We start from the raw sequence: 56,571 nt of genomic DNA, 5'->3' as shown, positions 1-56,571 counted from the left end.
TCGGCAACGAGGCCTGGGGCTGCGGCGGCGAGATGACGCCCGAGACCTACGCGAGCCTGTACAAGACCACCACGGCCTTCCTGAAGACGCCGCCGGAAGCCCGCCCGAAATTCATCGCCAGCGGCGGCAACGACAACGACACGACCTGGTCGAACGTGCTGTCGCGCGACATCAAGAAGAACATCGACGGCATCAGCTTCCACTACTACACGATCCCCACCGGCAAATGGGCCGTGAAGGGCGCCGCGACGGGCTTCCCGGAAAGCGAGTGGTTCAGCACCATCCGGAACACGCTGAAGATGGACGGCATGATCCGCGCGAACAAGGCGGTGATGGACAAGAACGATCCGCAGAAGAAGGTGGGCCTGTACGTGGACGAGTGGGGCACCTGGTATGACGTCGAGAAGGGCACCAATACCGGCTTCCTGCTGCAGCAGAACAGCCTGCGCGATGCGGTGGTGGCAGCACTGAACTTCAACATCTTCCACGAGCATGCCGACCGCGTGCGCATGACGAACATCGCCCAGATGGTCAACGTGCTGCAGGCGATGATCCTGACCGACAAGGACAAGATGGTGCTCACGCCCACGTACCACGCCTTCCGCATGTACGTGCCGTTCCAGGGCGCCACGTCGCTGCCGGCCACGCTGCAGAACAATGCGGCCTACACGTCCGGCACGGAAGCGGTGGCGCAGGTGAGCGTCTCGGCCGCGCGCGGCACGGATGGCAAGCTGTATGTCGCGCTGGTCAACACGGATCCGAACAAGGCGACCGAGGTGACGGTGGACGTCAGCGGCGCCGCCGTCCCGGCCCGGTTCACCGGCCAGCTGCTGACCGCCGACGCCACCGACGCGCACAATACGTTCGCCGCACCGAACGCGGTGAAGCCGACGTCGTACGCCGCCCAGGCCGCCGGCGGCAAGCTGACGGTGAAGCTGCCAGCCAAGTCGGTTGTCGTCGGCGCCGTCGAGTAACGCCCAAGGCCAACGCCACAGCCGAGCCCGTGTCCACCATGGGGTCAACCCCGAAATCGGACACGAGCTCAGCCGCATCACTGTTGAGTCCGTGTCCGAAAAAGGGGTTGACCCCGAGGTGGACACGGGCTGAGCCGTAAGGATCACGATGAAACCGTTACTGAAACTGACGCTGCTGGCGACGCTGGGTGCGGCGGCGCAGGCGGGGGCGGCGGAGCTGTTTGCGCTGCAGGATGTGCGCCTGACCGCCAGCCCCTTCCTCGCCGCCCAGCAGACGGACCTGCGCTACCTGCTGGCGCTCGATGCCGACCGCCTGCTGGCGCCGTTCCGCCGCGAGGCGGGCGTGCCGGCCGTGAAGCAGTCGTATGGCAACTGGGAGTCCAGCGGCCTGGATGGCCATATGGGCGGCCACTACCTGTCCGCGCTGGCGCTGATGCATGCGGCGACCGGCGATCCCAAGGTGAAGGAGCGCCTCGACTACTTCGTGCGCGAGCTGAAACGGTGCCAGCAGGCGGGCGGCGACGGCTATCTCGGCGGCATCCCCGGTGGTCGCGACGCGTGGCGCCAGATCGCGGCCGGCGACCTGCGCGCCGACAGCTTCGCCGTCAACGGCAAGTGGGTCCCCTGGTACAACCTGCACAAGACCTTTGCCGGCCTGCGGGACGCGTACAAGATCGGCAGGAACGAAGACGCGAAGGCGATGCTGGTCGCGCTGTCCGACTGGGCGCTGAAGCTGACATCGAGCCTGACCGATGCGCAGATGCAGCAGATGCTCAAGGCCGAACACGGCGGCATGAACGAGGTGCTGGCGGACGTGGCCGGGATCACCGGCGAGCGCAAATACCTCGACCTGGCGCAGCGTTTTTCCCATCGCGCCGTCCTCGATCCGCTGATGCGCCACGAGGACCGCCTGACCGGCCTGCACGCCAACACGCAGATCCCGAAAGTGATCGGCTTCGAGCGCATCGGCACGCTGACCCACGATCCGAAGCTGCAGAAGGCCGCGCAGTTCTTCTGGCAGACGGTGGTCGACCGGCGCACCGTGGCCACCGGCGGCAACAGCGTCAAGGAACACTTCCACGACAGCGGCGATTTCTCGTCGATGATCGACGAGGTGGAAGGTCCCGAGACCTGCAATACCTACAATATGCTCAAGCTCACCGAGCTGCTGTTCCGCGACCGGCCCCAGTCGCGCTACGGCGACTACTATGAGCGCGCGCTGTACAACCACATCCTCGCCTCGCAGCGTCCCGACACGGGCGGCTTCGTCTACTTCACGCCGCTGCGCCCGAACCACTACCGGGTCTACTCGCAGGTGGACGAGGGCATGTGGTGCTGCGTGGGCTCCGGCATCGAGAGCCACGCGAAGTACGGCCAGTTCATCTACGCGCAGGAGGCCGATGCCCTGTTCGTGAACCTGTTCATTCCGTCCGAGCTTTACTGGCAGCAGAGGGGCGTGCGCATCACCCAGGCCACCGCCTTCCCCGACGAAGAAACCACCCGCATCACCGTGCACGGCAACGCCAAGTTCGCGATGAAGCTGCGCTACCCCGCCTGGGTGGCGCCCGGTGCCTTGCAGGTCAACGTCAATGGCGACACGGTTGCGGCGCAGGCCGATGGCGATGGCTACGTGCAGGTCGACCGGGCCTGGCGCGACGGCGACACGGTCGAACTGACGCTGCCGATGACGACGCGCCTGGAGCAGATGCCGGACAAGTCGAACTGGTATGCCGTGCTGCACGGCCCCATCGTGCTGGCCGCCAGGACGGCGCCGTTCAAGGACGAGAAGCTGAACTACCTGGCCGACGGCTCGCGCATGGGCCATATCGCCCATGGCCAGATCTGCCCGCTGGAGGCGGCGCCCATGTTCGTCAGCGATGCGCAGGATTTCACGAGCCGCATCCAGCCGGTGAACGGCCAGCCGCTGACCTTCACGGCGCCCGGCCTGATCCGCGGCCCGCAAGGCGCGCCGAACCTGCGCCTGATCCCGTTCTTCCGCCTGCACGACGCGCGCTACACGATGTACTGGCAGCAGTCCACGCCGGCCAACTACACGGCGTTGCGCGAGGCCACCGCACGCGGCGAGGTGGAACGCCTCGAGCTGGCCAAGCGCACGATCGACAAGGTGGCCCCGGGCGAACAGCAGCCCGAATCGGATCACGGCTTCCAGGGCGAAGGTGAAGCGTCGGGCATCGACGGTGTGCGCCACTGGCGCCGCGCCACCGGCTGGTTCAGCTACGTGCTGAACGACCGCAAGGGCGAAGCGAAGGTGCTGCGCCTGACGTTCGCTTCGGCCGACGCGGGCCGCACGTTCGACGTCCTCCGCGATGGGGAGCTCCTGGAAACGGTCACGATCACGCAGGCACCGCAGCCGTTCTACACCCGCGACGTGCCGCTCAAGGAAGCAAAATCCGGCAAGTTCGAGGTCCGATTCGTCGCGCGACAAGGCTCGGTCGCCGGACCCCTGTACGGGCTGGCCCTGCTGCGCTAGACCTCACTTTGCTCCTGCTTTGCGCATCGTTTCGCTCACGCGGATGATTATTTCCCCGATAACAAAAAAGATATGCTTCACCAATAAAAATATATTGGTTTGACATGGCAATTTCTTCTACCATAGCCGCAACAAGCCGGGATGCTCACGCATACCCGGCATCGCATTGGCCGCATACATTGTCGAACACAAGTAACGGAGACACCGCATGACCGCACAGCGCAGGACCTTCATCGCCGCCGCCGCCTTCCTGATGGCCGGCGCCTTCACCACCCTCCCGGCCCTGGCCGCCAAACCCCTCGTCATCGGCTTCTCGCAGGTGGGCGCCGAAAGCGAATGGCGCACCGCGAACACCGTCTCGATCAAGGCCGCCGCCAAGCAGGCCGGCGTCACGCTCAAGTTCGCCGATGCGCAGCAGCGCCAGGAAAACCAGGTGAAGGCCATCCGCTCGTTCATCGCCCAGAAGGTGGACGTGATCGCGTTCTCGCCGGTCGTCGAATCGGGCTGGGACACGGTGCTGCGCGAAGCGAAGGCCGCGAAGATCCCCGTCATCCTGACCGACCGCGACGTGAACGTGGCCGACAAGTCGCTGTACGTGACGCTGATCGGTTCGGACTTCGTCGAGGAAGGCCGCAAGGCCGGCCGCTGGCTGGTGGACTACGCAAAAAAGCAGCCGGGTAAAACGCTCAATATCGTCGAGCTGCAGGGTACCGTCGGTTCGGCGCCGGCGATCGACCGCAAGGCCGGCTTCGATGAAGTCATCAAGGGCAATCCCCAGCTGAAGGTGCTGCGCACGCAGACCGGCGAATTCACGCGCGCCAAGGGCAAGGAAGTGATGGAAGCGTTCCTGAAGGCGCACGGCAGGAGCATCAACGTGCTGTTCGCCCACAACGACGACATGGCCATCGGCGCGATCCAGGCCATCGAGGAAGCGGGCCTGAAGCCGGGCAAGGACATCGCCATCGTGTCGATCGACGGCGTGCGCGGCGCGTTCGAGGCGATGATCGCCGGGAAGCTGAACGTGTCCGTCGAATGCAGCCCGCTGCTCGGTCCCCAGCTGATGCAGGCGGCGAAGGATGTCGTGGCCGGCAAGCCGATCGCCAAGCGCATCGTCACCGAGGAGCGCGTGTTCCCCGCCGAGATCGCGGCGAAGGAATTCCCGAACCGGAAATACTGAGTCGCCCGATGGTGACGAACACGAATGCGGCGCCGGGCCCGGTCCTGGAGCTGGCGGGCATCCACAAGGCGTTCCCCGGCGTGAAGGCGCTGTCCGAGGCGGGCCTGCGCCTGTATCCGGGCGAGGTGCACACGCTGATGGGCCAGAACGGCGCCGGCAAGTCCACGCTGATCAAGGTGCTGACGGGCGTCTACACGCCGGATGCCGGCACGATCCGGCTCGATGGGGAGGACGTCCGTCCCGCCTCCACGCTGGAAGCGCAGCAGCTGGGCATCTCCACGGTGTACCAGGAAGTGAACCTGTGCCCGAACCTGTCCGTGGCCGAGAACATCTTCATCGGCCGCTATCCGCGCACCTGGTTCGGCGTGGACTGGAAGGCCATGCGGGCGCAGGCGACCGAACTGCTGCTTCAGCTGGAGATCGACATCGACGTGACGCAGCCGCTGGCCCGCTACCCGCTGGCGATCCAGCAGATGGTGGCGATCTCGCGTGCGCTCAATATCTCGGCGAAGGTACTGATCCTCGACGAACCCACCTCCAGCCTGGACGAAGCGGAGGTGCAGCTGCTGTTCCGCGTGCTGCGCCGGCTGCGCGGGCAGGGCATGGCGATCCTGTTCGTCACGCACTTCCTGGAGCAGACCTACGCGATCTCGGACCGCATCACGGTGATGCGCAACGGCGAGCGGGAAGGCGAGTACCTGGCCAGCGAGCTGTCGCGCCTGGCCCTCGTCAACAAGATGGTGGGCACGGCCGCGCAGGGTGCGCAGGACGCCACCGGACAGGCGCCGGGCCACCAGGGCGGCGCCACGCTGCTGGCTGCGCAGGGCCTGGGCCGCAAGGGCGCACTGCAGCCGCTCGATATCGACATCCGCGAAGGCGAAGTGCTGGGCCTGGTGGGCCTGCTGGGCTCCGGCCGCACGGAACTAGCACGCCTGCTGTTCGGCGCGGACCAGGCCGACAGCGGCGCCATCGCGATCGGTGGCAACACGAAGACCTTCGACACGCCGCGCGACGCGATCGCCGCCGGCATCGGCTTCTGCTCGGAAGACCGCAAGCATGAAGGCGCCATCCTGTCCCTGTCCGTGCGCGAGAACCTGATCCTGGCGCTGCAGGCGCAGGCCGGCGTGCTGCGGGCGATTCCGTTCAAGCGCCAGCAGCAGCTGGCGCAAGACTATGTGCAATGGCTGGGCATCAAGACGGCCAGCATCGAAACCCCGATCGGCTCCCTGTCCGGCGGCAACCAGCAGAAGGTGCTGCTGGCGCGCTGGCTGGCGACGAATCCGAAACTGATGATCCTCGACGAACCCACGCGCGGCATCGACGTGCGCGCCAAGGGGGAAATCATGGACTACGTGACGGCGCTGTGCCGCAAGGGCATGTCCGTGCTGTTCATCTCGTCCGAACTGCCGGAGGTGCTGCGCTGCAGCGACCGCATGGTGGTACTGCGCGACCGCGCCAAATGCGGCGAGTACGTGCGCGGCGAGCTCGATGACGCCACGGTGCTGCAGGTGATCGCCGGAGAAGCGGCATGACGGCACCGCAGCTGAAGGTCGTTCCACCCGCGCCGGAACGTCCCGCGGTGCCGCAGCGCCGCTCGAATCTGCTATCGCACCCGCTGCTCAAACCCGTGCTGGCGCTGGCGGTGCTGCTGGCGCTCGACATCCTGTTCATTCCCGGTTTCCTGAAGCTGGAGATCAAGGACGGGCACCTGTACGGTCCGCTGATCGACATCCTGAACCGCGCCGCGCCGCTGATGCTGGCCGCGCTGGGCATGACGCTGGTGATCGCCACGCGCGGCATCGACATCTCGGTGGGTGCCGTCGTCGCCCTGTCCGGCACCGTCGCGGCGATGCTGATCGGCGGCACGATGGTGATGAACAATGGCGTGCCCGAATACGTGGCCAACACGCCGATGCCGCTGGCGCTGGCCGCCGCCCTCGGTGCCGCGCTGCTGTGCGGCGCGTGGAACGGCGCGCTGGTCGCCGGCCTGAAGCTCCAGCCGATCGTCGCCACGCTGATCCTGATGGTGGCCGGCCGCGGCCTGGCGCAGCTGCTGACGGATGGCCAGATCGTCACCGTCTATTATCAGCCGTTCTTCTTCCTCGGCAGCGGCTACCTGCTCGGATTGCCGTTCGCGCTATGGGTGGTGCTGGCCGTGCTGCTGGTGGTGGGCCTGCTGCTGAAGAAGACGGCGCTGGGCCTGTTCATCCAGACCGTCGGCATCAACCCGGTGGCCGCGCGGCTGGCGGGCATCCGCACCGCCACGCTGATCTTCCTCGTCTACGTGTTCTGCTCCCTGTGCGCGGGCATGGCCGGGCTGATGATCAGCTCGAACATCAAGAGCGCGGACGCCAACAACGCGGGCCTGATGCTGGAGCTCGACGCGATCCTGGCCGTCACGCTGGGCGGCACGTCGCTGGCGGGCGGCAAGTTCAGCCTGGCCGGCAGCATGATCGGCGCGCTGATCATCCAAACGCTCACGTGGACGATCTACTCGCTGGGCGTGCCGCCGGAAGTGAACATGGTCGTCAAGGCGATCGTCGTGTTTGCCGTCTGCCTGTCGCAGTCGGCCGGGTTCCAGCAATTGTGGAAGAGGCGGAAATGAATACTGCAAGCGTCACTTCGGGCGCGGCGCCGGCCGGTGCCGGCATCATGAGCGCGCCGTGGTTCACGTCCCTCGTCACCGTGCTGCTGCTGGTCGTGCTGCTGGCGGCCGGCGGCGCCGCGTATCCCGGTTTCCTGTCCGAGCAGGTGATGCTGAACCTGCTGATCGATAACGCGCACCTGCTCGTCATCGCCGTCGGCATGGGCTTCGTCATCCTGGCCGGCGGCATCGACCTGTCGGTCGGCTCCGTGCTGGCACTGACGACGATGGTGGCCGCGTGGCTGCTCCATACCGCGCACTGGCCACCCGCCGCCGTGATCCTGGCCGTGCTGGTGCTGGGCGCCGTGTTCGGTGCCGCGCAGGGCGCCCTCATTCACTATTTCCAGCTGCAGCCGTTCATCGTCACGCTGGCCGGCATGTTCCTGGCGCGGGGCCTGTGCTACCTGATCAGCATCGAATCGATCACGATCGACGATCCGCTGTTCGTGGCTGCCTCGCAGACGCAGGTGCCGCTGGTCGGCGGGTTCATCTCGCCCGGCGCGGCGATTGCGCTGATCGTGCTGGCGATTGCCATCTGGGTGTCGCGCCGCAGCGCCTTCGGCCGCGCCGTGTACGCCATCGGCGGCAACGAGCAGTCGGCACTGATGATGGGCCTGGCCGTGGGGCGCACCAAGGTGCTGGTCTACGCGTTCTCCGGCTTCTGCGCGGCGCTGGGCGGCGTGCTGTTCGCGTTCTACATGCTGTCCGGGTACGGCCAGCATGCGCAGGGCACGGAACTGGATGCGATTGCCGCCGTCGTCATCGGCGGCACGCTGCTCACCGGCGGCTACGGCTACGTGGCCGGCGCGCTGTCCGGCGTGCTGGTGCTGGGCACGATCCAGACCTTGATCGCCTTCGACGGCACGCTCAGCTCGTGGTGGACCAGGATCGTCATCGGTGCGCTGCTGTTCGTGTTCTGCGTGGTGCAGCGGCTGCTGTCGGTGCGTTCGCACCAGTCATAAGGAGACTCGATGTTGAAGCAAAGCCTGGGCGCGCTGGCGCTCGCGGTGACGGCCACCTGCGCCCATGCCGGCAATCCCCTGTTCAAGGACATCTTCACGGCCGACCCGTTCGCGCTGGTCGACAACGGCCGCGTCTACCTGTACGTGGGCAAGGACGATGCGGCGGAAGGCGCGCCGACCTACGTGATGAACGAATGGCGCGTCTATTCCAGCTGCGACATGAAGAGCTGGCAGGACCACGGTTCGCCATTGAACGTGCAGGCCTTCCGCTGGGCGAAGAAGGATGCCTGGGCCTCCGACATCACGAAGCGCAACGGCAAGTACTACATGTACGTCACGCTGGCCCACAACACGGTGCCCGGCAAGGCGATCGGCATCGCCGTGTCGGACAGCCCCACGGGGCCATTCCGGGATGCGCTGGGCAAGGCGCTGATCACGAATGACATGACGAAGGAAACCAATATCAGCTGGGACGACATCGACCCGGCCGTGTTCGTCGACGACGATGGCCAGGCCTGGCTGTACTGGGGCAACCGCGTGCTGAAGTACGCGAAGCTCAAGGCCAACATGCTGGAGCTGGACGGCCCGATCCACACGCAGGGCGTCGACAAGTTCGAGGAGGCGCCTTACCTGCACAAGCATGCCGGCACCTACTACCTGTCGTGGGCGCGCGACCTGCCGGAAGAAATCGCCTATGCCACGGGGCCCGGCGCCACCGGACCGTGGACCTACCGGGGCGTGATCATGTCGAAGAACACGGGCGTCCACACCATCCACCAGGCGTTCGTGGACTTCAACGGCAAGTCCTACATCTTCTATCACAACGCCAAGCTGCCGACCGGGAACGACTACCGCCGCTCGGTCGCCGTCGAGGAGGTGCGCTACCAGCCCGATGGCACCATCGCCTTCGTCGACCAGACGGCCGAGGGGCCCGCTGCGAATCCGGGGCCGGGTTGCAAATAGGCCAGGGGCCTGCCAGCGGCGCAACTCTGCAGTGATATGATGCGCCGATGGACACACCCAACCCCAACTGGTTCCTGCGCGCGCGGCTCAAGACGCGCCAGCTGCTGCTGCTGATCGCGCTGGACGAACAGCGCAATATCCACCGCGCGGCGGAAACGCTGCACATGACGCAGCCGGCAGCCTCCAAGCAGATCAAGGATCTCGAGGAGATGCTGGACGTGAAGCTGTTCGATCGCCTGCCGCGCGGCATGGTGCCCACGCTGTACGGCGAGACGATGATCCGTCACGCGCGCATGGCGTTGACCAGTCTCTCGCTGGCGCATGACGACGTGCTGGCGCTGAAGGCCGGGCTGACGGGGCAGGTGGAGGTGGGCGTGATCATGACGCCGGCCATGTCGCTGCTGCCGCAGGCCATCGCGCGCGTCAAGCAGCAGGCGCCGTTGCTGCGCATCGGCGTGCACATGGAACCTTCCAACACGCTGCTCGGCATGCTGGAGCGGGGCACGCTGGACTTCATGATCGGCCGCGTGCTGGAGCGCGACAACAGCGCGCGACTGAGCTACGAGGAACTCACCGAGGAACCGGCCTGCGCCGTCGCGCGCATCGGCCATCCTCTCGCCGCATCGACGAACCTGACGCTCGACGACCTGGCCAGCCACGCGTGGATCCTGCCGCCGCAGGGCAGCATCCTGCGCCACCGGGTGGACATGATGTTCCGCCGCGCCGGCCTGGAGCCGCCCGCCAACGTGGTCGACACGACGGCGCTGCTGCTGATTACCGCGCTGCTGCAGCAGACCGACACGCTGCACGTGATGCCGGTGGACGTGGCGCGCTACTACCAGTCGCTGAACGTGCTGACGATCCTGCCGCTGGAGCTGCCGTTCAAGATGGACGCATTCGGCATCATCCGCCAGCAGGAGCACCTGCTGTCGCCCGGTGCCGCGCTGCTGCTGAAAGCCGTGCGCGACGTCGCCGCGGAGGTGTACTGATGGAAGCGTATTGATGGAAGCTTATTGATGGAGGCTCTTTGATGGAACCTGGCATGGGACCGCTGGTGTTCTCCAGCCTGAATCACCCGCAGCGCGTGCCGCTGGCGGCCGAACTGCATTCGCGGCCGTTCCTGAAGCTGCGCGCGCCCGAGCTGGTGTCGCACCTGGCCGTGTTCGGCCATGGCCGCGGCTCGAATGCCGCCGCCCAGCACGAGCTGCTGGTGGCGCTGTGCGGCCACTTCGGCGTGGCGGCACCGGGCGCCGATGCCAGCCATTTCCACCATGATTTCGGACGCTTCCGGCTGAAGTGGGAACTGCATTCCGAGTTCGCCACCTACACGTTCGCGGAGCGGGGCGAGGCCGTGCACTTCGATCGCATGCCGATCGCGCACGTGCCGCAGGACTGGCTGCTGGCGCTGCGCGGGCGCGTGATGGTGGCCGCCCACGTCATCCTGCGCAAGGGCGGCGCCGGCGAGCATCCGCCCGTGCACGAGCTGTTCGAAGGCCCGTCGCTGGCGGCCAGCAGCGTGATGCAGGGCGGCGAGATCTGCTCCGACTTCGCCATCGCGGCGGACGGCTTTTCGCGCTTCATCGTCAACGACGTGCGCATGCGCGAGCAGCAGGCCGGCCGCCTGGTGCAGCGCCTGCTGGAGATCGAGACCTACCGGATGATGGCGCTGTACGGCCTGCCCGCGGCGCAGCGCGCCGTGCCGGAGCTGAACGCCATCGAACGGGAACTGGCCGCCGCCAGCGCCGCGCTGCTGGAAGCGGACGGCACCACCGAACAGGCACTGCTGGAACAGATCACGCACCTGGCCGCGCGGCTGGAAAAGCTCTCGCTGGACAACAGCTACCGCTTCGCCGCGTCGAAAGCCTACTTCCGGCTCGTCAACGCCCGCATCGACGAGCTGCGCGAGAGCCGCATCGAAGGCGTGCCGACGGTGGCCGAATTCATGGAGCGCCGGCTGGCGCCCGCGATGAGCACCTGCGAGGCGGTGGCCGCGCGGCAGGAAGCGCTGGCGCGCCGCATCGCCAACAGCAACGACCTGCTGCGCACCCGCGTGGGCATCGTGCAGGAAGCGCAGAACCGCCAGATCCTGCAGTCGCTGAACGCGCGCGCGGCCCAGCAGCTGCGGCTACAGCAGGCGGTCGAAGGTCTATCCGTTGCCGCCATCTCCTACTACGTGGTGGGGCTGCTGGGCTACACGATCAAGGGCGCCAAGGGCCTCGGCTGGGTACACGATGCCGATGCGCTGATCGCGCTGGCCGTGCCGCTGGTGGCGGGCGGCGTGTGGCTGACGCTGCGCAGCATGCACCGGCGGCTGCACCGGGCGCACCGCAGCTGACCTGCCGCTGCTTCTGCTGCCGCTTCCGCTTCTGCTTCCGATTCCGATTCCGATTCCGATTCCGCTTCCACGATCCTGCGAGTCTCCATGCACCGTTTCACCAACCTGGCCGTGTCGCTCGGCCTGGCCTGCCTGCTGGCCGCCTGCGCCACCGTCTCCGATACGCCGGAGCGCATCGGCAGCCTGCGCTTCATCGGCGAGCAGCGCATTCCGCTGAAGACCGCTTTCGAAGGCACGACCTTCGGCGGCATCTCCGGCATCGACTACGACGCCCGCCGGGGCGACTGGGTACTGGTCAGCGACGACCGCTCGGCACTGGCCCCGGCGCGCGTGTACCGCGCCCGGCTGCGCTTCGATGCGGCATCGTTCCAGTCCGTCACCCTCACTGGCATGACGCTCCTGCGCCAGGCCGATGGCAGCACCTATCCGGACGAAAAAGCGCAGGCCACCCGAGGCGGCGTGGTGCCGGACTTCGAATCCCTGCGGGTCGATCCGCGTGACGGCAGCCTGTGGTACAGCAGCGAAGGGGACCGGCGCCTCGGCCTCGATCCGTTCGTCCGGCATGCCGGCGCCGATGGCACGCTGCGCGGCGAGCTGCCGCTGCCGGCCATGTTCCGGGTGTCGCCGGATGCCGAGCGGGGCACGCGCAACAACCTGGCGTTCGAAGGCCTGTCGTTCGCGCCGGACGGCGCCAGCCTGTGGGTGGCGATGGAAGCGCCGCTGTATCAGGATGGGCCGGTGCCGTCGCTCCAGCAGGGCGCGCTGTCGCGCATCACGCAGTATGCCCGCGATGGCAAGGTGCTGGGCCAGTATGCCTATCCGGTCGAGCCGATCGCCGCCGCGCCGGGCGCGGGCAAGTACGCGGACAACGGCATTTCGGAAATGCTGGCGGTCGGCCCGGCCACGCTGCTGGTGCTGGAACGCGCGGGCGTGCAGGGCGAGGATGGCAGGTACCGCAACTTCATCCGCCTCTACGAAGCGGCGATGGGCGGGGCCGACGACATCCGCGCCGTGCCGTCGCTGGCGGATCGTCCGCCGGTGCCCGTCACGAAGCGGCTGGTGCTGGACTTCGCGTCCCTCGGCCTGCCGGTGCTGGACAATGTGGAAGCGTTCGGCTTCGGTCCGCGGCTGCCGAACGGCCACCGCACGCTGGTGTTTGCCAGCGACGACAATTTCAATGCCAACCAGGTGACGCAGCTGCTGCTGTTCGAAGTGCTGCAGTAAAGGGGGCCAACTGCGCGCTCAGGCGCGCGGCCACTTGCCGACCGGTGCCGTGGCCGGATCGGGGACGCCGAGCGCCACGAACGCTTCCAGCAGTACCTTGGCGCGGAACGGCTTGAGGATCACGCGCTGCACCTCGCGGCCGCGCAGGGCGGCGATCAGCGCCGCATCGGCATGCGCCGTCAGCACGGCGATCGGCATCTTTGCATCGCAGGCCGTCTGGCCTTCGCGCACCTCGTCCACCAGCGTGAAGTCGCGCACGTTGCCGCTCTGCGTGGGATCGTCGATGGCGATCACGGCGCCCAGGTAGGGCCGCTGGCACAGCAGGCGGCGCGCCTGCGGAATGGTGGCCGCTTCGTGGATGCCGGACATGCCCAGCGAGCGCGCCGTCAGCGACACGGTACGGCGCAGCATGTCCTCCGGTTCCATCAGCAGCATCGTCTGCTCAGCCATGGGCCGCCTCCGCGCCTTCCAGTTCCTGCATCACCAGGTGGCGCAGCGTGGAGAGGATGGCCAGCTCGATGCCGTCCAGCGCGCGCGGCTGCGTGTCGATGATGCACAGCGTGCCCAGCGCATAGCCGGAGGACAGCACCAGCGGCGCGCCGGCGTAGAAGCGGATGTGCGGCGGGCCGGTGACGAGCGGATTGTCCGCGAACCGCGGGTCGAGCGCGGCATCGGGGATCACCATGATCTCGCTGCGCAGGATGGCATGGCCGCAGAACGAGATGTCGCGGCTCGTCTGGCAGGTGCTGCCCATGCCGACGGATGCCTTGAACCACTGGCGGTCGTCGTCGAGCAGCGTGATCAGGGCGATCGGCACGTCGAATTCCTGGGTGGCGAATTCCACGATCTTGTCGAAGCGCTGTTCGGGCGGCGTATCGAGCAGCAGCAGCGCATACAGGGCAGCCAGGCGGGAGGCTTCGTTGTCTGGTTTCGGTGGTACGAGCATAGGTTCCGGCAGGTGAGGGACGACACTACATCGTTTTACTCTACCATGCGGCTGCCCGCGCCAAGATTTTTTTGCTGCGCCGCGCCTGGAACTTCTGGCAAGATGGCGCCCATGACAACTTTGCGGAGCGGCGCATGCGGGCAGACCGGGGCGGTATCCGATGGATGAAGCGCGTCGGCTGGAGCGTGCTGGCGCTGCTGGTGGTGGTCGCGCTGGCCCTGTGGTTCTTCCTGCGCGGCAGCCTGGCCCAGCTCGACGGCAGGCGCACGGTGGCCGGCCTGCACGGTGCCGTGACCATCCATCGCGATGCGCTCGGCGTGCCGTCGATCGCCGGCGACTACCGGCAGGATGTGGCGTACGCCACCGGCTTCGTGCATGCGCAGGACCGCTACTTCCAGATGGACCTGCTGCGCCGCGTGGCGGCCGGCGAACTGGCCGAGCTGTTCGGCGCGAAGGCGCTGCCGCTCGACCGCGAGCACCGGCTGCACCGCTTCCGCGCGCGCGCCGCACAGGCCTACGCGCTGCTGCCGGCGGCGGACCGCGCATTGCTGGAGCGGTACGCGGCGGGCGTGAACGACGGCCTGAACGCGCTGGGCACGCGACCGTTCGAATACGGCCTGCTGGCACAGGCGCCGCGCGCCTGGTCCGCGCACGATTCGCTGCTGGTGATCTGGGCCATGTACTTCGACCTGCAGGGCGGCAGCGTGCGCCGCGAACTGGCGCGCGGCTGGCTGCGCGACAACGCCACGGCCGACCAGCTGGCCTTCCTGCTGCCCGCGGCGACGCGCTGGGAGACGCCGGTCGATGCACCGAAGGTCGAGCTGCCGCAGGCGCCGATACCTGACACGGCGCCGGCATGGTGGGGCCAGCCCGGGCCGCGCGATGCGGCGCTGCTGGCGACTTCGGCGCTGGACGCGGCGCTCGCCAGTAATGTCGCCAGTAATGTCGCCAGTAATGTCGCCAATAATGTCGCCAATAATGTCGGCAGCAATGTCGGCAGTAACAACTGGGCCGTTGCCGGCAGCCGCAGCGCGACGGGTGGTGCGATCGTCTCGGACGATATGCACCTGGGAATCAAGCTGCCCAACACCTGGTACCGCGCGCAGCTGCAGGTGCCGGGTGGCCAGGGCACCACGCGGCGCATCGTCGGCGTCACGCTGCCCGGCACGCCCTTCATCGTCGTCGGCAGCAATGGCCACGTGGCCTGGGGCTTCACCAACAGCTATGGCGATTACCTGGACCTGCGGCCCGTCGCCATCGATGCGGCGCGGCCCGGCCAGGTGCGGCTCGACGGCGCATGGCTCACGCCGGCCGTGCATCGCGAGACGATCCTCGTGAAGGGCGCGCCGGCCGAAACGCTGGCGGTGCGCGAGACGCCGCAAGGCCCCCTGATGGAGGCGGCCGGCCGGACCTACGCCGTGCACTGGATCGCGCACGAACCCGCGCTGGTGAACCTGAACCTGGGCCGCCTGGAAGGCGCCGATACCCTGGACGAGGCGCTGGCGCTGGCCAACGCGGCCGGCGTGCCGGCCCAGAATTTCGTGGCCGGCGACGCGGCCGGCAATATCGGCTGGACGATTGCCGGACCGCTGCCGCGCCGCGCGCGCCCTGGCGCCGCCGACACGTTCCCGCTGGCCGACGGCGCGCCCGGCTGGCAGGGCTGGCTGGCGCCGGCCGAGTATCCGCGCGTGGTCAATCCGGCGGGCGGCCAGCTCGTCACGGCCAACAGCCGGCAACTGGCGGGACCCGGCGCCGCCCTGCTGGGCGATGGCGGCTTCGACCTGGGCGCGCGGGCGCGCCAGGCCAGCGGTGCCTTGAGCGCGCTGGGCCCGAAAACGGACGAGGAGGGCGTGTACGGCGTGATGCTGGACGACCGCGCGCTGTTCATCGCTCCCTGGCGGGAGCGGGCCTTGTCGGTCCTGGACGATGCCGCGCGCCGCGCCGATCCGCAGCGCGACAAGGCAGCCCGGCTGCTGCGCACGAACTGGACGGGCCGGGCCAGCGTGGACTCGGCCGGCTACCGCCTCGCGCGCGGCTTCATGTGGTCGCTGTACGAGCTGCTCTACAGTGGCGCCAATGCGCAGCTGGCAGCGCAGGGCCAGGCCGGCGTGGCACTGGCCGACAAGCGCTGGCCGGAAGTGGTCGCGCGGCTGCTGGACGAGCGCCCGCCCGGCTGGCTGCCGCGCCAGTACGCCAGCTGGGAAGCGCTGCAGCTGGCCGCCATCGACCGCACCATCGCCGACCTGGCGGCCGACGGCCGGCCCTTGCAGGACGCCACCTGGGGTGCCTACAACACGGCGGCCATCGCCCATCCGATCGCCGGTGCCGTGCCGGCGCTGCGCCGCTGGCTGAGCGTGCCCGCCGACCCGCTGCCGGGCGATTCGCACATGCCGCGCGTGGCCGGCAGCGCCTTCGGGCAGTCGGAACGCTTCACCGTCTCGCCCGGCAAGGAAGAGCGGGGACTCTTCAATATGCCGGGCGGGCAGAGCGGCCATCCGCTGTCGCCATACTTCCTGGCCGGGCATGCGGACTGGGTGCAGGGCCGGCCCACGCCGCTGCTGCCCGGCCCGACCGAGCACACGCTAGGCTTCGCGCCGTGACTCGCGCGTGCCGCATTGGTCCCGCGTGGTGCATAATGGCCCGCACCGGACAAGACCAACGAGGCGCGCATGATCGACGATTTCGCTGCCGCCGCACAGGCCACCATGGCCTATCTGCGGCACCGCCTGGGCTTCAGGCTGTGGATGGTCACCCGCACCGAGGGTGACGACTGGATCGTGCTGTACGCGGACGATGCGGGCTACGGCATCACGCCGGGCCAGTCGTTCCGCTGGACCGATACCGTGTGCGCGCGCATGGTGCTGGGCCATGGCCCGAATATCGCGCCGTCGACGATCGACGTGCCGGCCTATGCGCAGGCGCCGCTGGGGCGCCACCTGCCGACGGGGGCATATGTCGGCATCCCGCTGCGCCGGGGCGACGGCTCCCTGTTCGGCACCCTGTGCGGCTTCGACCCGCAGCCGCAGCCGCCCTCCATCCGCGAGGAACTCGACACGCTCACGCTGCTGGGCAGCCTGCTGGCCACGATCCTGGACCGGGAACTCGACAGCGGCAGCGAAGCCCGCCTGGCCGACCGCGCCGGCGCGGACGATGCGCGCGACAGCCTGACGGGCCTCGTCAACCGCCGCGGCTGGGACATGTTCCTGCAGCGCGAGGAAGAGCGCTGCAGCCGCTACGGCCACTCGGCCTGCGTCGTCTCCATCGACCTGGACGACCTGAAATTCACCAACGACACGCAGGGCCAGGGCAGCGGCGATGCGCTGCTGATGCGGGCCGCCCGCGCGCTCGAACAGGTCACGCGCGGCACCGATGTCATCGCGCGGCTGGGCGGCGACGAGTTCGCCATGCTGATGGTGGAGTGCGACTACTTCGACGCGCAGGCGATGCTGATGCGCGTGCAGGAAGCCCTGGCCGCCGCCGACGTGCGCGCTTCGCTCGGCATGGCGATGCGCAAGCCGGGGTACGATCTCGAGGAAGCGTTCGCGATGGCCGATGCGGAGATGGTGCGGGCGAAGCGGAGCCGGAAGGTACTGAACTGAGTCGCGCGCCAGGCCCGGCATGGCGCATCGGACCGGGTGCGTGACCGCTCTCGTCATCCCGGCGTGGCGGCGACCGGTGCCGCGGCCGCGTCGGTCCGCGGGGCGTCGCGCAGCTTCAATCCGACGAGGGGCCGCAGCCAGCGCAGCAGAGGGAGGCGCCGCACCAGTTCGAACAGGCCGAAGCTGCCGGCCAGCGTCAGAGCGACCAGCAGCAGGCCCTCGGGCAGCGCGGGCAGCTGCAATGGTGCCAGCAGGCGGCTGAAGCAGATGATCAGCGTCTGGTGCGCGATATAGACCGGGAACACGGCCTGCGTCAGGTAGCGGCGCGCCGCATTGTCGAGGTCCAGGCAATGCCGGCCGAAACCGCATACCGCCACGAGCGCCGCCCACTGGCAGGTGGCCCAGACGGCCCGCACCAGCGGCAGCCACGCTTCGGCCCAGGCTTCGTCGTACAGTACCGGCAGGATGCCGAGCCAGCAGGCCAGTGCAAGGCCGAGCGCGGCGAAGCGCAGCCGCTCCAGCTCCCGCCAGAACGCCTGCTGGCCGGCCAGGGCGGCGCCCAGCAGGAACAGGGGCAGGTAGGTGGCATGGTTGAACCAGTCGTCCACCAGTGCATGGGTTTCGCCGAAACGGGAGCGCAGCGCGATACGCACCAGCGCCAGCGCGGCGGCCGGCAGCATGAGCGCGCGCCAGCCCGTCAGCAGGCGCGCCAGGTGGACGCCGCAGCGGTCCAGCAGCGCCGGCCCGCCCGTGGCCAGCAGCGCGGCCAGCACCAGCGCATACACCCACAGGTAGGCCACGAACCACAGGTGGTTCCAGGTGGGCAGGTCGAGACAGCCGTCGGCATTGCAGAAGCCGTGGTAGCCGCGCAGGTACAGGCGCATGAAGTCGCCGTAGCTGCCCGCATACCCGAGCTTTTCAACCACCTCGAAATACGACTGCGGCGGGACCACCACCAGCATGCCGAACAGCAGCGGCAGCAGCAGGCGCGCGCTGCGTTCGCGCAGGAAGCGCGGCACGGCGAGCTTGCGGGCCAGGCAGGCACACGCCACGCCGGACACCAGGAACAGCAGCGACAGCCGCCACGGCGAGGACAGCAGCATCAGGGGTTCGATGGCGGTGCCGGCATGGGGGCTTTTCACATGCCATCCCCAGCTCACGTAGTACATCCCCGTGTGATAGACGATCAGCAGGAAGAAGGCGAGGATGCGGATCCAGTCGAGGAACCACAGGCGTTGCGGTGCTGGCGTGACGGACATGGCGAGAACCCGGTGTTTGCGATGCCCCGAGTCTGTGCCGGCTGGTCGCAAGGCGCCAGCGGATTGGGGCGAGCCGGCGTGTCCTGGGGCAGGTCGGAGGAGCGCTAGGCCAGCGCCGCCAGCAGGGCGCCGCGGTATTGCCGGCTCAGCGGCACCGTGCCGCCGTCCTTCAGCAGCACTTCGCCGTCGCCCTTGTCGTTGGCGGTGAGGCCGGCGACCCACGCCAGGTTCACGGCGGCGCGGCGGTGGCAGCGCAGGAACGCGTCACCCGTCGTCTCGAGCAGCGCCGCCAGCGTCTGGCGCAGCAGGGGCGCCGGCTCGCTGCCGGCATGCAGCGCCACATAATTGTCGGCCGTTTCCAGCCAGCGGATGTCGGCGATGGCCACGATGCGCGTGATGCCGCGCTGCGTGACCAGCAGCTGCCGCAGAGGCAGGCCTGCCGGGCGCGATTGCCGCAGGCGGCCTTCGGCCAGGCGCTCCTGCAGGCGCCCGATGGCGCGGGCCAGCCTTGCCGGATCGACGGGTTTCAGCAGATAGTCGATGGCGCCGGCATCGAAGGCGCGCACGGCGTACTCGTCGAAGGCGGTCACGAACACCACCAGCGGTGCGGGATCGGGCAGCGAGGCGGCCAGTTCCAGCCCGCCGATCTGCGGCATCTGGATGTCGAGCAGCAGCGCGTCGGGCCGGAACGTCTCGACCTGTGCCAGCGCTTCGATGCCGTCCGCCGCCTCGTCGATGGCCGTGATAGGCGCCAAATGAGCCGGCAGATTCGCCAGCAGCCGCCGCAGCCGCTGGCGCGCCGGCCGTTCGTCGTCGACGATCAGCAGGCGCATGGCGCCTCCCGGTACGGCAGCAGCAGGGTCGCGCACACGCCGGCCGGCGCCCGTTGCGACAGGGTGAGCGATGCGTCTTCGCCGTGCAGGGCCGCCAGCCGCGCGCGCAGGTTGGCCAGCGCAATGCCGGCGCCTGGCCCCGCCGGCGCGGCCAGGCTGCCTGCATCGTCCTCGACGGTCAGCAACAGCGCCTGGCCGCTGCGCTGTACACCAACGACGATGTGGACTGGCGCGAGCGTGCGCTCCACCGTGTGCCGGAACACGTTCTCCAGCAGCGGCTGCATGCCCATGACGGGGACCAGGCACGGCGCCAGGCTGTCGTCGACCTGCCAGGCGATCGTCACGCGGTCGCTGAAACGCTCGCCCATCAGCGCCGCATAGCCGCGCAGCAGCCGGAGTTCCGCCGCCAGCGGCACCTGCTGCTGCTGGCCTGCGGCCAGCGTGGCGCGCAGCACGTCGGCCAGGCGCAGCAGCAGCGCATCGGCACGCGGTACGTCCTCGTACATCGTGGCCGAAATGGTGTTGAGCGCATTGAACAGGAAGTGCGGCTGCATCTGCTGCGTGAGCTGCTGCAGCTGGGCCGTGCGCAGCTGCGCGGCCATCCTTTCGGCGCGCAGCCTTTCCTCCTGCATTGCCTGCCACGACAGGATGCCGAAGGTGATCAGCACGAACATCGCGAAGAACACGGTGATCTTCACGTCCTCGTAGAAGAACGTGGTGGGCCAGGGCGTGTGCCGGTACACGTCGCCGGCCAGCGCATACACGCCATGGCGGATGCCGAAGGCGATCGGCACGAAGGCGATCCAGTACAGCAGCAGCCAGGGGGCCTGCCGCAGGAACCAGCGGCGCGGCTGCGTGACGAGATGGTCATGGCGCCGGGTGGCGCGGCGCTGCAACAGGAGCAGCAGCGTGACGGTGCAGAGGGACGAGCCTTCCCACAGCAGCGGATGCCACAGGGGGCCGGCATCGTTGCGACGGTAATCCTGCACGGCGGTCCCCATCATGAGGCCCCAGAACAGCAGCCAGGCAATCGCCAGCGCCAGGCGCAGGCGCCGCTGCAGGGTCAGGTCCACCGCCGCCATCGCCGCCTCCGTCAGTGCTTGTGCCTTGCCTCGACCAGATCGATCTCGCGCACCAGCTTGCGCGAGATCTCGTCGGAGATGTGCTCGTGCCGCGCGAGCGAGAAGATCGCGCGCCGCTCGGCCTGCAGTGCGGCCAGGCGCAGCACCCGCTCGGCCATGTCCAGCTTGCGGAAGCGCGCCACGTCCTCGTCGTCGACGGCGGTGGTGGTGTCGAGCCGGTGCTGGTACAGGGCGATCACGCGCGCCGCCGCCTCAGGATACATGTCGTTCTCGGCGCCCGCCTGCATCTGTTCGATCTGCGTGCGCTCGACGGCGGCGATCGCCGCGCTGGCCGCTTCGCGCCGCGCCAGGTCTTCTTCCTTCTGCTCGGCCGGCTCTTCGGGGAAGTGCATGCCGCGCAGCAGCCGCGGCAGGCCCACGCTCGCTGCCACCAGCGAAATCAGGATCACGGTGGAAGCCAGGAAGATGGTCAGGTCGCGCGCCGGGAACGGTGCGCCGCTCGGCAGCGCCAGCGGCAAGGTCATCACGCCGGCCAGCGTGATCGCGCCGCGCACGCCGGCCAGCGACGTGGCCAGCAGCAGTCGCCAGTGCGGCTTGCGCACTTCCTCGCCGCGGCGGGTGCGCTTGAACAGCGTGATGCGCAGCGCCGTCCAGACCCAGATGAAGCGCAGCGCCATCAGGCCGAAGCTGATCGAGAACGCGTACAGCACCAGCCACCACGGGTTCAGGTGGCCGCTCTGGTCGAGCGAGACGCGCGCGCCTTCCATGATGGTGGGCAGCTGCTCGCCCAGCAGCACGAACATCACGCCGTTCAGCGCGAACTGCACGGTGTCCCAGACCGCCGAGCGCTGGATGCGCGTGGCCGCCATCACCTGGCCGGACAGCTCGACATAGCTCATCGTGACGCCGGCTGCCACGGCGGCCAGGATGCCCGAGGCGTGCAGGTGCTCGGCCACCAGGTAGGCGCCGAACGGGATCAGCAGGTTGACGAGAATGGGCGAACCGGCCGGCTCGCCGAAGTGGCGGAACAGCCAGCGCTGCGCCCAGGTGATCGCCAGCGTCACGCCCAGCCCCGCGCCGATACCGCCGGCCACCAGCCAGACGAACGTCAGGGATGCTTCGGTGATCGAGAACACCCCCGTCATCGCGGCGGCGATGGCGAAGCGGAAGCACACCAGGCCGCTGGCATCGTTGAGCAGCGATTCGCCTTCCAGGATGTGCATCAGCCGCTTCGGGATCGGCGCGCGGGAGGCGATCGAGCCGACGGCGACGGGATCGGTGGGCGACACGATGGCCGCCAGCGCGAACGCGACGGGCAGCGGCATCGCCGGAATCAGCCAGTGGATCAGAAAGCCGGCGCCCAGCACGGTGAAGATCACCAGGCCGAAGGCGAGTTCCAGGATGATGGCCTTGTCGCGGAACAGGCCGCTCTTCGGGATGCGCCAGCCGTCCAGGAACAGCAGCGGCGGCAGGAACAGGAGGAAGAACAGATCGGGATCCATCTGCACGCCGTGGGTGCTGACGCTGGCGATGCCGGCGCCGAGACCGATCTGCACCAGCGGCAGCGGCATGGACACGGGGAGCATCCGTACCAGGTAGGCGCTGGCCACCACCGCCAGCAGCATGGCCAGCACGATCTCGATCGAATCCATTCTTTCCAATTTCCTGTAAGTATTAACAGGACAATTATAGGGGACGCATCCGGATCGTCGCGGCAACCGTGCGGCAAGCGGCCGAGCCCGTGTCCTGGTGCCAGGCACCAGGACACGGGCTCGGCAGTTTGAAAGGCGCGGGCGTCAGCCGCGCAGTGCCTTGCGGCGCAGGCCTGCGATGCCGGCCAGGCCCGTGAAGGCCAGGGCCAGCGTGCCCGGTTCCGGCAGCTCCTGCTGCTGCGCGCTGACCAGGGTGTTGTGCTGCATGGTGATCTGGTAGTCGCGGTTGGCCAGCAGCAGCGGCGAGGTGGCGGTGAGGTGGAAGGTGGTGGCGGCGGCGTTGTACAGCGACATGCCGGTGTGGCCGTGCGTGCGGCTGACGGCGGCCAGGCCGTTGAGTTCGTTGGGGGCGAAGGTGAAGACGGACAGGCCCGTCGTCAGGTCGACGATGTTCACGCTCCACGAGATGCGCGCGTTGGCGGTGGTGATGGCGCGGCCTTCCGGCGACAGGTAGGCCATCGCATACGGCGTGGCATCGAAGGTGACGGTCATCGTGTCGCTGCTGCCGAGGCGGAAGGCCATCGTGTTCGAGCTGCCCACATCCGAATTGCTGCTGGCGAACTGCTTGTTGTAGGCGGTGGCGACATCGGCCCGCGTCTGCGACCGGGCCCCGGCCGGGGCGCCATTCATCGAGATGCCCGAGCCCGAGAAGTTCTGGTCCGCGTAGCTGAAGTTGCCATGGGCGGGCAGCGACGTGCCGAACGGCGTGAAGTTGTTCTCGCCGAGGGCCGGGCAGGGCGCGCCCACGCACTGGTGCGCGACGTCCGGCCGGGTGCCGGTGGCGGCCGTGCTGGCGAACACATTGTTCAGCATGGCGGTGGCATGGGCGTCGTTGACGCCGACCAGTTTCGAGAAATCCGTGTTGCGGTAAATGGTGCCGGAGGCATGCGTGATGCGGAAGTTGTTGATGTCCAGGATGGCCGAAGCAAAGGTGCTGGCGCCGGCGGCTCCCGCGATCCCGAACAGGGCGGCGCCGGCAGCGACGCACAGGGCGTTCCTGAACAGGGCTGGGCTGCGGTGATGATTCATGGCTGCTCCTCGAAGTGATTGATTGGCGCAACGCGCGTGTCCTCACGGCAGCATTATTAATGCCAGGGAAATTTGTGCCGTGATTTCAGTCACTTGGAACGGCCTGGCTGGCCAGGAATGGCAATCTGGAAAGAATGCCGACGCTGGCGGGACGCGCCTGGCGCCAGAAAGTTGCATCCGGCACTGGTCAACCGGGGATCGTTCTGGCATAATCATGCCTCTTCTGCGGGAGTAGCTCAGTTGGTAGAGCGCAACCTTGCCAAGGTTGAGGTCGAGAGTTCGAGACTCTTCTCCCGCTCCATTCCAGGCAGTTGTAAATTTAGTTGTCAGCAGCACCACTCCAATGCGGGAGTAGCTCAGTTGGTAGAGCGCAACCTTGCCAAGGTTGAGGTCGAGAGTTCGAGACTCTTCTCCCGCTCCAGGATTCAGGAAAGGACAGCCCCGGCTGTCCTTTTTCATTGGCGGCAACGGTTTGCAGGTCACCGCCCGCGGCGGCCATGCCACCACTGTTGTTTTCCCCCACCGCACTCGCTTGCCTTAAAGGCAGGAAAGCCGGTTTGACCGGTTTTTACCCCTTATACTGCCTCTCGATTGTTCGCCAGGCGCGGACAGCCTTTATCGACCGGGGAACAGCAATGAAAAGCGTGCAGCAGGAAATCGACGAACGTACCAACCTTACCAACACCAACAAATTCGAGCTGCTGCTGTTCCGCCTCGGCGGTGACGACAAGGGCGAGCACTCCGAGCTGTACGGCATCAATGTGTTCAAGATCCGCGAGATCGTGGCGATGCCACCCGTGACCGCCGTGGCCGGTGCCCAGCCGAACATGCTGGGCGTGGTGAACCTGCGCGGCCAGATCATCCCCGTGATGGACCTGCCGGCGATCGTGGGCGTGAAGCCGAAGACGGGCCTGAACATCATGCTGGTCACCGAATTCGCCCGCACCACCCAGGCCTTCGCCGTGGAGTCGGTGGACGAGATCGTGCGCCTGGACTGGAGCCAGGTGCTGACGGCCGAAGGCAGCAATGCCACCGGCATGGTCACGTCGATCGCCCGCCTCGATGGCGACACGCACGGCACCCGCCTGGCGCAGGTGCTGGACGTGGAAACCATCCTGCGCCGCATGGTGCCCTCGGAAGGCAAGGACGTCGATACGGCCAATATCTCCCCGCTGGGCCTGAAGCCGGGCACCTTCATCCTCGCGGCGGACGACTCGACCGTGGCGCGCAACCTCATCGAGCAGGGCCTGCAGGCCATGCACGCGGCGTTCGTGATGACGAAGTCCGGCAAGGAAGCGTGGGACCGCCTGAACGCCATCGCCGAAAGCTGCAAGGCCGAAGGCGTGGACGTGACGGAGCGCGTGGCGCTCGTGCTGACGGACCTGGAAATGCCGGAAATGGACGGTTTCACGCTGACCCGCAAGATCAAGCAGGACCCGCGCTTCGCCAAGATCCCCGTGGTGATCCACTCCTCGCTGTCCGGCAAGACCAACGAGGACCATGTGAAGGGCGTGGGCGCCGATGCCTACGTGGCCAAGTTCGTGGCCGAGGACCTGGCCGGCACCATCAAGCGGGTCCTGGCCAGCAAGGCAGCCTGAAGCACGGGTACAGGCATTCACAAGGGGCCGCGAGGCCCTTTTTTACGCCTGCATGAGGGTCGCAAGTGCCGCCTTCCTGGGCTATCATGGCCGCTCGACCTTCACAGCGGAGACGAGCATGGCAGCGAAAACCATCCTGTTCCTGACGGGCGACTTTGCCGAGGACTATGAAACCATGGTGCCGTTCCAGGCACTGCAGGCGGTGGGGCACACGGTGCACGCGGTCTGTCCCGGCAAGGCAGCCGGCGACAGGATCAAGACCGCGATCCACGACTTCGAAGGCGACCAGACCTACACGGAAAAGCCCGGCCACCAGTTCGCGCTCAATGCCGCGTTCGACGAGGTGGACGTGGGCCATTACGACGCGCTGATGATCGCCGGCGGCCGCGCGCCGGAATACCTGCGGCTGAACGCGCGCGTGATCGAGATCGTCCGGGAATTCGCGGCGGCCGGCAAGCCGATCGCCGCCGTCTGCCATGGCGCGCAGATACTGGCCGCGGCCGACGTGATCCGCGGCCGCCGCATTTCCTGCTATCCGGCCTGCAGCCCGGAAGTGAAGCTGGCCGGCGCCGAGTTCGCCGACATCGACGTGACGGCCGCCGTGACCGACGGCCAGTTCGTCACGGCGCCCGCCTGGCCCGCGCATCCGCAGTGGCTCGCGCAGTTCCTGCACAAGCTCGGTACCGAGATACGGCTGTAGCAGCACCCGGCTTCGGTTCGATCCGGCTATGCGGCCAGCTGCGGCGCATGCCAGCGCAGGTGGTCTTCGACAAACGTCGAGATGAAGTAGTAGCCGTGGTCGTAGCCCTCGTGGCGGCGCAGGGTCAGCGGCTGGCCGGCCTGCGCGCACGCGGCCTCGAACGCTTCCGGGTACAGCTGCTCGGCCAGGAACTTGTCGGCCAGGCCCTGGTCGACCAGGATCCCGTGCGGGAACGGCTTGACGCTGTTCGCCATCAGCGCGCTGGCGTCGTGCTCCGCCCAGGCGGCCCGGTCGGCGCCCAGGTAGCCGGTGAAGGCCTTGTGGCCCCATGGGCACTGGCTCGGCGCGGCGATCGGCGCGAAAGCGGAGACGGAACGGAACAGGTCCGGGCGGCGCAGCGCCAAGGTCAGCGCGCCGTGGCCGCCCATCGAATGGCCGAAGATGCCGATGCGGTCCGCCGCCACCGGCAGTTCCGCCACCACCAGTTCGCGCACCTCGTGCAGGTAGCTCTCCATGCGGTAGTGCCGCGCCCACGGCTGCTGCGTCGCGTCCAGGTAGAAGCCGGCACCCACGCCGAAGTCCCAGGCCTCCGCTTCGCCCGGCACGTTCGCGCCGCGCGGGCTGGTGTCCGGCGCGATCAGCACCAGGCCCAGTTCGGCCGCCATGCGCTGGGCGCCGGCCTTGATCATGAAGGTCTCCTCGTTGCACGTCAGCCCCGCCAGGTAGAACAGGGCGGGCAGGGGCGCGTCGTCCGCGCGCGGCGGCAGGAAGACGGAAAAGCGCATCGGCAGGCCGATCGCGCGCGAGTCGTGCTTGTAGAAGCGCTGCACGCCGCCGTAGCAGGCATGTTCGCTGACCAGTTCCAGCATGGTGTCCTCCGGTTGTCGATGACGGGATGGTAAGCCGGCATTGTAGCGGCCGGGCCAGCCCATGGGTGCGCCACGCGCCGCTTTATTGCTGTAAAGTCATTACGGATGAGTGCTGCCGCCCGGCGTTCGCCCGCCTTGCTGGCTTGCCTCCGTGGCCGATTGCACGTACAGTTGCGCTCGTTTTTGCCAGTCATTGTCCATTCGGCCGATCCTGCCCGGCCAGGTATTTCACACAATAGGAGGAGACCCATATGCCAGATTTCCTGGTGATCTCGGCCGATCTAGCATGGCCGCTCGCTGTTCTGCTGGCCTGGCTGGCCGGCGAATTCATCCACCGCTGGACCCGCCTGCCGCGCATCAGCGTGTACGGCCTGGTCGGCTTCCTGTGCGCCCAGCTGTTCCCCGAGCTGTTCGCCACCGAACCGGGCAGCCCCGTGATCGTGCTGGCCAACGTGGCGTTCGGCCTGATCCTGTTCGAGCTGGGCTACCGCATCAATATGCACTGGCTGCGCATCAACCCGTGGGTGGCCGTCAGCGGCCTGGTGGAGTCGTTCGTCACGTTCGGCGTGGTCTACCTGATCGCGCTGCAGTTCGACCTGGCGCCGCTCACGTCGCTGCTGCTGGCCTCGCTGGCCATGTCGACTTCGCCGGCCGGCGTGCTGCGCGTCATCAACGAACAGCGTACCTCCGGCCAGGCGACGGAACGCGTGCTGCACCTGGTGGCGCTGAACACCGTGCTGTCCGTGCTCACCTTCAAGGTCATCGTCGGCTTCTGGGTGTTCGATACCTCCGGCAGCCTCACGCAGGCCATCTCGCACAGCCTCATCGAACTGGTGGCCTCGGCCCTGCTGGGCGCCGTGTCCGGCATCATCGTGCCGGCCGTGCTGCGCCACCTGGGCAACCTGGCGCGCGAAGGCACGCTGGCGTTCGCGCTGGTGGTCGTCATCCTCGTCGCGATCACGTATGCCTCCGACCTGTCGCCCGTGCTGGCCACGCTGGCCTTCGGCCTGACGGCGCGCCACCGCCGCGTGCAGTTCACGCGCACGCAGCGCAACTTCGGCGCCATCGGCGAGCTGCTGGCGATCCTCCTGTTCGTGTTTGCCGTGTCCACGCTCGACTGGAGCAATGTCGTGGCCGGCGGCTGGCTGGCGCTGGTGCTGCTGATCGCCCGCTTCGTCATCAAGACGGCCGGCGTGGCGGCGTTCTCGCACCTCTCCGGCATCTCGTGGAAGAAGGGCATCGCCTCCGGCGTGGCACTGGCGCCGATGTCCGTCTTCGTCGTGCTGCTGCTCGAGCAGACCAGGAATTCCGGCATCGTGCTGGTCGACGAACTGGCCGCCGTCGCGGCGATGACGCTGTTCATGGAAGTGATCGGCCCCATCTTCACCCAGCGGGCCCTGATCTGGGTCCGCGAAGCACCGCAGGAGTAAGCCATGGCACTGGAACCGTTCAAGACCTCGACGCCGCTGACGATGGGCGTGGAGCTGGAGCTGCAGCTCGTCAGCTTCTCCGATTACGATCTCACCGCATCGAGCCCGGACCTGCTGCACCTGCTGGCCCGCAAGCCGTTTCCCGGCCACGTGACGCCGGAGATCACCGAGAGCATGATCGAGATTAACAGCGACGTGCATACGCGCCACAGCGAACTGCTGGCGCAGCTGCTGGAAGTGCGCGATACGCTGGTGCAGGCCGCCGAACAGCTCAATATCGGCATCTGCGGCGGCGGCACGCACCCGTTCCAGAAATGGGTGGAGCGCCGCATCTTCGAAAAGCCCCGCTTCAAGGAAGTGTCGGCGCTGTACGGCTACCTGGCCAAGCAGTTCACCGTGTTCGGCCAGCACGTGCACATCGGCACCGGCAATGGCGACGATGCGCTGTACCTGCTGCATTCGCTGTCGCGCTACCTGCCGCATTTCATCGCGCTGTCGGCCTCGTCGCCGTTCGTGCAGGGCGGCGACACGCTGTTCAATTCGGCGCGCCTCAATTCCGTGTTCGCCTTCCCGATGAGCGGCCGCGCGCCGTTCACCCTGTCCTGGGACGACTTCGCCAACGGCTACTTCGCCAAGATGGAGAGCACGGGCGTCATCAAGAGCATGAAGGATTTCTACTGGGACCTGCGGCCGAAGCCGGAATACGGCACCATCGAGCTGCGCGTGTGCGACACGCCGCTGACGGTGGAGCGGGCCGCCGCGCTGGCCGCCTACCTGCAGGCGCTGTGCGCGTACCTGCTGGAGCGGAAGGAGGCGCCACCCGCCGAGGACGACTACCTCGTCTACAACTACAACCGCTTCCAGGCCTGCCGCTTCGGGCTGGACGGCACGATCGTGCATCCGAAAACGTACGAGACGCTGTCGCTGCGCGAGGATATCCTCACCACCTTGCGGCGCATGGATCCGTACGCGGAGAAGCTGGGCGGTTCGGCGGCGCTGAACCACCTCACGCAGGTGACGCACATGGGCAGCGATGCCCAGTACCTGCGCGACCAGTTCGCCGTGGCGGGCAGCGTCGAGGGCGTGGTGGATGCGGCCGTGCAGCGCTTCCGCGGCCGCCGTTAAAGTTGCCTGAAAAATGGGGACAGACCCCATTTTTCAGGCAACGTTTCTCGGAAAATGGGGTCTGTCCCCATTTTCCGAGCAATTTCTAGAAGCGCGTTTCGCGCGCCACGCGCAGGAAGGTGTCGAGGATGCCGGTGCAGTCGAGCAGCTCCTGCCCGCCGGCGCGGTGGAATTCGGGGTGCCACTGCAGGCCCATCACGAACGGCGCCTTGCGGTAGCGGATCGCCTCGATCATGCCGTCCGGGACGGACAGGGCTTCCACTTCCATGTCCCGGCCTAGCGTGCGCACGGCCTGGTGGTGGATCGAGTTGACCACGCCGCCGGCACGGTCCTTGAACAGCTTCGCCAGGGATGAGCCGGTCGGGAACGCAATCTCGTGGCGGTGCCGGTCGTAGTCGTCGTGGACGTGGGGCAGGGCGGTCGGCACGTCGGTGGCGATGTCCTGGTACAGCGTGCCGCCGAAGGCCACGTTGATCAGCTGGCAGCCGCGGCAGATGCCCAGCACGGGCTTGCCCGCCTCGACGAATTCATGCAGCAGTTCCAGCTCGTACATGTCGCGCGCCCGGTCGCCGCTCCATTCCGGCCGCGTGGGCAGCTCGGAATAGCTCTGCGGCGACACGTCCGCGCCGCCCTGCAGCACCAGGCCGTCCAGGTGGCGCGCATAGTCGCGCAGGCGGATGTTCGAGGGGTGCAGCAGGCCTTCCGTGTTCACGGTGGGGATCATGAAGACCAGCACGTCGCGCGACATCACCCACTGCGCGATCGACTCCTCCAGGTACTGCAGGTTCTTGCTGCGCAGGCCCGTGGCCCCCGCTTCGGGATGGAAGATGCGCGCCGAGATGCCGATCCTCAGCGGCCGCTGCATCACGTGCCGGGTCAGCGATGCCGCCACCCGCTGGTAGCGCGCGCGGATCACGCGGCCCCACAGCGAAAAGATGGAGTCGCCCGGATCCAGGTAGCGCGGCGTATCGTCCTTGCGGCGGCCGTGTTCCGGGTCCGCCTCGCGCCGCTCGTCGTTCATGCTGTGTTCCTGTCCTACATGGTAAATGGCAGCGGCTGCAGGCCAAAGCCTTCATCGAGCACCTCGATGGATGACAACAGGCCCTGCAGGCCCGCATTCAGGGCGGCCAGGCTGGCCGCATCCACTTTCGCCAGCGCCTCGGGCAGCAGCCCGCGCGCCGGTTTCGGGGCGCCGGCCAGCATGGCGCTGCCCGATTCGGACAGTGCCAGTTTTACCACACGCGCGTCATCCGGGTCGCGCGTCTTGATGACGTAGCCGCGGCGCACCAGCCCTTCGAGCAGGTTGCTGGTGGTGGCCTGGGCGATCGCCAGGCGCGCCGTCACCTGGCCCACGCGCAGGTTCGGCGTATCGGCCAGCTCCTGCATGATCCACAGCTGCGCCCCGTTCACGCCGCACTGCTTCTCGATCCACAGCGAATGGCGCTGCGCCGCGCGAATCACGATGCGCAGCTTCTGCAGCACTTCCAGATCCGGTTTCACGGGCGGGCCACCGGCCGGCGCGCTGGCACCGTCACGCTTCTCGGCGCCGCTCACGGGGCAGTTGCCCGTAGCGAAGATACATTTTTACGAATATAATTTTGCTTCAATGGTTTCTCCGAATTCTACTTTTCCGGCCCCGCGCACCACGGCACAGTCCGGACCCTGCCAGCAACGCACGGACCGGTCCCGCGGTTTACCTCGCCCTGGCCGCACGGCCACCGGCTGCCCTCGATGACGGCGCTCACCGACGAGCTGCGCGGCTTCGTGCTGACGCTGCCTTCCGTGCCGTTCCTGGAAGCGCTGCTGCTGGTGCACGGCACGCCGGACCAGATCTGGACGGCCGAAGCCCTCGCACAGCGCCTGTACCTGCAGTCCGTCTGCCGTGCCGACGCCATCGTGCAGGAACTGGCCGAACGGGGCTTCTGCGCCTGCACCGCGGCCGGCCAGCTGGTCTACAGCCCGCGCGACGCAAGGCTGCACGGCCTGGTGCTGCAGCTGGCCGGCGTGTACCACCAGAAGCTGGTGGAAATCACCGGCCTCGTGCACCGGTGAGCACGGGATACCGGGCAGGCGGCACCGACCAAGGCACCGAGCAGGCGGCACCGACCAAGCGGCACCGAGCAGGTGGCACCGCGCCCAGCAGGCAGCACTCAGCAGGCAGCACTCAGCAGGCAGCACCTGGCAGGCAGCACCTGGCAGGCAGCACCTGGCAGGCAGCACCGGGCAAGCGACTTCGGCCGGCTGCCGGATGGTACTGGAGTGTGGCCAGCTTGTCCTGTGCAAATGTGCGCTGTGGGTGGCGCGCCACACAATGCCGGCGAACCGCCGGGCTTCAGCGCGCCGGCAGCGTGTAGTGCAGCGTGTAGTGGTGCTGCCCGTCGCGCACGTCGATGGTGGCGGTGCCGCCGATGCCCGCCAGTTCGCCGGTGCCCGAACCCGGCGCAATGACGATCGCCAGCGCGTCGGCCCCCGAGTCCATCGTGCCCGAATGCTGCATGACGAAGCTGCCGCGGCGGCCGTCCAGCGTACCCTCGAAGCGTTCCATCGCCACATAGCCGGCGCTGCCCCGGGCGGGCTGTCCCGCGGTGAGCATCTCGCCGTCGCTGCGGCCCTGCAGCGCGCCCTGGAAGGTCTTGGTGAAGGTCATGCGGCCGCGCGAGTCGTGCGGTGCCGCCGTGTGCGGGACGGGCGTCAGGACGATGTCGAACGTGCCGCCGCCGTTGGCGGTGCTGCGGTCTGCCGGGCTGGTCATGGTTTTTCTCCGTGGTGGATAATGCTGCCAGTGTAGACACGACAGCGGGAACGGGCTTGGAAAAAACCGACACGCCGAAAGGCATCCTCGATCCGGCCGCGGCGCCGGGACGCTTCAGCCTGCGCCACCATCCGCCGCCGCTGGAACTGGCCGGCCACGTGGAATTCCTGTGGACCGTCGCGTGGGACCTGGGCGGCCGCCCGGCGCAGGTGCAGCGCATCCTGCCGTATCCGAACGCCCACCTGGTGTTCGAGGCCGGCCGCACCGCGCTGCATGGCGTGGTCGAGGGGCCGTTCGACCGCCCGCTGGCGGGGCAGGGCCGGGTGGTCGGCCTGCGCTTCCGTGCCGGCGGCCTGCGCGCGCTGGCCGGTGTGCCGGTGGCCCGTTTCACCGGCCGCCTCGCCACGCTGGAGGAAGCGTTCGGCCTCGACACGGCTGCGGCCGAGCGCGCCGTGCTGGCCGGCACGGACGATGCCCTGGCGGCCGCCGTGGCTGCCGTGCTGGGCCCGCTGGTGGCGCGCACGCCGGCCGATCCGCGGGCCGCGCTGGCCGAACGCGCCGTGCAGGCTGCCGCCGCGGCGCACGGCCCCGTCACGGTGGCGGCACTGGCCGATGCGGTCGGCCTGTCCGGCCGCGGCCTGCAGCGCCTGTTCCACGAGTACGTTGGCGTCACGCCGAAGTGGGTGGTGCAGCGCTTCCGCCTGCACGAAGCGGCCGCATCCCTGGCCGCGCCCGCCCAGCCGGACCTGGCCGCGCTGGCGCAGGCGCTGGGCTTCTTCGACCAGGCCCATCTCACGCGGGCCTTCACGGCGCTGGTCGGCCGCGCACCGCTCGAATACTGGAAGAGCCAGCAGGGTGCCGCGGCGGGGCGAACGCCGCAGTGAAACGGCCCCGTGCGGCGGCCACGGCGTTTTCTCCATCGACCATCAAGAACGACTTAACGCAGGCGCGCGATTGCGTTAGACTCCAGTGTCAACCAAACAACTAGTCCTCCCATGCCCCACAGCAGTTCGTCCGAGGCCGACCTTCCCGCCGAACCGTCCGTCGCCCTCAGCCACCTGAAGTTCCCCGTGATCGGTCTCGGGGCCTCCGCGGGCGGCCTGCAGGCGCTGCTGCGCTTCTTCGAGCACATGCCCGAGGACTGCGGCATGGCCTTCGTGGTCATCCTGCACCTGTCGCCGAAGCACCATAGCGCGGCCGACAACGTGCTGCAGCGCGCCACGCGCATGCCGGTGATCCAGGTGGCGGAGCGGGTGCCGGTGCGCGCCAACCACGTCTACGTGATCGCGCCGAACCAGCAGCTGTCGATGGACGACGGCCACCTGAGCGTCTCGGCAATGCAGCGGCCGGTGGGGCAGCACGTGGCGATCGACATCTTCTTCCGCACGCTGGCCGAGGCGCACCGGGAGCGGGCCTTCGCCATCGTCCTGTCCGGCACGGGCTCGGATGGCGCGGTGGGCCTGGAGCGCGTCAAGGAACTGGGCGGGCTGACCCTGGCGCAGGCGCCGGGCGACGCGGAATACGACGGCATGCCGCAGGCCGCCATCGCCACCGGCATGGTCGACTTCGTGCTGCCATCGACCGACCTGCCGGACAAGCTGGTGGAGCTGTGGCGCAACGCCCGCCATATCCAGCTGCCGCCGGCCGGCGATGGCGATGGCGCGATCGGCCCGCTGCCGGAAGAAGACGAGAAGGTCGACGACGAGGCGGCGCTGCAGAACGTGATCGCCATGCTGTGCGCCCACACGGGCCACGACTTCCGCTACTACAAGCGCGCCACGGTGCTGCGCCGCATCGAGCGGCGCCTGCAGGTGAAGGGCGTGGCCTCGCTGCCCGAATATGCCGGCCTGCTGGAGCGCGAGCCGGGCGAGTTCAAGGCGCTGCTCAACGACATGCTGATCGGCGTGACCAACTTCTTCCGCGACCGCGATGCCTTCGAGGCACTGGAGCGCGAGGTGATCCCGGAGCTGCTGCGCGACCGCGTGCGCGGCGACCAGGTGCGCGTGTGGGTGGCCGCCTGCGCCACCGGCCAGGAAGCCTATTCGGTGACGATGCTGCTGGCCGACCAGGCGCAGCAGGTGGACCGGCCGCCGGAGATCCAGGTGTTCGCCTCCGACATCGACGAACACGCGATCAGCACGGCGCGCGCCGGACTGTATCCGGCCTCGATCGTGATGGACGTGCCGCCGACCCGCCTGCGCCAGTTCTTCACCAGGGAGGACGATCGCTACCGCATCCGCAAGACGATCCGCGACCGCATCCTGTTCGCCTCGCACAACCTGCTGCGCGATCCGCCGTTCTCGAAGCTGGACATGATCTCCTGCCGCAACCTGCTGATCTACCTGAACCGCGACGTGCAGCTGCGCGTGATGGAGATGTTCCACTCGGCGCTCAAGCCGGACGGCTTCCTGTTCCTCGGCTCCTCCGAATCGGCCGATGCGGCGGCCGAGTTCTTCGTCCCTTACGACAAGAAGAACCGCATCTACCGGGCGCGGCCCCTGTCGCGCGGCGCGCGCTACGTGCCGTCGCTGTCGAACGCGCCCGTCAACCGGCTGCCGGAACTGGCCCAGGCCGGCGGCGGCCAGCGGCGCCAGTTCTCGTATTCCGAGGTGCACCAGCGCGCACTGTCCCGCTTCGCGCCGCCCAGCATCGTGGTGGACCGCGAGTCGAACATCGTGCACATGTCCGACTCGGCCGGGCGCTTCCTGCGCCACGTGGGCGGCGAGCCGTCGCGCAACGTGCTGGCACTGGTGCTGCCGGACCTGCGCCTGGAACTGCGCAGCGCCCTGTACCAGGCGCTCCAGAGCGGCAACAGCGTGGAAGGCCAGCGCGTGCTGGTGCGGCGCGACGAGCGCACCTGGTTCGTCAACATGATCGTGCGGCCGTTCAACGACGAGGCGGCCAGCACGGACTTCGTGCTGGTGCTGTTCGAGGAAATCGAGCAGTCGCTGAACGACGAGCCGCGCGACAGCCAGCACCAGCACAACGACCTGGTGCTGGACCAGCTGGAGTCGGAACTGCAGCGCAGCAAGGAGAAGCTGCAGGAAACCATCGAGCATGCCGAGATCTCCAACGAGGAGCTCCGCGCGTCGAACGAGGAACTGCAGGCCATCAACGAGGAACTGCGTTCGGCCACCGAGGAGCTGGAAACCAGCAAGGAGGAGCTGCAGTCGGTCAACGAGGAACTCATCACCGTCAACTACGAGCTGAAGGTGAAGGTGGAGGAAACCGGCAAGGCCAACGACGACCTGAACAACCTGATCGCCTCGACCGACATCGCCACCGTGTTCGTCGACCGGGCCATGCGCATCAAGCGCTTCACGCCCCGCGCGGCGGACATCTTCAGCATCATCCCCACCGACATCGGCCGCTCCCTGCTCGACATCACGCACCGGCTCGACTACAGCGAGCTGCCGGCCGACGCGTCGACCACCTTCGAGACGCTGCGCCTGGTGGAGCGGGAAGTGCGCAGCAACGACGGGCGCTACTACATCGCCCGGCTGCTGCCCTACCGCACCACGGAGGACAAGATCGAGGGCGCCGTGATGACGTTCTTCGACATCACCGGCCGCCGCGAGGCGGAGGAAAAGGTGCGCGCCGGCGAGGAGTGGATGCGCCTGGTGGCGGAAAGCACCGACGACTACGCCATCATCACGATGGACGAGGCGGGCCGCGTGACGGGCTGGAACAAGGGCGCCGAGCGCAACTTCGGCTACGGCGAGGCCGAGATGCTGGGCCAGAGCCTGGACCTGATCTTCACCCCCGAGGACATCGCGGCGGCGGCGCCGGCGGACGAACGCCGCCGCGCCGATGCCGATGGCCGCGCCGAGGACGAACGCTGGCACGTGCGCAAGGATGGCAGCCGCTTCTTCTGCGCCGGCATCACCACGCCGCTGCACAACGGCCAGTTCCAGGGCTATGCAAAGATCGCCCGCGACCAGACGGTGCGCGCCCAGCAGGACAGCCGCCGCGCGGCGGAACTGTCCAGCGAACAGGCCGGTCGCAGCCAGGCGGAGAGCACCAGCGCGCTGAAGGACGAATTCCTGGCCGTGATGTCGCACGAGCTGCGCCATCCGCTCAACCTCATCTACATCAATGTCGAGCTGCTGGCGCGGCTGCCGGCCGTGCGCCAGACGGCGCCGGCGGTGCGCGCCGCATCGATCATCCGCAACGCCGTGTCCAGCCAGGCCAAGATCATCGAGGACCTGATGGACATGTCGCGCGTCTCGACCGGCAAGCTGGCGCTGGCGCGCCGCACCGTGGACCTGGGCGACCTGGCCGCGCGCATCGTGGAAGTGATGCGCGCCGATCCGGTGGTGGCAGGCCTCACGCTGCGCTACGAGCCGCTGGACGAGCCGGTGTACGTGGAGGCGGACCCGGTGCGCATCGAGCAGGTGGTGCTGAACCTGATCAGCAATGCCATCAAGTTCACGCCGGCCGGCGGCACCATCGTGGTCCGCGTGGCGCGCGAGGATGACGATGCCCGCATCGACGTGGAGGACAATGGCGCCGGCATCGCGGCCGACCTGCTGCCGGACATCTTCAACATGTTCCGCCAGGGCGGTGCGCAGGCGGTGCGCAGCAAGGCCGGCCTGGGCATCGGCCTGGCGCTGGTGCGCCAGCTGGTCGAGCTGCATGGCGGCAGCGTGGAAGCATCGTCCGCCGGCCTGGGCCACGGCAGCCGCTTCACGGTGCGACTGCCGGTGCCGCACGATCAGCGCGCGCCGGGCGGTGCCGATGGCGTGGGCGACAGCACCTCGATGAGCGGGCGCCGCATCCTGATCGTCGACGATGCGGAGGACACGGCGGAAACCTTCCAGGTGCTGCTGGAGCTGGAAGGGGCGCAGGTCTTGATTGCCACCACCGCGCGGCGCGCCCTGCAGCTGCTGGGCGAACAGCCGGTCGACCTGGTGATCTCGGATGTGTCGATGCCGGACATGGACGGACTCGACTTCATGCGCAGGGTGCGCGCCATGCCGGGCCTGCAGGACCTGCCGGCCATCGCGGCCAGCGGCCTGGGCCGGGACGAGGACGTGCAGCGCGCGCGCGACGCGGGCTTCTCGGACTTCATGACGAAGCTCGTCACGCTCGAGGGCCTGTGCCGGATGATCGACCGGCTGCTGCCGCGCGCCTGACGCCCGCCCGGCCCGCCGGAATGCCGGGCCTCTGTGCAGCAACGCACCGACCCGGCAGGACGGCTCTTCGATGATGGCAGGATGAACACGACGCCTCTTACTCCCCTTGGTCCCCTTGCCACCCCCGTCTTTGCGGCCGACGACGTGGTCGTCATCGGCACGTCCACCGGTGGCATCGACGCGCTGCGCATCGTGCTGGGCGGCCTGCCGCTGCAGTTTCCCGCCGCCGTGCTGGTGGTCATGCATATTGGCAGCCACGACAGCATCCTGCCCTCGCTGCTGGCCGGCGCCACGCAGCTGCCCGTGCGCCACGCGCGCGATGGCGATATCCTGGAGCCGGGCCGGGTGCTGGTGGCGCCGCCCGACCGGCACCTGCTGCTTCAGCGCGACGGCGACCGCGCCCGCGTCGCGCTGGCCCACGGGCCGCGCGAGAACCATGCGCGGCCGGCCATCGATCCGCTGTTCCGTTCGGCCGCCGCGGCGTTCGGCGCGCGCGCCACCGCCGTGATCCTGACTGGCATGCTCGACGACGGCACGGCCGGCCTGCAGGCCATCAAGGAATGCGGCGGCAAGGCCGTCGTGCAGCTGCCGGAAGACGCCTTCGCCGCCGACATGCCGGCCAGTGCGCTGCGCCACGTGGAGGTGGACCATGTGCTGCGCCTGCCGCAGATCGCCGCGATGCTCGATCGCATCGTGGGCGACAGCCTGGTGGCCGCGCGCAATGCGCCACGCCAGGTGCCGGACTGGATCCGCCTTGAGAACCGTTTTGCTGCAGGGAGTGCCGACATGGACAGCCTCGCGAAATTTGGAACGCCCTCGACCTTCACCTGTCCCGAGTGCCACGGTTCGCTGTGGGAGCTGCACGGCCTGGTGCCCCGGCGGTACCGCTGCCACACGGGCCACGCCTACACCGAAAAGGTGCTTGCCGATCACCAGTGCCAGGCGGTCGAGGAGTCGCTGTGGGCGGCGCTGCGCGCGCTGCAGGAAAAGGAGCGGCTGCTGCGCCAGATGGCGGACGAAGCCATCGCCAGCGGCCATGCCGGCACCGCCGTGGACTATGTCGAACAGGCGGCCCAGGCCCAGCGCAGCGGCGAAGTGCTGCGCCGCCTGCTGACGGCAGCGCAGGACGGCACGGACACGTTCGTTAAGCAGCCGTAATGTTTCATTTTGAGCTGGCGTTGTCCTACAAGATGTGTCACGAAGTTCCTATGGGCGACACGTTGCCCGGCTGAGAAGATGGGTTTGCCAGCGCTGCTTCATCTGGAAAGCAGTGGCAGGAATCCATCTCACCGACAGGAGGCAGGAATGTTTGCACACAACAAGCGCTTGCAGTACACCGTGCGCGTCAGCGAGCCCAATCCGGGTCTCGCCAACCTGATGCTCGAACAGTTCGGCGGCCCGCAGGGCGAGCTCGCCGCCGCAATGCGCTACTTCACCCAGGCCGTTGCCGAGGACGATCCGGGCCGCAAGGACATGCTGTTCGATATCGCGACCGAGGAGCTGAGCCACCTGGAAGTGATCGGCAATATCGTGGTGATGCTGAACAAGGGCGCCAAGGGCCGCCTGTCCGAAGCGGTGGACGAGGAAGGCGAGATGTACCGCCGCATCACGGGCGCGGGCAATGACAGCCACATCACCCAGGTGCTGTATGGCGCCGGCGCACCGCTGACCAATTCGGCCGGCGTGCCCTGGACCGCGGCCTACATCGACTCGATCACCGAGCCGACCGCCGACCTGCGTTCCAACATCGCGGCCGAGGCGCGTGCCAAGATCGTCTACGAACGCCTGATCGCGCTGACGCCCGACCCCGGCGTGCGCGAAGCACTGGGCTTCCTGATGACGCGCGAGATCGCCCACCAGAAGTCCTTCGAGAAGGCGCTGTACGCGATCGAGCCGAACTTCCCGCCGGGTAAAACGGCCGGCCGTCCGGAATTCGCCAGCGTCTACTACAAGATGTCGCAAGGCGGCCCGGAACTGAACGGTGCCTGGAACAGCGGCGAGAAGTGGGAAGTCGTCAAGGACCGCGACCAGCAGGTGGCCGTCGATGGCGGCAGCGGCGACGCGAGCGTGGAGCTCGATGCCGACGATGCGCAGCTGCTGAACCAGATGGCGGCGCGCCAGGTGTCCAATCCCGGCGTCGATCCCGTCACCGGCACCGACCTGGGCATGACGGACGATCCGGGCAAGCTCGCTTCGGCCTCGGCCGAAGACGGTGCGATCCCGAGCACGCCGGATGGCTCGGCGCCGCACGCGCCGATCGCAAGGCCGTGACATGCAGCTGGCGCGCGTTCTCCCCAGCTGGCGCTATGCCCTCATTGCCGCGGCCTGCCTTGGCGCAGTCCTGGCACTGATGACGGGCATGGCCGGCGACATCCGGGCGTTCGACGCCAGCATCCATGGCGCATTGCTGGGCGGCGGCACCGCCGCCCTGGCGACGGCACTGGGCACCTTGCCCGTGCTGCTGTCGCAGAATTTCTCGCAGCGGACCTATGACGGCTTCCTCGGCTTCGGTGCCGGGGTGATGCTGGCCGCCACCGCGTTCTCCCTCGTCATTCCCGGCATTGCCGCGGCGCGTGGCGCGGGCGCCGGCGCGTTCGAGGCCAGCGCGACGATCGGCGGCGGCATCCTGCTCGGCATGGGCCTGGTGCTGCTGCTGGACCATTTCGTGCGCGACCAGAACATCCTCGACGAGGTGGATCCGGCGCGCAGCGACTCCTTGAAACGGGCATGGCTGTTCGTGGCCGCGGTGGCCATCCACAACCTGCCGGAGGGCCTGGCGATCGGCGTGGCCTATGCGGGCGTGGACCTGACCAAGGCGCACAGTCTGGCCACCGGCATCTCCATCCAGGACGTGCCGGAAGGCCTCGTGGTGGCACTCGCGCTGCGCTCGGTCGGCTACGGCCGGCTGTTTGCCTGCGGCCTGGGCGTCGTCTCCGGCCTGATCGAACCGGTGGCGGCCGTGACGGGCGCCATGCTGATCGAGCACGCCCGCTGGATGCTGCCGTGGGGCCTGGCGCTGGCTGCCGGCGCGATGCTGTTCGTGATCAGCCATGACGTGATTCCGGAATCCCACCGCAACGGCAACAGCCGCACGGCGTCGATTGCCGTGGTGGCCGGCTTCATCCTGATGATGGTGCTCGACACGGCGCTGGCCTAGCGCCGCTCTTCAGGTGCGGCCGTCCAGCAGGCACAGCACCTCCGCTTCCTCGACCTGGGGGAACACCTCGTAGTTGCGGCTGACGGACGTGAAGTTGAACGGCGTGGCCAGCACCACCACTTCGTCGCACAGCGGTGCGACCAGTGCCACGGCCTGGGCCGAGGCCACCGGCACGCACGCCACCAGGCGTCCCGGATCGCGGCGCTTCAGCACGCGCAGGGCGGCCGCCATCGTCGACCCGGTGGCGAGGCCGTCGTCCACGACGATCACGCCCCGTCCCGCCACCTCCGCCGACGGTCCATATGCGCTGCGGCGCCGGCGCATCAGTGCCACCTGTTCGCGGGCCTGCACGTCGACCCATTCCATGCCGGTGCGGGTGCGGTTGAAGTAGGGCGCCAGTTCCACCGTGCCATGTTCGTCCACGGCGCCCACGGCCAGTTCCGGTTCGATGGCGGACGGGATCTTGCGCACCAATACCACGTCGAGCTCGCCCTCCAGCCGGTTGGCGATGATGCGGCCCATCGGCACGGCGCCGCGCGGGATGGCCAGCACCAGGGGCTTGCGGCCGCGCCAGGCCAGCAGGCGTTCGGCGAGCAGGCCGGCGGCCTGGGCGCGGTCGCGGAAGGGTAAGCAGAAGGACTCGTCCATCGTCGTCTCGCAGGATGGGGCGCGGGAACGGGAAACAGCATAGGCCCATTTCGCGAACCCTGGCGCGCCGCGCGCCATGCACCGTGCTCTTCCTGTCCGGGCCTTGTATCGGCCTGATCCCACAAGGGCACAAGCCGCACCCCTACGCCGATATCGGCCGTGCATGCCAGAATTTCCGTTCCAGGAGATTGCGATGACGACTGCGAATTTGACTTCCCCCTTCCGTCCCGGCGACCGCGTGCTGGTGGCATGCGCCGACCATGCGATGGCCGAGACGCTGGCGCGTGCCTGCACCGCCGCCGGCTTTGCCGTGCGCATCGCGTTCGACGGCGTGGCGGCGCTGGACAAGGCCCGCGCCTTTTATCCGACGGCGGCCGTGCTGGCGATGGACCTGCGCTATCTCGACAGCTTCCAGCTGGCCCGCGCGCTGCGCACGATTCCCGGCTGCGCGCGCATGCGCACCGTGGCGCTGCTGCCTGCCGGGCTGGCATTGCTGGACCGGCACCGCGCCTTCGACTATGTCCTGCGCATGCCGCGCGAGGCGCGGGTCCGCCATGACCGGCCGGCAGAAGTGCGGCCCCTGTGGGTGGTCGACGGGCGGGCCATGGGCATGCGGCCCGTGCTCGTGACCTGAGCGGCTGCCTGTTCGGCGTCAGACGCTGGCCGGGTGGGGCCGGGCGATGTGTCCCGCGACGACGGAGGTGATGCGCTCGAGCAGTTCCGCTTCCTGGTACGGCTTGGCCAGGATCGGGAACTCGACGCGGCCGCTGCCCGTGAGCTGTTCCGTGTAGCCGCTGGCCAGCAGGACCGGCAGGTCCGGATCGCTCTGGCGCACCTGTTCGGCCAGCTGCAGGCCCGTCATCCCGCCCGGCATGATCACGTCCGAGAACAGCAGGCCGATATCGTCGCGTTCCTCGAGCAGCCTGAGGGCCGCCTCGCCGCTGGCCGCGGCCACGACGGGATAGCCGTTCGACTCGAGCACCATCTGCGCCAGCTGGCGCACGTCATCGTTGTCCTCCACCAGCAGGATCACCGGCTTGCCGTCGTCCATCTTGACGGGCCGGTCGGGCGCCACCGGTGCCGCATGGGCGTCGCTGTCGGCGACCGGGAAGATCATCCGCACGGTCGTGCCTTCGCCCGGCCTGCTGTCGATTTCCAGCCGGCCCTGGGACTGCTGCACGAAGCCGTGCACCATTGCCAGGCCCAGGCCCGTGCCGGGTCCCTTGGTGGTGAAGAAGGGCTCGGTGGCGCGGCGCAGCGTTTCCGCATCCATGCCGGCGCCCTTGTCGGTCACGCAGATCACCGCGTAATGGCCCGGCGGCAGGTGGTGCTGCGCCACGCGCTTCGGATCGGCCAGCACGGCGGTGCCGACGGTGACCTCGCCGCCGCCCGGCGTGGCGTCGCGGGCGTTGATCAGCACATTCAGGAGCGCCATTTCCAGGTGCGTGGGATCGAGCACGCAGGGCGGCAGGCCGGGGCGCAGGTCCAGCTGCAGCTGGATCTCCTGGCCCAGCGTGCGCACCAGCATTTCGCTGAACTCGAGCACCAGCGCATTGAGGTTGATGCGACGCGGGTTCAGGCGCTGCTTGCGGGCGAAGGTGAGCAGCTGCTGCGTCAGTGCGCCGCCCTTCATCGCCGCCCGCTGCGCCCGCGTGATGGCCTGCATGGCGGCCGGCCTGTTGTCCAGCTGGCGCTGCGCCAGTTCCAGGTTGCCGTTGACCACCTGCAGCAGGTTGTTGAAGTCGTGCGCCAGGCCGGCCGTCAGCTGGCCGATCGCTTCCATCTTCTGCGCCTGCAGGTAGGACTGCTCGTGGATGCGGCGCTGCGTGATGTCCATCTGCGAGGCGAAGAAGTAGCGCAGCCGGCCGGCCTTGTCGAAGATCGGGCCGATGAACAGGGCGTTCCAGAACGGCGTGCCGTCGGCCTTGTAGTTCAGCATGTCGACCGCCACCGCGCGGTGTTCGGCGATCGCGCTGCGCACGTCGCTGACGGTGTTGGGGTCGGTGTCGGGTCCCTGCAGGAAGCGGCAGTTGCGGCCCATCACCTGACCTTGTTGATATTGCGTGAGGTCGAGGAAGGCGCCGTTGACGAACACGATCGGATTGTCCGGCTGGTTCGGATCGGTGATCACCATCGGCATGCGCGTCATGGCCACGGCGGCAAAGAAGATATTGCCCCGTTCTTCCAGGCTGGCATGTTCCACATAACTGGCCTGCCAGTGGCGCATGCCCGGCTCGCCCAGCGGCGAGTAGGCATTGCCTTCCAGCTCGCCATTGGCCAGCTTGCGGTGGCTCTGGCCGCCACTCTGCTGCTCGATCGGTACGCTGTCGTCGTCTTCCCGCCGTCCCGTCGCCATGCTTTCGCCCCAAAGAATTGTCTTGGACAGCATGTTAGGCGGGCCGGGGTGGCCCGACTGTTCGCGGCCGCACCTTCGAGCCGTGCCGCCCCGGCCGTGGATATTGCCTACAATGGCCGCCTGCCATGACGATGACGGAGAGACCGATGGACCAGCAACCGAAGAACGACGCAACGGGCTACGATGTGGCCGCCATCATGGGCGCCCTGTACGGCGACGGCTTCACGGCCCTGAAGGGCGCCTTCCCGCGCGAATGGGTGGCGCGGCTGGGCGAGGATATCGGCGTGCTGTTCCAGGAAGCGCTGCGCCAGCCGGGCGGCGCGCTGCCGCGCGGGCCGAACCGCTTCTACGTGGAGGTGCATCCGGAGCGCCTGAGCGGCTTCGTGGACATCGTCTCCCATCCGTGGGTGGTGGCCGTGTGCAGCGCCATCCTGGGGCCGGACTGGAAGGTGGTGGAAGCGGGCTTCGACGTGCCGGGACCGGGCGCGCTGCACCAGCCCTGGCATCGCGATTTCCCGACACCGGCCGCCACCCTGACGGGCCGGCGCCTCAATTCGCTGGCCTTCAACATCACCACGGTGGACGTGACGGAAGACATGGGGCCGTTCGAGATCGCGCCCGGCACGCAGTGGGACGACCTGGCCGGCGGCGACCCGATGTTCCCGGAGCCGGCGCTGTGGCCCCGCTACGAGGCGCGCGCGCAGCGCAAGCTGGCGCAGATGGGAGATATTTCGGCGCGCTCGGCGCTGACGATCCATCGCGGTACCGCCAACCAGTCGCCGAAGTCTCGGCCCGTGTTCGTGCTGGGCGTGGATGCGCCGGATGCGACGAACGCCGCCAAGCACGACCTGCAGGTCACGCGCGGCTATTACGACAGCCTGCCGGAAGAAATACGCCGCCACCTCACGTGCCGCGTGGTGGACAGGCTGGAATTCATCGTGCAGGAGCACACCATCGAAGGCCTGCTGATGGGCGCGCCGCCGCCCCGCACGATGGGCTGAGGTGCTTCAGGAGAGGTGCTTCTGCTGAAGTGCTTCAGTCGATGTGCTTCAGCCGATGTGCTTCAGCCGACGTGTTTCAGCCGGCGCTGCGGATCCTGTCCACCAGCGCCGGCAGTTCCGCCATCGCATCGAAGGTGGCGACGGCACCTGCCTCGCGCAGCCGGTCCGCCTGGCCGGCCGGGCTGTGCGGACCGCCCGTGAAGCCCAGCACCGTTGCGCCGGCCGCGACGGCCGCGTGCACGCCCGTCACGCTGTCCTCCACCACCACGCAGTGCGCTGCGCCGACCCCCATGCCGGCGGCAGCGGCCAGGTACACGGCCGGATCCGGTTTCGGGCGGCCGGCGATGTCGGCCGTGTAGATGCCGCCCGCGAACAGCTCCGCCAGGCCGGTGCGGCCCAGCAGCGCCTGTACGCGCACCAGCCGGCTGTTGCTGGCCACCGCTTTCGTCAGCGGGATGGCCGCCAGCGCCTCGTGCACACCGGGCACCGGCGTCGCCTGCGTATCGCAGGCATGTTCGACGACCGAGCGCAGGATCGCCAGGTCGGCCACGGTCGGCTCGGGCAGGCCGAGTTCCGCGCACACGCCCAGCGTCAGGGCTTCCAGCTTCAGGCCCAGGCGCGGACGGATCAGCGCGATCAGGCGCTCGCGGTCCGCGCCGAGGGGGGCCAGGTGGTCCGCCAGGGCCTGCAGGGCGACGGCTTCGCTGTCGATCAGGACGCCGTCGCAGTCGGAGACGAGGTGGGTGATGCGGTGGGGGATGCGTTCTGTGGTGGGCATGCGGTGGCCGGCGAGTGACAAGGTCCGGCGATCATGCCACAAAGGCGGGAAATTCTCAGACGTACCGAACGGCGGAAGCCCGGCGCGGTTGTGTCAGGCCCGGATGTCGATGAGGGTGCCCAGGCGCTCGTCGGCCGCCTCGATCATTTTCGCGGACAGCTCGAAGCCGGCCTTGTAGACCAGCGAGTTGGTGATCGACGACGCGGGATCGGTGCCGGACGGCGCGGTGCCCACGTTCTCGGCGGCGGACAGGTCGCGCGCGGCGATCGACAGCGTCACGCCGGTGCCGGCGGGGCGCGCCTCGTTGAACGTCGCCGTCTGCGGGACGAAGTTCTGGGTGTTCATGTTGGCGGTGTTATGCGCCTCCACGCCCAGTGCCTGCATATTGGCCTGCAGTCCCGTCAGGCCGGCGCCCAATGCGGAAATTGCCACGTGATGGATCCTTGTCTGGAAGAGCCTCCAGTTTACCGAAAGCGATGGGCGCGCACGGGATGAACCGGCGGCTGGCGGGATAAAAGCTGCTGTCGCGTCGCATCCGTGCGACTGTTATTGATGCGGCGATAACGAGTAGGCAAAACGGCATGGACGGTGTGTCAACACCTGTCGAGTTCGTGCCGCAAAGCAACAAACCTTCCCTTAAAAACGGCTGATATTATTCTTTTAGGATTGCAATCAATTCCGCACGGCATCAAAATTGGGTTGTTGCCCAACGTCAATTGCTGCGGAGTTTGCCGTGCCGGTCCTGTCCCTCGTCCATCGTGTCATCACTGCCATCGCGCTGGCCTCGGCCGCGCTGCTGGCGCCATCCGCCCGGGCCCAGCTGCTGCCACTGGATGCGCGGCTGAACGAACAGGTCATCATGGTGCCCGCCGGTCCGCGCATGAACGTCAGCCTGGAAACGACGCTGTACAAGCCGGCCGGGCCCGGTCCATTCCCCCTGCTGATCATCAATCACGGCAAGTCGCCCGGCAGCCCGCGCGCCCAGCAGCGCGACCGCTTCGTCTACATGGCCACCCAGTTCGTGCGCCGCGGCTATGCCGTGATGGTGCCGATGCGCACCGGCTTCGCCCATTCGGGCGGCACCTACGCGGACTTCGGCTGCAACATGAAGGCCAACGGCTACCAGCAGGCCGGCGACATCGCCGATGTCGTCACGTATGCCCGCGACCTGCCGTACATCGACGCCGACCACATCGTCATCGCCGGCCAGTCCTATGGGGGCCTGGCCAGCATCGCGCTGTCGACGCAGGACCTGCCCGGCGTGCGCGGCATCATGAACTTTGCCGGCGGCCTGAAGGTGCATGGCAATGCCTGCGACTGGCAGGGCTCCCTCGTCAGCGCGTTTGCCGAATTCGGCCGCAAGAACCGCGTCGAGACGCTGTGGATGTACGGCGCGAACGACAGCTACTTCGGCCCGGCGCTGGTGAACCGCATGTACGACGCGTTCTCGGCCAACGGCGGCAAGGTGCAGCTGGTGTCGTACGGCCCGTTCAAGCACGACGCCCACACGATGCTGGGCAGCCGCGATGGCCAGTCCGTCTGGCTGCCGGAAGTCGAGCGCTTCCTGCGACAGGTGGGCATGCCGACCGACCAGGTGTACGCCGTGGCCGAACCTGCGCCGCAGCCGGCCAGCAACTACGCCGCCCTGGCCGACATCGCCGCCGTCCCCTTCCTGCCGGAGAAGGGCCGCCAGCAGTACAAGGACTTCCTGACGAAGCAGACGCCGCGCGCGTTCGCCGTCTCCAGCAGCGGCGCCTGGGGCTGGGCCGAGGAAGGCGAAATGCCGAACGAACGCGCCCTGGCCGCCTGCCAGGCCGCCAGCCGCGAACCATGCCGGCTGTACTCCGTGGACGACTACGTAGTCTGGACCGACAGCGCCGAACCGCCGAAAGACACCATGACCGGCGGCACCAACTGATCTCCCATACTTGAGCCCGTGTCCACCTTGGGGTCAACCCCGAAATCGGACACGGCCTCGACAGTCGCGCGATCGGAGATTTATCGGACTGTTGAGCTCGTGTCCGAAAACGGGGTTGACCCCTGGGTGGACACGGGCTCGGCCGCAGGACACCGGTGCGCGGGGTGCCGCGGTCGCGCTGCTATGATCGGGCGATGTGTGGACGTTTCGATCAAAATGACAATGCGCGGCGCTACGTCAGCGCCTTCGGCTGGGCCGATGCAGCCTACGACAGCGAGGCGGCGCCGACCTTCAATGCGGCGCCGGGCACCTATCGCCCCGTGTTCCACCTGCAGGATGGCGTGCTGCACGTCGACGACCTGCACTGGGGCTACCGCGCCTCGTGGGCGGCCGAGAAGCTGCCCATCTCGTACAACGCGCGCGTCGAGAAACTCACCAACAACTACTGGGGCCGGCTGCTGAAGGCCGGCCGCGCCGTCGTGCCCGCGAACGGCTGGTACGAATGGACCGGCGAGAAGGGCCACCGCCAGCCCTGGCACATCCACCGCAAGGACGGCGAGCCGCTGTTCATGCTGGCGCTGGCCAATTTCGGTCCCTTCAAAGAACACAAGGCCGAATCGGGCTTCGTGCTGGTGACGGCCGACAGCTCCGGCGGCATGGTGGACGTGCACGACCGCCGCCCCGTGGTACTGAATGCGGCCGATGCGGCCACCTGGCTCGATCCCGACCTGTCCCGCGACGAAGCCGAAATGCTGGCGCGCCAGATGGCACTGGGCGTCGATGCCTTCGAGTGGTACCGCGTCAGCACCGACGTCAACTACGCGGGCCGCGACGGCGCCCACCTGGCCGAACCGATCGCGGATTGAGGAACAGATGACAGCAAAGACCCCCGGCAAATCAGGCAACCAGACCATTCCCAGCAACGCTCCGAAACGTACCGGCTACGTGACCGTGCGGGGCGCCCGCGAACACAACCTGAAGAACGTCGACCTGGAGATTCCCCGTGACGCGCTCGTCGTGTTCACCGGCGTCTCCGGCTCCGGCAAATCGTCGCTGGCCTTCGGCACGCTGTACGCCGAAGCGCAGCGCCGCTACCTCGAATCGGTGTCGCCGTATGCGCGGCGCCTGTTCCACCAGATGCCCGTGCCGCAGGTCGACGAGATCGACGGCCTGCCGCCCGCCGTGGCCCTGCAGCAGCAGCGCGGCACGCCGACCACGCGCTCCTCGGTGGGCAGCGTGACGACGCTGTCGAACTCCCTGCGCATGCTGTATTCGCGCGCTGGCGACTATCCGCCCGGCCAGGAGTTGCTGTATGCCGAGTCGTTTTCGCCGAACACGCCGGAAGGCGCCTGCACCCAGTGCCATGGCCTGGGCCGCGTGTACGAAGCCACCGAAGCGTCGATGGTGCCGGACGACAGCCTGACGATCCGCGAGCGCGCCATTGCCGCCTGGCCCACCGCCTGGCATGGCCAGAACCTGCGCGACATCCTCGTCACGCTCGGCTACGACGTGGACACGCCGTGGCGCGACCTGCCGAAGAAGACCCGCGACTGGATCCTGTACACGGACGAACAGCCGCAGGTGCCCGTGTATGCCGGCCTGACGCCGGAAGAGACGAAGCGCGCCTTGAAGCGGAAGGAAACGCCCAGCTACCAGGGCACCTTCACCGGCGCGCGCAAGTACGTGCTGCAGACGTTCGCCACGACGGAAAGCGCATCGATGAAGAAGCGCGTGGCGCGCTACATGGTGAGCACCGAGTGCCCGACCTGCCGTGGGCGGCGCCTGCGGCCCGAATCGCTGTCCGTCACGTTCGCCGGCCACGACATCACGGAGATCTCGCGCCTGCCGCTGCAGCGCCTGGCCGCGACGATGGCGCCGTATGTCGACGGCACCGCGAAGATCAGCGCGAAGGACAAGGCCGCGCACCCGGAAAAGCTGATCGTCACGCAGCGCATCGCGCAGGACGTGCTGGCACGCCTGGAAGTGCTGCTGGACCTGGGCCTGGGCTACCTGGCGCTGGACCGCAGCACGCCGACCCTGTCGCCGGGCGAGCTGCAGCGGCTGCGGCTGGCCACGCAGGTGCGCTCGAACCTGTTCGGCGTCGTGTATGTGCTCGACGAGCCCTCGGCCGGCCTGCATCCGGCCGACACGGTGGCGCTGCTGCGCGCGATGGCGCGCCTGAAGGCGTCGGGCAATTCGCTGTTCGTCGTCGAGCACTCGCTCGATGTGATCCGCCATGCCGACTGGATCGTGGACGTGGGGCCCGCGGCAGGCGAGGGCGGCGGCCATGTGCTGTACAGCGGCGCGCCGGACGGCCTGCGCGGCGTGGACGATTCGCAAACCCAGCGCTTCCTGTTCGTCGATGCGCCGCCCGAAGTCCGCACGCCGCGCGAGCCGCAGGGCTGGCTGAAGCTGGCCGACATCACGCGCAACAACCTGGACCGGCTGTCCTGCGACTTCCCGCTCGGCGTGTTCACCACCGTGACGGGCGTTTCCGGGTCGGGCAAGTCGAGCCTCGTCAGCCAGGTGCTGGTGGAACTGGTGACGCGCGCGCTCGGGCACGAGGTGGAAGCCGAGGCGGAGGAGGGCGAAGACCTCGAACAGGATGCGCCGGCCGCGCTGGAAGGGCGCATCACGGCGGGCCTCGAGAACATCCGGCGCCTGGTGCGCGTGGACCAGAAGCCCATCGGCCGCACGCCACGCTCGAACCTGGCCACCTACACGGGCCTGTTCGACCATGTGCGCAAGCTGTTCGCGGCCACGAAAATGGCCAAGGCGCGCCGCTACGATGCGGGCCGCTTCTCGTTCAACGTGGCCAAGGGCCGCTGCGAGAACTGCGAAGGCGAGGGCTCCGTGATGGTCGAGCTGCTGTTCCTGCCGAGCGTCTACGCGCCGTGCCCGGTATGCCAGGGCGCGCGCTACAACGCCAAGACGCTGGAGGTGACGTACCGCGACCGCAACGTGGCCGAGGTGCTGGGCATGACGGTGGACGCGGCCTGGGCATTCTTCGAGGAAGAGCCGCCGCTGCAGCGCGCGCTGGAAGTGCTGCGCGACGTGGGGCTCGGTTACCTGCGGCTGGGGCAGCCGGCCACCGAGCTGTCCGGCGGCGAGGCGCAGCGCATCAAGCTGGCCACGGAACTGCAGCGCGCCGCGCGCGGCAACATGCTGTACGTGCTCGATGAACCGACCACGGGCCTGCACCCGGCCGACGTGGAGCGCCTGGTCGCGCAGCTGCAGAAGCTCGTCGACGCGGGCAACACGGTGATCGCCGTCGAACACGATATGCGCGTGGTGGCGGCGGCCGACTGGGTGATCGACATCGGTCCCGGCGCCGGCGAGGAGGGCGGCCGCATCGTGGCGGCCGGTGCGCCGGCGCTGGTGGCGGGAACGCGCGACAGCCGCACGGCGCCTTACCTGAAGCGCTTCCTGCAGGGCCGTCCCGCACCGACGTAAGCGCGATCGTCCGCTACAGCCAGCCGGCAACCGCAGCGCAGGCGGCGCAGGCCAGCACGCCGCTGGTCCAGGCCAGCGGCAGCACGGCCGGCCGCAGCGAGCCCGCCACGAGGGCGCTGGGCCGGTGCAGCCGCACCAGTGCGTGGACCGCACACAGGTTCTGCGCGGCGATCAGGAGATTGAGCAGCAGCGCCGCGGCCAGGCACCAGGCGGCGGTCGTGCCATGGCCTCCCGCATCGATGGCCGGGAGTTCGCTGCGTGCCAGCGCGAGCACGGCGCCATGCGCGACCGCGAGCAGCAGTCCCGTGATGCTGGTGTTCAGGAAGTCGCGCTGGTAGTAGTCGCTGCGCCATTGCGGCAGGAATGCCAGTGCGTGCAGCAGCACGGCCAGCATCACGCCGCCCTGCAGGCCGGCGGCACAACGCGCAAGGGGGCTGGCATCATCCATCATGCATGCCGGTGGCTCGGTTGATCAAGCCGTCAACCTAGCACAAGGCCTGCGCAGCCGGCGCCCGCTGCGGCCCGCGCACCGCGGTCAGGCGTAGGTGTCGACGACGCTGCCCACGGTGGCCGTCGGATCGGCCTGCGTGCGCCCGGTGCTGCCCGTGGCGGTGCCGCCCTGGCTGTCCTGCTGTTTCGCTGCTGCGGCGGCGGCCGCCTGCGCGGCCTGCTGCTCCGCGGCCTTCTGCGCCGCCTGCGCCTGCAGCTGGGCGATCTGCTGCTGCAGCGCCTGGATCTGCTGGGCGATCTGCTGGGCTTCCTTGACACCCGTTTCGCTGGTGTCCTTCTGCGCTTCGACGAGTTCCTTCTGCTTGGCCGTGACCTGGCGCTGCAGGCTGGTGATCTGGGTGCTGGTGCTGCTGCCGGCGGTGGCCGATGCCGTGCTGCCGGCGCTCTGGCTGATGGAGGTGACCATGTTCAATTCCTGTCTGTATTGAAAGGATTATCGGCACGCACTGTGCAAACTCAATGCGCCGCCGTGTAAAGAAAGGTAAAGACATCGCGTTGTCCATGGCTGTACATTTGATCGAGATCATGCCCTGCATGGAAGGGAGTCGTAGCCTTGTCTATCGCGCCCACCGCGTTTTGCTTCGGTTTGTTGGCGGTTTGCCGGTACTTGGAAGGTGTTCGATGGCGATTCGGTGATTTTTGGTGAGAATCGTCGGCGCGCATTCCCCGGGTCCGGCTGCGCGGGCAGGCGTACTCCGGTAGCAACAAAAGCATTCCGAGACTCTTTTCCAGACCAGACCCTTTCAATGAGGCAGCCATGTTTCCATTTTCCCAAAGCATTACGCCTGCGGCCCGGAACCACGTCCAGGCCCAGGTGTCGTTCTTCAACGACTTGTCCCGTTCGCTCTTCCAGACGGCCCAGAAGTTCACCGAGCTGAACCTGCAGATGGCGCAGACGATGCTGGAAGACACGGCCGCCGCCAGCCAGGCGATGATCACCGTGGACAAGCCCACGGAAGTGTTCTCCGTCACCGCCTCGCGCGCCCAGCCGACGGCGGACCGGCTGCGCGAATGGCAGCAGCAGGTGTCGCGCATCGCCACGGATAGCCAGACGAAACTGATCCGGGTGGCCGGGGAGCATGCGGAAGAAACGGCGCGCGCGGCCTGCGAACTGACCGACGAAGTCACGCGCGTCACGTCGCAGGAAACCGAGCGCACGCTGCGCCAGCAGCACGACACGATGCGCCAGCTGGCCAACCCGCTGGACAGCATGGTGGACAGCGCCAACCGCCAGGCCCGCGCCGCCATGGGCGATGGCCATGACCGTACCGAGGAAGCCGCGCAGGCCGCGGGGCACGCAGCGCAGGCTGCGCAGTCGGCCATGCGGCAGCCACCGCGCAAGGAGGGCCAGCCTTCCTGAGTCCAGCGGAAGGCCGTCGTATCGTGAGGGGCACGGCGGGCGCGTGCCCGTTTTTTTTGTCCATGCCACCTGCCGTTACGGCCCGGCGAACGGCCGTCCCTGCGCCGCGTCGACATCTGGCGAACCCGCCCGCCTGCGCTCGGCAGCGCCATGAAAATCCCCCAGCCGCTACACTCGCCGACCAATATATCGACGGAGGGAGTGGCAATGGGGGACTGGATCGACTGGCTGCAGTGGCCGGCCATGGCAGCGTCGCTGCTGGCGGCCTGGCTGGTGGGCTCGCGCAGCGCGGCGCGGCGGCTGGCCGGCTTCTGGGTTTTCCTGGGCAGTAACGCGGCATGGGTCGTGTGGGGCCTGCATGACGATGCGTGGGCGCTGATCGCGCTAAACTGCTGCCTGGCCGCGACCAATCTGCGCGGCATCCTGAAGAACAAAGAGGGAGAGGACAAGCCATGAACCACGCCAGCAACGCTGCCACCGGTACCGCCACGGCGGGCAGCACGGAGTCCCTGCACATCGTCTGCCCCCATTGCGATGCCGTGAACCGCGTGCCGCAGGCGCGCCTGGCCGAGGCGCCGGTGTGCGGCAAATGCCAGGACCGGCTGTTTACCGGCCAGCCGGTGGACCTGGCCAGCGCGCGCTTCCTGAAGCACGTCGAACGGTCGGACGTGCCGGTGCTGGTGGACTTCTGGGCACCGTGGTGCGGACCGTGCCGCACGATGGCGCCGTTCTACGCGCAGGCGGCAGCGCGGCTGGAACCGCGCGTGCGCGTGGTGAAGGTGGACACGGAGGCGAACCAGGACATCGGCGCGCGCTTCGCGATCCGCAGCATCCCCACGCTGGCGCTGTTCCGCAATGGCCGCGAAGTCGCCCGCCAGCCCGGCGCGATGGATACCAGCAGCATTCTCGCCTGGGTGCAGCGGCACCTGGGCGCAGGATGAGGCGGACGGTCGCGTAGACGGTCGCATAGTGTCCCGCTAACCCGGCCGTTCAGCGCCGCGCCGGTTTTCGCCTCCGTCGTGTAAAGTAATCAAAACACAACGGAGGATCTATGCCACTGGAAGAAGAGGAACGCCGCAAGTTCGTGGCGGAAGCATGGCGCCGCTACGAAGAGGTGCAGAACTGGGCCATCGCCAACTGGCCGGACAGCGAACGCCCCCTGTCCACCAGCGATTTCGTCGAAGGCCGCAAGGAGATCCTGGGACTGGGCCTGCCGCCCGGCCTGAAGCTCACGCAGGATCCGCAGGCCGCGCCGGAACCGGAGGATGGCGGTCCGCAGTACGTGGACGTGACGCCGGCGCCCTGGCCGTAAGCGTCGGGCACCGAGGCTGGCGCGGATGATGTTCAGTCGTGCCGCGCCAGCATCCATGCGAGCAGGCTGACGACGAGGCAGCCCAGCACGCCGCAGGCCAGCTTGAAGGCGCTGTCGAACAGCAGCGGCGCCACGACCCCGGAGATGATGGCGAACAGCGTCATCTGGATGAACGACTGCAGCGAGGCGGCCAGCCCGCTGTTGTTGGGGAACAGGTTCATCGCGATCAGCGTGAGCGGCGGCATGGCCACCGCCAGCGCGAACGAATAGAAGAACAGCGGGATCACGGCCCACGGCACCTCGGCCGCGAACAGCCAGGTGTATATCACATTGGCAAGCGCAGCGACCGCCATGCCGCCATAGCTCAGCCAGATCAGCTTGCCCTGGGCGACCTTGTGCGCCACCTTCCCCGAGACCATCGACCCCACCACCATGCCCGCCACCAGCGGGATGAACAGCCATGCGAAGGCCGTCTCCGGCAGGTGCAGGATGTTCATGACGAAGTAGGCGGCCGAGCCGATGTACAGCGCGAACCCGCCGAATGCCACGCCGAGCGCGGCCGACAGCAGCAGGAAGCGGCGGTGGCGCAGCACCTTCAGGTAGTTGGCGGCGATCTGCTTCACCTCGAACGGATGGCGCTTCTCGGCCGGCAGGCTTTCCGGCAGCAGGCGCCACACGGCCACCAGCATCACCACGCCGAAGATCGCCAGGAACCAGAAGATCGAGCGCCAGCCATGGCTGACCTGCAGCCAGCCGCCCAGGATCGGCGCGATGGCCGGCGCCAGGCCGAACACCATCATGATGTGGCCGAGGATCTTCTGCGCCTCGATGCCGCCGAAGCGGTCCTGCACGATGGCGCGCCCGACCACGGTGCCGGCGCCGGAGGCCAGGCCCTGCAGCACGCGGCACAGCAGCAGGAAGCCCAGCGAGCCGGCCAGCGCGCCGCCGATCGAGGCGACGATGTAGGCGCCCAGCGACCACAGGATGACGGGCCGGCGGCCCAGCGTGTCGGACAGCGTGCCGTAGAACAGCATCATGAACGCAAAGCAGAACAGGAACAGCGAGAGCGTCTGCTGGATGGCGATCGGGGTGGCGGCGAACTCGCGCGCGATGGCGGGGAACGAGGGCAGGTAGGTGTCGATGGCCAGCGGGCCGACCATCGTCAGGCCGGCCAGCAGGAGCGTCAGCAGAATGTTCATGGAAGGAGTATCGTTATTGTTTTTACGGCCAGTGTCGGCGCAGGGCAGCCGCGTATTGTACGGCAGTTGGCGCCGGCTTGCTGCAGTGCGGGATAGTTCGCCCTCCGCATATCGTTATGCGAAAAACGCCTGACGGGCCGCGCGCGAATTTCGTAGAATTCCGCGTCCGGACGTCGGCGTGACGGCCGCCGGGTTCAACCTGCATTGAAGAAGAAGACCATGACTATCGATACTTTCGACGGCACCGGCGTGAAGCCGGCCCACTGGGACCTGGACGCCGTGGTGGCGGCGCTGCGCGTGTCGCGCGAAGCGACCCACAATATCCGCCACCAGCGCCGCGTGCGCGAACTGCCGTCGCGCGAGGCGCTCACGACGATCGTCAACGGCCTGTCCGCCGTGCTGTTCCCCACCCATTACGGGCGCCCGAACCTGACGGACGAGAGCATCGACTGGTTCGTGGGCGATACCCTCAACACCACGCTGAACCGCCTGACCGAACAGGTGCGCCGCGGCCTGCAGTTCACCGATGCGGCCGACACGGAAGAGGAAGCGCTCACGCTGAAGGCGCACGACCTGACGCGCCGTTTCGCCGCCGGCCTGCCGCACATCCGCGCGCTGCTGGTGTCCGATGTGCAGGCCGCGTATGCCGGCGATCCGGCCGCCACGTCGATCGCCGAGATCATGCTGTGCTATCCCGGCACCATCGCCATCCTGCACTACCGGCTGGCCAACGCGCTGCACAAGCTGGGCTGCCCGTTCATCGCGCGCATGATCTGCGACATCAGCCATTCGATCACGGGCGTGGACATCCACCCGGCCGCCACCATCGGCGGCAGCTTCTTCATCGACCACGGCACCGGCGTGGTGATCGGCGAGACGGCCATCCTGGGCGAGCGCGTGCGGCTGTACCAGCACGTGACGCTGGGCGCCAAGCGCTTCCCGGCGGACGAATCGGGCGCGCTGATCAAGGGCACGCCGCGCCACCCGATCGTCGAGGACGACGTGGTGATCTACGCGGGCGCCACGATCCTGGGCCGCATCACGATCGGTGCCGGCACGACCATCGGCGGCAATGTGTGGCTGACGCAGAGCGTGCCCCCGCACAGCAATGTATCGCAGGCGCAGATGCGCAGCGGCGAGGTGTGGGCGGGGGAGTAGGCGTGCCCGGGCGGGCGGTCAGGCGGCGCCGGTGCCGAAATCGTCCCGCCAGGCCAGCAGCCGCGCTTCCAGGGCGCGCATCAGCGTGTCGCTGAGTTTGCCCAGCAGGGCGAGCAGCAGGATGGCGGCCAGCACGATGTCGGCGCGGCCCGTCTCGCGGCCGTCGCTGAGCAGGTAGCCCAGGCCGCGGCTGGCGGCGATCAGTTCGGCCGCCACCATGAACATCCACGCCAAGGACAGGCCGCTGCGCAGGCCCGTCAGCAGCGACGGCAGCGCGGCCGGCAGCAGTACCCGGCGCGCCAGCGTGATGCCCCTCAGTCCATACAAACGTCCCACCTCCACCAGCTTGCGGTCCACGCCGGCGATGCCGGAAGCCGTGCCCAAGTAGACGGGGAAGAAGGCGCCGATGGCGATCATCGCCAGCTTCGGCGCTTCGTCGATGCCCAGCCACAGCAGCAGCAACGGCACCCACGCCAGCGACGGCACGGCGCGCAGCGCCTGGAAGGTGGGGTCGAGCAGCGCCGCCACGCGGGCGTTCAGTCCCACCGCGGCGCCCAGCGCGATGCCGAGCACCGCACCGGCGAGAAAACCCAGCGCCACGCGCACGCTGCTGGCGAGGATGTGCCAGCCCAGGCCATTGTCCGCGAGCTGCAGCAGCGTGGCCGCGATGTCGGACGGTGGCGGCAGCAGGTGGGCTGGTACCGTCCCCGTGCGCACCAGCACTTCCACCGCCAGCAGTGCGACGGCTGGCAGCAGCAGTCCCCATGCGGGATGGGGACTGCCGCGTGGGCGGCGCGTGCGGGAGGAGGTCGGAGGCGCCGTCGCCCGGATGGCGGCGGGCGGCGCGGCCAGCGTGTCGGCGTGCGGTGGGGTCATGGGCGG

General features: G+C 68.2%; 52 protein-coding genes and 2 tRNA genes (1 of these 54 running past the window's edge). 34 read left to right on the top strand and 20 right to left on the bottom strand.

All coding sequences use genetic code 11. The annotated features are described in order from the left end of the window. The 10 genes from IP91_RS09185 to IP91_RS09140 form a co-directional block, all read left to right on the top strand. Positions 1–974, top strand: the 3' portion of a protein-coding gene (locus IP91_RS09185; protein WP_145648627.1) for an alpha-N-arabinofuranosidase. 565 nt of this gene lie to the left of the window's left edge; the window shows 974 of its 1,539 coding nt (coding positions 566–1,539); its start codon lies beyond the left edge, outside the window; it ends in the stop codon at positions 972–974. A gap of 148 nt (positions 975–1,122) precedes the next feature. Further along, on the top strand, positions 1,123–3,465 hold the full coding sequence (locus IP91_RS09180) for a glycoside hydrolase family 127 protein (RefSeq protein WP_145648626.1): 2,343 nt from the start codon (positions 1,123–1,125) through the stop codon (positions 3,463–3,465). A gap of 208 nt (positions 3,466–3,673) precedes the next feature. Further along, positions 3,674–4,642 (top strand): ABC transporter substrate-binding protein, encoded by a 969-nt coding sequence (locus tag IP91_RS09175; RefSeq protein WP_145648625.1) that lies wholly within the window; start codon positions 3,674–3,676, stop codon positions 4,640–4,642. Between the two features lie 8 nt (positions 4,643–4,650). Next, positions 4,651–6,174 (top strand): sugar ABC transporter ATP-binding protein, encoded by a 1,524-nt coding sequence (locus tag IP91_RS09170; protein ID WP_145648624.1) that lies wholly within the window; start codon positions 4,651–4,653, stop codon positions 6,172–6,174. Then, on the top strand, positions 6,171–7,247 hold the full coding sequence (locus IP91_RS09165) for an ABC transporter permease (protein WP_145648623.1): 1,077 nt from the start codon (positions 6,171–6,173) through the stop codon (positions 7,245–7,247). The genes IP91_RS09170 and IP91_RS09165 overlap by 4 nt, the downstream gene beginning before the upstream one ends. Further along, positions 7,244–8,248, top strand: coding sequence for a galactofuranose ABC transporter, permease protein YjfF (yjfF, locus tag IP91_RS09160; protein WP_371860604.1), 1,005 nt, complete (start codon positions 7,244–7,246; stop codon positions 8,246–8,248). The genes IP91_RS09165 and yjfF overlap by 4 nt, the downstream gene beginning before the upstream one ends. Positions 8,249–8,257: 9 nt before the next feature. Continuing rightward, the gene (locus tag IP91_RS09155) at positions 8,258–9,211 is read left to right on the top strand and encodes a glycoside hydrolase family 43 protein (protein ID WP_145648622.1); all 954 of its coding nucleotides are present in this window, start codon (positions 8,258–8,260) and stop codon (positions 9,209–9,211) included. A gap of 47 nt (positions 9,212–9,258) precedes the next feature. Beyond that, entirely contained in the window at positions 9,259–10,200 is a 942-nt protein-coding gene (locus IP91_RS09150) for a LysR family transcriptional regulator (protein WP_145648621.1), read from the top strand. Positions 10,201–10,241: 41 nt separating this feature from the next. After that, positions 10,242–11,546: a DUF3422 family protein gene (locus IP91_RS09145; RefSeq protein ID WP_229474170.1), complete on the top strand. Its 1,305-nt coding sequence runs from the start codon at positions 10,242–10,244 to the stop codon at positions 11,544–11,546. Between the two features lie 87 nt (positions 11,547–11,633). After that, positions 11,634–12,770 (top strand): esterase-like activity of phytase family protein, encoded by a 1,137-nt coding sequence (locus IP91_RS09140; RefSeq protein ID WP_145648620.1) that lies wholly within the window; start codon positions 11,634–11,636, stop codon positions 12,768–12,770. Positions 12,771–12,788: 18 nt separating this feature from the next. On the opposite strand, the gene IP91_RS09135 is transcribed toward IP91_RS09140, so the two are convergent. Both IP91_RS09135 and IP91_RS09130 read right to left on the bottom strand, forming a co-directional pair. Continuing rightward, positions 12,789–13,220 (bottom strand): DNA-binding transcriptional response regulator, encoded by a 432-nt coding sequence (locus IP91_RS09135; RefSeq protein WP_145648619.1) that lies wholly within the window; start codon positions 13,218–13,220, stop codon positions 12,789–12,791. Beyond that, a complete protein-coding gene (locus tag IP91_RS09130; protein ID WP_145648618.1) occupies positions 13,213–13,716 on the bottom strand; it encodes a GAF domain-containing protein in 504 nt (167 codons plus the stop codon). Before IP91_RS09130 ends, IP91_RS09135 begins: the two co-directional genes overlap by 8 nt. Positions 13,717–13,850: 134 nt before the next feature. Here IP91_RS09130 and IP91_RS09125 point away from each other — a divergent pair, with 134 nt between their 5' ends. Further along, positions 13,851–16,316 carry a penicillin acylase family protein gene (locus tag IP91_RS09125; protein WP_145648617.1) on the top strand — a complete coding sequence of 822 codons (2,466 nt, stop codon included), beginning with the start codon at positions 13,851–13,853 and terminating at the stop codon, positions 16,314–16,316. A gap of 69 nt (positions 16,317–16,385) precedes the next feature. Continuing rightward, the gene (locus IP91_RS09120; RefSeq protein WP_145648616.1) at positions 16,386–17,315 is read left to right on the top strand and encodes a GGDEF domain-containing protein; all 930 of its coding nucleotides are present in this window, start codon (positions 16,386–16,388) and stop codon (positions 17,313–17,315) included. 53 nt (positions 17,316–17,368) lie between these two features. Here the strand turns inward: IP91_RS09120 and IP91_RS09115 are convergent, their stop codons facing one another. The 5 genes from IP91_RS09115 to IP91_RS09095 all read right to left on the bottom strand — a co-directional run bounded on the left by IP91_RS09115 (position 17,369) and on the right by IP91_RS09095 (position 23,230). Next, the gene (locus tag IP91_RS09115) at positions 17,369–18,574 is read right to left on the bottom strand and encodes an acyltransferase family protein (protein WP_145648615.1); all 1,206 of its coding nucleotides are present in this window, start codon (positions 18,572–18,574) and stop codon (positions 17,369–17,371) included. Between the two features lie 104 nt (positions 18,575–18,678). Then, positions 18,679–19,407, bottom strand: a complete 729-nt coding sequence (locus IP91_RS09110) for a LytR/AlgR family response regulator transcription factor (RefSeq protein WP_145648614.1) — start codon at positions 19,405–19,407, stop codon at positions 18,679–18,681. After that, positions 19,395–20,489: a sensor histidine kinase gene (locus IP91_RS09105; protein WP_145648613.1), complete on the bottom strand. Its 1,095-nt coding sequence runs from the start codon at positions 20,487–20,489 to the stop codon at positions 19,395–19,397. Before IP91_RS09105 ends, IP91_RS09110 begins: the two co-directional genes overlap by 13 nt. A gap of 11 nt (positions 20,490–20,500) precedes the next feature. Further along, a complete protein-coding gene (locus tag IP91_RS09100) occupies positions 20,501–22,141 on the bottom strand; it encodes a Na+/H+ antiporter (RefSeq protein ID WP_145648612.1) in 1,641 nt (546 codons plus the stop codon). Positions 22,142–22,285: 144 nt separating this feature from the next. Then, positions 22,286–23,230, bottom strand: coding sequence for a PEP-CTERM sorting domain-containing protein (locus IP91_RS09095; RefSeq protein ID WP_145648611.1), 945 nt, complete (start codon positions 23,228–23,230; stop codon positions 22,286–22,288). 225 nt (positions 23,231–23,455) lie between these two features. Here IP91_RS09095 and IP91_RS09090 point away from each other — a divergent pair. From IP91_RS09090 to IP91_RS09075, 4 genes are all read left to right on the top strand, one after another. Further along, positions 23,456–23,531 (top strand) — tRNA-Gly (locus IP91_RS09090). Between the two features lie 44 nt (positions 23,532–23,575). After that, positions 23,576–23,651 (top strand) — tRNA-Gly (locus tag IP91_RS09085). 214 nt (positions 23,652–23,865) lie between these two features. Beyond that, a complete protein-coding gene (locus IP91_RS09080) occupies positions 23,866–24,828 on the top strand; it encodes a chemotaxis protein (RefSeq protein ID WP_145648610.1) in 963 nt (320 codons plus the stop codon). Between the two features lie 118 nt (positions 24,829–24,946). Continuing rightward, positions 24,947–25,528, top strand: coding sequence for a DJ-1/PfpI family protein (locus tag IP91_RS09075; protein WP_145648609.1), 582 nt, complete (start codon positions 24,947–24,949; stop codon positions 25,526–25,528). A 26-nt stretch (positions 25,529–25,554) separates the two neighbouring features. On the opposite strand, the gene fghA is transcribed toward IP91_RS09075, so the two are convergent. Next, complete coding sequence (gene fghA / locus IP91_RS09070; RefSeq protein ID WP_145648608.1) at positions 25,555–26,397, bottom strand: S-formylglutathione hydrolase; 843 nt, start codon at positions 26,395–26,397, stop codon at positions 25,555–25,557. 251 nt (positions 26,398–26,648) lie between these two features. Here fghA and IP91_RS09065 point away from each other — a divergent pair, with 251 nt between their 5' ends. Both IP91_RS09065 and IP91_RS09060 read left to right on the top strand, forming a co-directional pair. Further along, positions 26,649–27,827 carry a cation:proton antiporter gene (locus IP91_RS09065; RefSeq protein WP_145648607.1) on the top strand — a complete coding sequence of 393 codons (1,179 nt, stop codon included), beginning with the start codon at positions 26,649–26,651 and terminating at the stop codon, positions 27,825–27,827. A 3-nt stretch (positions 27,828–27,830) separates the two neighbouring features. Next, the gene (locus tag IP91_RS09060; RefSeq protein ID WP_145648606.1) at positions 27,831–28,952 is read left to right on the top strand and encodes a YbdK family carboxylate-amine ligase; all 1,122 of its coding nucleotides are present in this window, start codon (positions 27,831–27,833) and stop codon (positions 28,950–28,952) included. An 85-nt stretch (positions 28,953–29,037) separates the two neighbouring features. On the opposite strand, the gene IP91_RS09055 is transcribed toward IP91_RS09060, so the two are convergent. Further along, the gene (locus IP91_RS09055) at positions 29,038–29,973 is read right to left on the bottom strand and encodes a gamma-glutamyl-gamma-aminobutyrate hydrolase family protein (protein WP_145648605.1); all 936 of its coding nucleotides are present in this window, start codon (positions 29,971–29,973) and stop codon (positions 29,038–29,040) included. A gap of 14 nt (positions 29,974–29,987) precedes the next feature. Beyond that, positions 29,988–30,506 (bottom strand): MarR family winged helix-turn-helix transcriptional regulator, encoded by a 519-nt coding sequence (locus IP91_RS09050; protein ID WP_229474168.1) that lies wholly within the window; start codon positions 30,504–30,506, stop codon positions 29,988–29,990. Between the two features lie 177 nt (positions 30,507–30,683). Between IP91_RS09050 and IP91_RS09045 the strand changes: the two genes are divergently transcribed. Next, positions 30,684–31,004: a hypothetical protein gene (locus IP91_RS09045; protein WP_145648604.1), complete on the top strand. Its 321-nt coding sequence runs from the start codon at positions 30,684–30,686 to the stop codon at positions 31,002–31,004. Positions 31,005–31,284: 280 nt separating this feature from the next. On the opposite strand, the gene IP91_RS09040 is transcribed toward IP91_RS09045, so the two are convergent. Continuing rightward, positions 31,285–31,704, bottom strand: a complete 420-nt coding sequence (locus IP91_RS09040) for a DUF3224 domain-containing protein (RefSeq protein ID WP_145648603.1) — start codon at positions 31,702–31,704, stop codon at positions 31,285–31,287. Between the two features lie 56 nt (positions 31,705–31,760). Between IP91_RS09040 and IP91_RS09035 the strand changes: the two genes are divergently transcribed. The 5 genes from IP91_RS09035 (at position 31,761) to IP91_RS09015 (ending at position 39,996) form a co-directional block, all read left to right on the top strand. Then, positions 31,761–32,588, top strand: a complete 828-nt coding sequence (locus IP91_RS09035) for an AraC family transcriptional regulator (RefSeq protein ID WP_145648602.1) — start codon at positions 31,761–31,763, stop codon at positions 32,586–32,588. 111 nt (positions 32,589–32,699) lie between these two features. Next, complete coding sequence (locus IP91_RS09030) at positions 32,700–36,839, top strand: CheR family methyltransferase (RefSeq protein ID WP_145648601.1); 4,140 nt, start codon at positions 32,700–32,702, stop codon at positions 36,837–36,839. 81 nt (positions 36,840–36,920) lie between these two features. Next, entirely contained in the window at positions 36,921–37,997 is a 1,077-nt protein-coding gene (locus IP91_RS09025; RefSeq protein ID WP_145648600.1) for a chemotaxis protein CheB, read from the top strand. 147 nt (positions 37,998–38,144) lie between these two features. Continuing rightward, positions 38,145–39,110, top strand: a complete 966-nt coding sequence (locus IP91_RS09020; protein ID WP_145648599.1) for a manganese catalase family protein — start codon at positions 38,145–38,147, stop codon at positions 39,108–39,110. 1 nt (position 39,111) lies between these two features. Next, positions 39,112–39,996 carry a ZIP family metal transporter gene (locus IP91_RS09015; protein ID WP_145648598.1) on the top strand — a complete coding sequence of 295 codons (885 nt, stop codon included), beginning with the start codon at positions 39,112–39,114 and terminating at the stop codon, positions 39,994–39,996. A 9-nt stretch (positions 39,997–40,005) separates the two neighbouring features. Here IP91_RS09015 and IP91_RS09010 read toward each other — a convergent pair whose 3' ends face one another. Next, complete coding sequence (locus IP91_RS09010; protein WP_145648597.1) at positions 40,006–40,644, bottom strand: phosphoribosyltransferase; 639 nt, start codon at positions 40,642–40,644, stop codon at positions 40,006–40,008. 193 nt (positions 40,645–40,837) lie between these two features. On the opposite strand from IP91_RS09010, the gene IP91_RS09005 reads away from it, so the two are divergent. Further along, positions 40,838–41,278 (top strand): PleD family two-component system response regulator, encoded by a 441-nt coding sequence (locus IP91_RS09005; RefSeq protein ID WP_145648596.1) that lies wholly within the window; start codon positions 40,838–40,840, stop codon positions 41,276–41,278. Positions 41,279–41,296: 18 nt separating this feature from the next. Here the strand turns inward: IP91_RS09005 and IP91_RS09000 are convergent, their stop codons facing one another. Continuing rightward, entirely contained in the window at positions 41,297–43,000 is a 1,704-nt protein-coding gene (locus tag IP91_RS09000; protein WP_145648595.1) for a histidine kinase famiy protein, read from the bottom strand. Positions 43,001–43,146: 146 nt separating this feature from the next. Between IP91_RS09000 and IP91_RS08995 the strand changes: the two genes are divergently transcribed. Further along, positions 43,147–44,001 carry a phytanoyl-CoA dioxygenase family protein gene (locus IP91_RS08995; protein WP_199754546.1) on the top strand — a complete coding sequence of 285 codons (855 nt, stop codon included), beginning with the start codon at positions 43,147–43,149 and terminating at the stop codon, positions 43,999–44,001. Between the two features lie 76 nt (positions 44,002–44,077). On the opposite strand, the gene IP91_RS08990 is transcribed toward IP91_RS08995, so the two are convergent. Together IP91_RS08990 and IP91_RS08985 are read right to left on the bottom strand one after the other, a co-directional pair. Further along, positions 44,078–44,779: an HAD-IA family hydrolase gene (locus IP91_RS08990; RefSeq protein WP_145648593.1), complete on the bottom strand. Its 702-nt coding sequence runs from the start codon at positions 44,777–44,779 to the stop codon at positions 44,078–44,080. Between the two features lie 93 nt (positions 44,780–44,872). Further along, positions 44,873–45,211 (bottom strand): flagellar basal body rod C-terminal domain-containing protein, encoded by a 339-nt coding sequence (locus tag IP91_RS08985; protein ID WP_229474166.1) that lies wholly within the window; start codon positions 45,209–45,211, stop codon positions 44,873–44,875. 301 nt (positions 45,212–45,512) lie between these two features. Between IP91_RS08985 and IP91_RS08980 the strand changes: the two genes are divergently transcribed. From IP91_RS08980 to IP91_RS08970, 3 genes are all read left to right on the top strand, one after another. Continuing rightward, positions 45,513–46,697, top strand: coding sequence for a dienelactone hydrolase family protein (locus IP91_RS08980; RefSeq protein WP_229474164.1), 1,185 nt, complete (start codon positions 45,513–45,515; stop codon positions 46,695–46,697). A gap of 194 nt (positions 46,698–46,891) precedes the next feature. Beyond that, positions 46,892–47,563 carry an SOS response-associated peptidase gene (locus IP91_RS08975; protein ID WP_145648592.1) on the top strand — a complete coding sequence of 224 codons (672 nt, stop codon included), beginning with the start codon at positions 46,892–46,894 and terminating at the stop codon, positions 47,561–47,563. 7 nt (positions 47,564–47,570) lie between these two features. Then, a complete protein-coding gene (locus tag IP91_RS08970; protein WP_145648591.1) occupies positions 47,571–50,150 on the top strand; it encodes an excinuclease ABC subunit UvrA in 2,580 nt (859 codons plus the stop codon). A gap of 13 nt (positions 50,151–50,163) precedes the next feature. Here the strand turns inward: IP91_RS08970 and IP91_RS08965 are convergent, their stop codons facing one another. The 3 genes from IP91_RS08965 to IP91_RS08955 all read right to left on the bottom strand — a co-directional run bounded on the left by IP91_RS08965 (position 50,164) and on the right by IP91_RS08955 (position 51,488). Beyond that, on the bottom strand, positions 50,164–50,601 hold the full coding sequence (locus tag IP91_RS08965; protein WP_145648590.1) for a hypothetical protein: 438 nt from the start codon (positions 50,599–50,601) through the stop codon (positions 50,164–50,166). A gap of 84 nt (positions 50,602–50,685) precedes the next feature. Further along, entirely contained in the window at positions 50,686–51,066 is a 381-nt protein-coding gene (locus IP91_RS08960; RefSeq protein WP_145648589.1) for a FlxA-like family protein, read from the bottom strand. A gap of 50 nt (positions 51,067–51,116) precedes the next feature. Next, a complete protein-coding gene (locus tag IP91_RS08955; protein WP_158643118.1) occupies positions 51,117–51,488 on the bottom strand; it encodes a hypothetical protein in 372 nt (123 codons plus the stop codon). Between the two features lie 4 nt (positions 51,489–51,492). Here IP91_RS08955 and IP91_RS08950 point away from each other — a divergent pair, with 4 nt between their 5' ends. From IP91_RS08950 to IP91_RS08935, 4 genes are all read left to right on the top strand, one after another. Further along, on the top strand, positions 51,493–52,020 hold the full coding sequence (locus IP91_RS08950) for a phasin family protein (RefSeq protein WP_158643117.1): 528 nt from the start codon (positions 51,493–51,495) through the stop codon (positions 52,018–52,020). 207 nt (positions 52,021–52,227) lie between these two features. Next, on the top strand, positions 52,228–52,476 hold the full coding sequence (locus IP91_RS08945; protein WP_145648586.1) for a hypothetical protein: 249 nt from the start codon (positions 52,228–52,230) through the stop codon (positions 52,474–52,476). After that, positions 52,473–52,961: a thioredoxin TrxC gene (gene trxC, locus IP91_RS08940; RefSeq protein WP_145648585.1), complete on the top strand. Its 489-nt coding sequence runs from the start codon at positions 52,473–52,475 to the stop codon at positions 52,959–52,961. The genes IP91_RS08945 and trxC overlap by 4 nt, the downstream gene beginning before the upstream one ends. 110 nt (positions 52,962–53,071) lie before the next feature. Further along, positions 53,072–53,332: a hypothetical protein gene (locus tag IP91_RS08935; RefSeq protein WP_145648584.1), complete on the top strand. Its 261-nt coding sequence runs from the start codon at positions 53,072–53,074 to the stop codon at positions 53,330–53,332. A gap of 32 nt (positions 53,333–53,364) precedes the next feature. Here IP91_RS08935 and IP91_RS08930 read toward each other — a convergent pair whose 3' ends face one another. After that, a complete protein-coding gene (locus IP91_RS08930; RefSeq protein ID WP_145648583.1) occupies positions 53,365–54,531 on the bottom strand; it encodes a multidrug effflux MFS transporter in 1,167 nt (388 codons plus the stop codon). A gap of 219 nt (positions 54,532–54,750) precedes the next feature. Between IP91_RS08930 and epsC the strand changes: the two genes are divergently transcribed. Then, positions 54,751–55,689: a serine O-acetyltransferase EpsC gene (gene epsC, locus IP91_RS08925; protein WP_145648582.1), complete on the top strand. Its 939-nt coding sequence runs from the start codon at positions 54,751–54,753 to the stop codon at positions 55,687–55,689. Between the two features lie 18 nt (positions 55,690–55,707). Here epsC and IP91_RS08920 read toward each other — a convergent pair whose 3' ends face one another. Beyond that, positions 55,708–56,565: an ABC transporter permease gene (locus IP91_RS08920; protein WP_145648581.1), complete on the bottom strand. Its 858-nt coding sequence runs from the start codon at positions 56,563–56,565 to the stop codon at positions 55,708–55,710. Between the last annotated feature and the right edge of the window lie 6 nt (positions 56,566–56,571).

Origin of the sequence: Pseudoduganella lurida (assembly GCF_007830455.1) — a bacterium.
GTDB lineage: Bacteria > Pseudomonadota > Gammaproteobacteria > Burkholderiales > Burkholderiaceae_D > Rugamonas > Rugamonas lurida.
Note: the sequence above shows the minus strand (reverse complement) of the source record. Positions and strands in the feature narration are given on the sequence as shown.

Excerpts from the sequence above, each read along its gene's own strand:
- IP91_RS09180 (WP_145648626.1), top strand. The coding sequence starts at position 1,123 with ATGAAACCGTTACTGAAACTGACGCTGCTGGCGACGCTGGGTGCGGCG.
- IP91_RS09175 (WP_145648625.1), top strand. The coding sequence starts at position 3,674 with ATGACCGCACAGCGCAGGACCTTCATCGCCGCCGCCGCCTTCCTGATG.
- IP91_RS09170 (WP_145648624.1), top strand. The coding sequence starts at position 4,651 with ATGGTGACGAACACGAATGCGGCGCCGGGCCCGGTCCTGGAGCTGGCG.
- IP91_RS09165 (WP_145648623.1), top strand. The coding sequence starts at position 6,171 with ATGACGGCACCGCAGCTGAAGGTCGTTCCACCCGCGCCGGAACGTCCC.
- yjfF (WP_371860604.1), top strand. The coding sequence starts at position 7,244 with ATGAATACTGCAAGCGTCACTTCGGGCGCGGCGCCGGCCGGTGCCGGC.
- IP91_RS09155 (WP_145648622.1), top strand. The coding sequence starts at position 8,258 with ATGTTGAAGCAAAGCCTGGGCGCGCTGGCGCTCGCGGTGACGGCCACC.
- IP91_RS09150 (WP_145648621.1), top strand. The coding sequence starts at position 9,259 with ATGGACACACCCAACCCCAACTGGTTCCTGCGCGCGCGGCTCAAGACG.
- IP91_RS09145 (WP_229474170.1), top strand. The coding sequence starts at position 10,242 with ATGGAACCTGGCATGGGACCGCTGGTGTTCTCCAGCCTGAATCACCCG.
- IP91_RS09140 (WP_145648620.1), top strand. The coding sequence starts at position 11,634 with ATGCACCGTTTCACCAACCTGGCCGTGTCGCTCGGCCTGGCCTGCCTG.
- IP91_RS09135 (WP_145648619.1), bottom strand. The coding sequence starts at position 13,220 with ATGGCTGAGCAGACGATGCTGCTGATGGAACCGGAGGACATGCTGCGC.
- IP91_RS09130 (WP_145648618.1), bottom strand. The coding sequence starts at position 13,716 with ATGCTCGTACCACCGAAACCAGACAACGAAGCCTCCCGCCTGGCTGCC.
- IP91_RS09125 (WP_145648617.1), top strand. The coding sequence starts at position 13,851 with ATGCGGGCAGACCGGGGCGGTATCCGATGGATGAAGCGCGTCGGCTGG.
- IP91_RS09120 (WP_145648616.1), top strand. The coding sequence starts at position 16,386 with ATGATCGACGATTTCGCTGCCGCCGCACAGGCCACCATGGCCTATCTG.
- IP91_RS09115 (WP_145648615.1), bottom strand. The coding sequence starts at position 18,574 with ATGTCCGTCACGCCAGCACCGCAACGCCTGTGGTTCCTCGACTGGATC.
- IP91_RS09110 (WP_145648614.1), bottom strand. The coding sequence starts at position 19,407 with ATGCGCCTGCTGATCGTCGACGACGAACGGCCGGCGCGCCAGCGGCTG.
- IP91_RS09105 (WP_145648613.1), bottom strand. The coding sequence starts at position 20,489 with ATGGCGGCGGTGGACCTGACCCTGCAGCGGCGCCTGCGCCTGGCGCTG.
- IP91_RS09100 (WP_145648612.1), bottom strand. The coding sequence starts at position 22,141 with ATGGATTCGATCGAGATCGTGCTGGCCATGCTGCTGGCGGTGGTGGCC.
- IP91_RS09095 (WP_145648611.1), bottom strand. The coding sequence starts at position 23,230 with ATGAATCATCACCGCAGCCCAGCCCTGTTCAGGAACGCCCTGTGCGTC.
- IP91_RS09080 (WP_145648610.1), top strand. The coding sequence starts at position 23,866 with ATGAAAAGCGTGCAGCAGGAAATCGACGAACGTACCAACCTTACCAAC.
- IP91_RS09075 (WP_145648609.1), top strand. The coding sequence starts at position 24,947 with ATGGCAGCGAAAACCATCCTGTTCCTGACGGGCGACTTTGCCGAGGAC.
- fghA (WP_145648608.1), bottom strand. The coding sequence starts at position 26,397 with ATGCTGGAACTGGTCAGCGAACATGCCTGCTACGGCGGCGTGCAGCGC.
- IP91_RS09065 (WP_145648607.1), top strand. The coding sequence starts at position 26,649 with ATGCCAGATTTCCTGGTGATCTCGGCCGATCTAGCATGGCCGCTCGCT.
- IP91_RS09060 (WP_145648606.1), top strand. The coding sequence starts at position 27,831 with ATGGCACTGGAACCGTTCAAGACCTCGACGCCGCTGACGATGGGCGTG.
- IP91_RS09055 (WP_145648605.1), bottom strand. The coding sequence starts at position 29,973 with ATGAACGACGAGCGGCGCGAGGCGGACCCGGAACACGGCCGCCGCAAG.
- IP91_RS09045 (WP_145648604.1), top strand. The coding sequence starts at position 30,684 with ATGACGGCGCTCACCGACGAGCTGCGCGGCTTCGTGCTGACGCTGCCT.
- IP91_RS09040 (WP_145648603.1), bottom strand. The coding sequence starts at position 31,704 with ATGACCAGCCCGGCAGACCGCAGCACCGCCAACGGCGGCGGCACGTTC.
- IP91_RS09030 (WP_145648601.1), top strand. The coding sequence starts at position 32,700 with ATGCCCCACAGCAGTTCGTCCGAGGCCGACCTTCCCGCCGAACCGTCC.
- IP91_RS09025 (WP_145648600.1), top strand. The coding sequence starts at position 36,921 with ATGAACACGACGCCTCTTACTCCCCTTGGTCCCCTTGCCACCCCCGTC.
- IP91_RS09020 (WP_145648599.1), top strand. The coding sequence starts at position 38,145 with ATGTTTGCACACAACAAGCGCTTGCAGTACACCGTGCGCGTCAGCGAG.
- IP91_RS09015 (WP_145648598.1), top strand. The coding sequence starts at position 39,112 with ATGCAGCTGGCGCGCGTTCTCCCCAGCTGGCGCTATGCCCTCATTGCC.
- IP91_RS09010 (WP_145648597.1), bottom strand. The coding sequence starts at position 40,644 with ATGGACGAGTCCTTCTGCTTACCCTTCCGCGACCGCGCCCAGGCCGCC.
- IP91_RS09005 (WP_145648596.1), top strand. The coding sequence starts at position 40,838 with ATGACGACTGCGAATTTGACTTCCCCCTTCCGTCCCGGCGACCGCGTG.
- IP91_RS09000 (WP_145648595.1), bottom strand. The coding sequence starts at position 43,000 with ATGGCGACGGGACGGCGGGAAGACGACGACAGCGTACCGATCGAGCAG.
- IP91_RS08995 (WP_199754546.1), top strand. The coding sequence starts at position 43,147 with ATGGACCAGCAACCGAAGAACGACGCAACGGGCTACGATGTGGCCGCC.
- IP91_RS08990 (WP_145648593.1), bottom strand. The coding sequence starts at position 44,779 with ATGCCCACCACAGAACGCATCCCCCACCGCATCACCCACCTCGTCTCC.
- IP91_RS08975 (WP_145648592.1), top strand. The coding sequence starts at position 46,892 with ATGTGTGGACGTTTCGATCAAAATGACAATGCGCGGCGCTACGTCAGC.
- IP91_RS08970 (WP_145648591.1), top strand. The coding sequence starts at position 47,571 with ATGACAGCAAAGACCCCCGGCAAATCAGGCAACCAGACCATTCCCAGC.
- IP91_RS08965 (WP_145648590.1), bottom strand. The coding sequence starts at position 50,601 with ATGATGGATGATGCCAGCCCCCTTGCGCGTTGTGCCGCCGGCCTGCAG.
- IP91_RS08960 (WP_145648589.1), bottom strand. The coding sequence starts at position 51,066 with ATGGTCACCTCCATCAGCCAGAGCGCCGGCAGCACGGCATCGGCCACC.
- IP91_RS08945 (WP_145648586.1), top strand. The coding sequence starts at position 52,228 with ATGGGGGACTGGATCGACTGGCTGCAGTGGCCGGCCATGGCAGCGTCG.
- trxC (WP_145648585.1), top strand. The coding sequence starts at position 52,473 with ATGAACCACGCCAGCAACGCTGCCACCGGTACCGCCACGGCGGGCAGC.
- IP91_RS08935 (WP_145648584.1), top strand. The coding sequence starts at position 53,072 with ATGCCACTGGAAGAAGAGGAACGCCGCAAGTTCGTGGCGGAAGCATGG.
- IP91_RS08930 (WP_145648583.1), bottom strand. The coding sequence starts at position 54,531 with ATGAACATTCTGCTGACGCTCCTGCTGGCCGGCCTGACGATGGTCGGC.
- epsC (WP_145648582.1), top strand. The coding sequence starts at position 54,751 with ATGACTATCGATACTTTCGACGGCACCGGCGTGAAGCCGGCCCACTGG.
- IP91_RS08920 (WP_145648581.1), bottom strand. The coding sequence starts at position 56,565 with ATGACCCCACCGCACGCCGACACGCTGGCCGCGCCGCCCGCCGCCATC.